Below are 49,416 nucleotides of genomic sequence, written 5' to 3'. Positions count from 1 at the left end.
GTAGTTCAGACCGTTCCACACGACCTTCTTCTGCAGCTCCACGTCAATGGCCATGAAGAATGCCTTGCGAACATTGATGTCTTGGAACTGTGGCTTGTCGGCGTCGACCTGCAGAAGCGTATTGGCTGTCTGCTGAGCCCGGTAGGTTACGACACCCTCCATATCTTTGACCTGCTCGAGGCGGTCCTTGGTGTTGGTGCTCGTCATGTCGATCTCGCCGTTTTTGAAAGCGTTAATCGATGCTGCGCGGTCCAGCTGACGGAAGGTCACCTTGTCGAGCAGCGGCTTCTCGCCCCACCAATTCTCGTTTGGCTCAAACACCACGGTTCCACCGTTGATGTCGAAGTTGCTGAGCTTGTATGGCCCGGCGCCCCACTCGGTATGCGGTTCGTCAATGAAGCCCTCGTTAAAGATTTCGGGCGTGTTCACGTGGGGGTTGAGCACAGTGGTGAAGAGCATCTGGGGCCACGCAAATTCGCCCTTGAAGGTGACGACGGCCTGCTTATCAGTCTCACCCTTGGTGACCGACTCGATCTCCTTGTAACCGTCGGTGGCATTGGGGCTATAGCCCTCTTCGGATGAACGGTTGGCGATCCAGGTTGCTTCGAACGCTTTCCAGTCGATGGGTGTGCCATCGTTCCAGACTGCGTCGTCGTTGATGGTGAAGTTGACGAAGGTCTTGCCGTCCGCGGTGCCGAATTCCCAGTTGTCGAGGTAGGCATCGTTCTTGTAGGGCGTGCCGTCCTCTTCCATGAGCAGAATCTGTGGCGTGTACCACGAAGCGAGGCGTGAGGTGTCCGCGCTCGCGTCGCCGTTGAGAGGGTTCATCTGCGGGGTGATCTCGTTGATCGGGAAGACTACCTCGCCACCCTGCTGAAGGCTCTCGCGTGGTTGGGGATTGTAGTCGGCTGACGAGACAGCAATGGTGCCTCCGCCATCGGCGCCGGGGTCACCTGCCGCGGTGCAACCGCTGATACCGAGGGTGAGAACACCGCCCAGTGCGACAATTCCAAGCAGTTTTCTGTGCTGATTCATACCGTTCCTTACTTTGTGGGTTTGGATGGGGGGAGATTCACTCCGGCTAGGAGCCGTGCCCCCGAACGGGAGCGATGGTCACTGAGCTGAGACGTTCTATCTGAAGTGGCATGCATTGCGATGGTTCTCTGGCCCGGTCAACGGCGGCACTTCGCCGAGACAACGGGCCTGATCCTCTGGTGGCAGAACCTTGAAGAGTTGGCACCTGCTGGCGAAGGAGCATCCACCACTTTGATCGGTGGCGCTTGCTAGATCACCAGTGAGCACGATGCGTTCGCGTGTGCGCTCGATGTCCGGATCCGGGATGGGAATCGCCGAGAGCAAAGCCTGCGTATAGGGATGCTGTGGGTCTTCGAATATCTCGTTGACGCTGCCCTGCTCAACGAAAGCGCCGAGATACATGACGGCCACTCGATCGGCGATGTGTCGAACGACGGAGAGGTCGTGCGCGACGAAGAGGTAGGACAGGCCCAGCTTGGCTTTGAGCTCATCGAGCAGGTTGATCACGCCAGCCTGGATGGAAACGTCCAGAGCCGAGACGGGTTCATCAAGCACTACAACCTTGGGGTTGGTGGCCAATGCTCGGGCGATACCGATGCGTTGGCGTTGGCCTCCCGAGAACGCGGACGGAAAGCGGTTGCTGTGCGATGGGTCGAGGCCGACCAGGTCCATCAGCTCATCGACCCGCGTTTCGCTCTCAGCTTTTTTGGTCCCGATTGCACGTAGGGGCTCGGCGATGATATCGGCCACTGTCATGCGCGGGTCAAGGGCGCCCATCGGGTCTTGGAACACGATCTGGATGTCACGCCGCAGAGTGCGCTCGGCGTGGCCGCCGCGCACATCGGCGACGCTCGTTCCGCCGATGAGAATGTCGCCGTCAACCTGTTCGACCAGATCCATGATCTGCAGCAGGGTAGTGGTCTTGCCGCAACCCGATTCGCCGACGATCGCCATCGTCTCCCCCTCACGGATGTCAAACGATATTCCGCGGATTGCATGGACCTCACCAAGCTTGCGTTTGAGGAAGGCCCCCTTCATCAGTGGGAAGGTTTTGGTCATATTGCGTACTTCGAGCGTCACCGGCCGATCTTCACGGGGGACGCCCGCTAGCGCGCGCTCGGATACGTCTGGCAGGGGAAACACTCGTCGCCCATCGATGAGGCCGCCATCGGTAATTTCGTGGGAGCGGATGCAGGCAGCGTGGTGTTCGCCCATCTTTTCGTTGCCCACGTCCACGAGATCAGGTTCGCGCGTGTGACAGGCATCGATAGCGATTGGACAGCGCGACGCGAATGGGCAGGCATCCGGAAGATTTATCAGCAGCGGCGGGTTTCCCTTGACCGGTACGAGGGGTTGTTTCTCGGCCTTGTCGACCCGGGGGATCGCGCCAAGGAGGCCAATGGAGTACGGCATGCGCGTGCGGTGGAAGAGCTCGTGCACGGGAGCCTTCTCGACTGGCCTGCCCGCATACATGACCAGTACATCGTCCGCGGTCTTAGCGACGACTCCCATGTCGTGCGTGATCATGATGACGGCGGCACCGGTCTCGCTCTGGGCTTTGGCGATCAGGTCGAGAATCTGGGCCTGGATCGTCACATCGAGGGCGGTTGTCGGCTCATCAGCGATGATAAGTTTCGGCTTGTTCGCCATCGCAATGGCGATCACCACTCTCTGGCGCATCCCGCCAGAGAACTCGTGGGGGAAGGACTTCATTCGCCGTTCGGGATTGGGAAGTCCCACGGTCTCGAGCAGTTCGACGGCACGAGCCCACGCTGCACGCTTCGAGAGCTTGCGATGAACGGTGAGCGCCTCAATAAGCTGGTCACCAATGCTGAAGACCGGGGTGAGCGACGACAACGGGTCTTGAAAGATCATCGCCAAACCGTTGCCCCGAATCGCGGAGAGCTGCTTGTCAGACTTGCCGAGTAACTCTTGACCGTCGAAGGTGATTGATCCAGAGATCCTGACGTTCTCGTCTAGCAGCCCCATGATCGCCAACGACGTGACCGACTTGCCCGAGCCCGACTCGCCGACGATGCCGAGTGTGCGACCCGCCTTGAGGTCGAACGAGATGCCGCGCACAGCGTCCACGGTGCCCGTCTCCGAGGGAAAGCTGACCTTGAGGTCACGAACAGAAAGTAGTGGGTTAGTCATGCTCGCCCTCCAGCGGCAGAAGTTGGATCGAACGCGTCCCGCAGGCCGTCAGCGACCAGGGCCATTGAGACTGTCAGTAGCGTGAGCGCGGCGGCAGGAAAATAGAACAACCACGGCGCGCTGGTGATGGTGTTCGCACCGGAGCCAATCAGTGAACCGAGCGAGACATCAGGGATTTTGACCCCGAAGCCGAGGAACGACAGACCGGTCTCGATCATTACCGCGGCAACCACACCAAGAGTGAAGTTGATCACCAGAAGCGAACCGATGTTGGGCAGCATATGGCGCAGCACGATCTTCATACCCGGCACGCCCATGTAGCGGGCGGCGTGCACATATTCACGTTCACGCAGTGAGAGCGCCATCGTCCAGATCACGCGAGCGGGGAAGAACCACCCGATGAGAATCATGATGAGCGAAATAGTGCGCCAGTCTCCACCAGAGTCGTTGGAGAACATCGCCAGAAGCAGGAATGTGGGCACGACCATCAAAAAGTGAATGAGCAGCAGTGTCAACCGCTCGAACATGCCACTGAAATATGCGGCCGCAGTGCCAACCACTGCAGAGATCACGGTGGTTCCCACCGAGACTGCGACGGCGATCATGAGTGAGCGTTGCAGGCCAATTGCCACCTGAGCGAAGGTGTCGTTGCCCGCGCTCGTAGTACCAAGCCAGTGTTCGCCGCTCGGCGGCTCACCGAGGTTGAGAAAATCGAGCTCGATGTGGTCGTAGCGCGCAAGCAGGGGGGCAACGACCGCGAACAGCACGAGGACGGCGAAGATCACCAGGCCCGCGACCGCCGGACGATTGCGCCGAAAACGCCTGGAGTAGAGCTCCCACTTCGACATCCGTTTTCTGGGAAGCCGAATGGCAGTCGTTTCTGGTCCGACGGCCGGTTGGATTGAATTTCTCGGCATTTCAGCTCACCCGCACTCTCGGATCGAGAACAACGACGGCGATGTCGGCGAGCAGCGCGCCGATCGCGGTGAGAACCGCGCCAAACGCGGCAATCGCGACGGTTCCATGGATGTCATTCTTTGCAATGGTTTCGAGAAAGTAGCGGCCCATGCCGTTCCATCCAAAAATCGACTCGGTGAGGATTGCCCCCATAAAAACGGTGGGGATTGTAAAGGCCACCTGTGTTGCGACCGGAATGAGCGAGGTGCGCAGCGCGTGCTTGCGAATGGCCTGCCCCTTCGTCAGGCCCTTGGCGCGGGCGGTACGCACGTAGTCAGCGTTGATGTTGTCGAGCAGCAGTGACCGCTGCAGGAAATGGGTGCCAGCGTAACCAATGATCACGAGTGCAACGGTCGGTAAAATGAGATGTTGCAAGGCATCAATGATGATGGGGAAGAACCCCGTAACATCCGGACTCGCCGAGCCGGTGACGAAGAACACTGTCGTTCCCACCATGTTGTTGAAGCCGATCGCCAGCAACACGATTCCGAGAGCCGCCACGACGATATTGATGTTCATCGTGATGATCGAGGTGGCCTGACCGATGCGGTCGGCGATCTTGTATTGTCTGGACGCGGTGTACACGCCGAGGGCAATGCCCAAGACTGTGGCGAGTATCGTGGCGCCAAGTACAAGCTCTGCGCTCACCCACATGCGATACGCCACCTGATCATTCACCGACTGGCCGACCGGGCTTACTCCCCAATCCCAGCGGAAGATGACGCCGGAGAACCAGTTCCACCAACGCTCCAGGAGCGAAACGGTATCACTGAGGTTTCGTGGTTGAAGAAGCTGGACTACCTGATCCTCTGACAGCGGTGGACGACGTCCAACGTAGTTGTTGCGCGGGTCAAGAAAGCCCCATGCTAAAAAGTACGTCAGATTCGTAGCGACCACGATCATGAGCATCCAGCCGGCGAAGCGACGTATCAAATACTTGATCAAGAAGTTGTCTTTCTGGTGCGAAAGCGCGTATCAGGATCGCCGACACCACGCTGAGTCAGTATGAATCGTCCCAAGTTTCATGCCGCCGTTTTGTTGGCAGCTTCGATTTTTTTTGGGCCGTTTATTTCAGCGTAGTAGTAGTTACGTTCATATCTTTCCGGCGGCATGTTGCCAGCACTCCCGTATCGCCCTGTTCACGCCACTTGCCGACCAAGGAGATATACAGCTTTTTTCGGCGGAACAACGCACCACGGCCCTGCCGATCCAGGCGGTCGTACTCGGTCAGAATGTCGCGTTTGTACTTGGCGGTTTAGGTGGGACGCCGTAACGGTCAAGTTTGTGGCACCTGTTGCAGTTGGCATCGAAACGTTTCTGACCAGCACCCGTGACGGGCTCGGGCTGGAGGCGCTCCGCGACCGGATCTCGGTGGGAACGACCACCATGTTAGGAGCGTCTCGGCGGCTCGCGAGTTGGCGTGCTGTGCAGCGGGAGTTATCCCATCACAATCGATGTCATGATCCCGCTGCCATGGCAGAGCAACAAAAACAATGGGAGCAGATGCCCACAGCGAGTCGAAAACGACGGTGATCACCGCACGCCCTCCGCTACCAGGCTCGCCTGTTCATTGTCCTTTCTAATCCCGCCAGCCATGAGCACCAAGGCGCCCATTAGCGCGACCATGATTGCGATCGTAATCACTGCCACTGTGGTCGTACCGGTCGCGCTTGCGACACCGAAAACTAGCATGCCTGCGGGGATACCCACGGTGTTCACTATCTGGTCACGCGCAGCGAAAGTATGCACACGAACCTCGTCGCCGATCGACTGTCCCAAAGTATCCCACCGAATTCCCGAGACAGTAGTCAGCGCGGAACCAATGAAACCAGCAGCCCAAAGCGCTAAGGGTATGGGGACAAAGAGAAAACACAGCAACTGCAGTGCAATACCCACACAGCACAACAGATGAAGATACTTCCACGGCACCTTCCTCAGAACGCCTAGCAGCGACGATGCCGATCCAAGTAGCGACCCCACAGCCATGCACGCCGCAGTCACCGCCCAGATCTGTGGAGAGTTCCTTTCAATCACTAAGGTCGGCCCCGCGGTGCCGAGGAGCCCGATCGTGAGCGCAACAAAAAGCCAGGTAACCAGCCCCACGTTCACCCACCGAGGAAGATTCGTGCGAACCCGTTCTGTCTTCACTATCTCTTCGTCGGAAGATGGCGCTACGACTTCGACAGACGCGGGAATACGCACACCTGCAAGCAATATGATCCCGATCAAAAAACCGACCGCATCAATAAGAAGCACCGCATTGAATCCGAGCAGTAAAACCACAACTGATCCGGCCAGCGGCCCAGCAATGGCGAAAGCATCGCCCAGAATGGACAGCCACGCATTTGCCTGCCCGTGGTATTTGACCGGGACAATACGGGGAATCGCCGTGAATCTGGCCGGCTGAAAGAAGGACGTTGCGATCCCGTACACAGCCGACGAAACAGCCATCGCCACGATGGCCGGCCCCGGACCGTCACGTGCAACCCCGCCCAATACCAGCCAGGCAAGCAGACCAGCCTGCGCGATAAACCGCACAACATCGGAGCCGATCATCATTCGAACCGGGTTACGTGCTGGTGCAGATCGCTGCACTAGTAACATGCCTACGAAACGACCGCCCCACAACGAAAGCAGAACGACCGTTAGGCCCCAACCAGACGGCTCGATCCTGTGGCTTTCAAGCGTGAACGCAATAGGAATGAGTGACCCGCCCAAGCCTGATACAAACGCAGCCGAAACGAGTCTGCGAAACCCATCGAGCCGGAAGGGCTGAAAAGTGCTCTTTGCGGTGGATTGCATCACATTACCGGCGTGAGCAACAGGTCTTGCTCAAATCCGAACGGCCAGAATTGCATCACGTCATCTATCCCCAGCTCGAACCTTGCAAAGACTTCCGCGGGCGTTGTGCTTGAAGATCTCGCCAAATATTGGATAACTTCAGAGTAACGTGTCGGCATAGGAAGTTTGCTAATTCCCTTTCAAACCAGCAGCATATCCAAATCACCGTCGATATCACAAATATGGCTGATTGATAGCCTCAAGGCCGTCTCAGATGTTATAAAACTCAGGCTAAGCGAATACGGCATACTCTCGAAGCCACTGCTTCAGGGATACCTTTCGATAGAACGCGGTTAGTCTTTGTCCTCTCACCAGTCGAACGGTGCAGGATGACGCTTCGGTCAACCTCGAGGTTGCTGCCCTGACAGCACCAGGTCAGGTCGGCGACTTCTCGACGTCGACGACGGTCGGCGTGGGCTGTAGCGCGGCCCCAGATGGCTGAGGAGCGAATTTCCGCACGCTTGGGAGCAAGACTCCGAATGCCACGATGATGACACAGATGGCTCCCATGACATACATCGTGGGAGCGACACCTGCCCAGGCCGAAACCCCTCCGACCAAGGCGTAGCCCACCGGGGTTGCGACGGTAGATGCGAACACGGCAAACGACCCAACACGAGCGAGGAGAGCGCCGGGGACGCCGCGCTGTGCGCTCAGATCCTCCATGACGCCCAGGACCGCCAAAGCAAACCCCGCAACGCTCTGCAGCCCGGCCACCAGCCAGAACGGGGCCCCCGATACCAGGTTGATCGGTTGCGCCGCCACAACGATGAGACCCACGAAATACCAAATCGCTGGCCGCTGCGGCCGCAACCGTGTCGCCACCAAACCTCCGAGCACGCCGCCGACACCGAAGGCAGACACCAAGATGCCCCAGCCCGCACCACCACCCAGATTGGTTTCGGCCCACACCGGCCCCAGCGCATATATTGCCGGCAGAGTAGTGAGGTGCAGCACAACACCCGCAGCAATCATCCACAGCAGCCACCGTCGCGCGAGGAGCGCCTTGAAGCCTTCGACGAACTGACTCAGAACGGTCCCTTTGCTCTCCTCAGGCAAGGACCTCGGCCTCGTCGTCCAGATGAGCACCCCCGAGACTACGAAGGACGCGGCGTCAATACCGATTGCGAGCACGCTGAGGTCTAGTGCCACGAAGATTCCGGCTAGCAGAGGTCCAACTAAGTGCCCACTTGTGTATGCGGCGGACATGTACCCATTCGCTCGTTCGAGAGCCGCGTCCGGTACCACTCGAGGCAGCAGCGCCCGGGACGAGGGAATTGCTACGCCCTCCGCTACCCCGTAAACAGTCATCAGCGCTGCCAGCGCAGCAACGAACGAATCGGAGCTGATGAAAAGCGCAACGACCAGTCCTTGTACGACGGCGCGCAACAAGTCACTCAGCACAAGAGTTATCCTCGGCCCGATTCGGTCGGCAACGACGCCGCCCGCCAGCACGCTAGCGGAGAAGCCGACCGCGCGAGCGCCCAACACGAGCGCGACGGCGACGGCGTCTCCCCCGTGGCCGAGGATGAGGAAGGGAAGAACGACAAAGCTCAGCCTGTCGCCAATCGCCGAGATGGACTGAGCGGCCAAAAGTTGGCGGAAGCCACCGCTCCAAAGGTTGCGCGGTGTCTTATCCAAGGGGAGACTCCCCCGGTCGCAGTCCGTCGGGCATAGACAACAGGACGTCGGTCACGAGAGGCTCCACTTCCGCAGGCGTCTCATCGGGAAAGTCAATGCCGGGAGCGCACACGTCGACAACCCGACCGTTCGACGGTTTCTCCCCGGGCGCTCTTCTTTTGGGCGGGGAGGTCTTGGTCGTTGGTGGATACGCGTGCGCAGCCGATAAGCATTCCGGTCATGCTAGAGCGTACCGTTTACCCTTTTTCACCAGGCTTTTCTTGAGCGGGGCAGACGGAAATGTGGCGGCCTCGAAACTCTGCGGATTATCGTTGGCGCTCCGCGCGTGTTCGGGTGTTCCGGTCACCGATCGGCTTGAGGACACTTCGGCAAGGTGGCGCGCTATTTCGTCGGCAGTCGGAAGATCAACCGTCACTCTGACAAACTGTGCTGGTGACCGGGGAGATACAGATAATCCAATTCAACGATCCGCGAGTGCAGCATCTAATGCAGGCCGGATACGTCATTGTCGGCGAATCGTGGGGTGCCCGCCTGCGGCTCAGCGATCCACCCGACCTGTCAGCACTGCACGCGGCCGTCGTCGCGGCAACGGAACAAGCCCTCCTAATCCAGGAACTCGACGCCAGCTGGGCGCCTCAGGTCACGGCGCTGGAAGCCCTGAACCACGCCGACTACCCATGCACGCCAGCGACAGAAGTGCCGCACCGCGACGAGTCCGACGTGCTCGAATTCTGGAGTTCCGGCTGCCGCCTCTTTGGTGCTATTGATGACGGGCAACTCGTGGCAGTCAGCGTCATCACCCGGACCACCGCGCGCGCAGAAACCGAATTCACGTCCGTGCACCCTTCGTACCGCCGCCGGGGGCTTGCCGTTGCCGTCAAGGCGGCGTCGATTACGGCCTTGGCCGACGACGGCGTCAGAATCTTCGGCACGGGTGGCGCTCAGGTCAACACCGGCAGCATCCGCATGAACGAACATCTCGGCTATGCCATCGAAGAACGATGGCTCAGCCTCACGATGCCGCAATAGTACGAAAGCAGACTACCCGGCAGAGGTTCCCCTAGGGCATCTGGAGATGGTGATCCGCTGCGTCGGACGAGTGATCGAGTCGTGTTCTGGAGGGTTCTCCAACGAACCGTTCGCGAGCGACATTTGCGCTGAGCTCGCGGTCTCCTGTCGCTCTGAGTCACAACGCGGCTGCGCTGGGTGCGCGGTTGTGTTACTCGGAAGGGATAGGGCGTTCGAGGATGACTTCGTGGATCAGGTCGGTGGTCACGGTGTCGAGTTTTATGAATTGGACTGTGATTCGTTTCAGTTCGGCCATGGTGCGGACGCCGTCGCCCATGTTGCCAAAATAGTATCTTCAGGCAGAAGAAAACCCCTGAGTCCCAGTGTTCACAAGGGATTCAAGGGTTCAAATGGCTGCGGGTAGATTACGTAATTCCCACAGGCCAGTCACAACGCGGAACGCACTTGCAACCAATTATCACGATTCCATGACTTTGCGGTTTTAATTCCACAGGCCCGAACGCGGCCTGTGGAAACGTGCGCCTGGCGTCTATCCGAAATTACGCTGCCACGCACCGGGGATTGCCAAGAGCATGAATAGAGTCGTCAGGCTCACTCCAATGATTGAGAGTACAAGGCCGGCGACCGCCAAGCCTCTGCCTGCACTCCCAACCGGAATGCGGCGCACTGCCTTCGAAGACTGCACCCAACCGACGATCCCGAGAGGAAGACATAGAAACGGGATGGTCACGAAGAAGATCGAAAGGACGCCGAGAACGAATCCCGGCATACGACCGGGAACACTGAGACCGGGACTCGCTTGCTCGGGTGGCCACTGCGCAACCAGCCACTGAGATCCGTCCCACCACTGGCGGCTGGCGGCACCATTGTCATACCATCCCGCTGGGGCATTGGGACCGTTGTCTGTCATGAGGTTTCCTTCAATGGGTGACCGTGTGAGAGATGGCTTTTGGGAGAGCATGGGTCTGCCCACGAGCTATCGCATGCAATGAATGTCTGTGATTCGGTAAATATGTCCGTCCCCGTAGATGTCGTCGAGCACTGAACTCAGTTTCGCTTCACAGCGTTCGATTTGGCAATGCGCCAAACGATCCCGCCGAAACGCGCCTTATCTTATTCGCCAGCGCCTGCCCGTTGAATCTCTATGGCGGCACGGCTGGAGTCGGAGACTACGCCGCGCAGGCTGGTAAGGCCATGGAAAACCTCCGTACCGCCCTGAAGGCGGCAGGAGCCCAACACGATGACGTCGTGAACATCCGTGTCGTCGTGCATCCTCCAAGGAAACCGACCTAGCCGACGCATGGGTTGTCGTTCGAGAGGTATTCGGGCAACACGATGCACCGAGCACAGTCATAAGAGCGACCGTGCTGGGCTACACGGACCAGCTTGTCGAGGTCGGAGCTGTGGCGGCCGTGATCGACTGGAATCATCCCAATGGGCGCCTCAGCTCGCCAGCCGGAATCGGGAGAAAATGAGGGCATAGAGAAGCGCCTCACATAGAGCATGGCCACGCTAGGGTCGAGCTGTAGTAATAATCTGTCGACGGCGTTTGGGGAACGATGCACTTACGGAACGCGATGATCGACGCCGACGGCAACATCTACGGCGAGGGTCGGATCACCTATCCACCCAGCCCCGACGGGTCATTCAGCACCCCGGTGGGAGATCTGGTCCAGGTGAAGATCGCCTTCAGCCGCTCACTTCTTTCGTTCACATCATCTCGCGCGATTCGCGACCCAGACACCGGTTATCTCACCCCCGACTTAACTGGGCCTCGAATAGTCGTCCCGCAGGGCCTCGAGTCTCTTCTGATCATGGCGCTAGCACAGAGCTATCCGGCCAATCCGATTACCTTCGCGCTCGATGCCGCCGGGCAACTATCAACCGCGTCAGAGGCCAATCGAATCCGCCAAGGCCTTTCGGACTGGCGAGGATCGGTGACCTACGCAGAAGGCGCGTTGACGGTTCACATATCCGCTGCGCTGCGTTCCCTGCCTCCGATCTACAGCTTCGACAAACTCGATGACCCGTGGCTAGTGGATGACGAGGTGCCCGGTCGTGTCGACGTTGAATTCGAACTGGACGCCATCACATCCGTTGCCCGGTTCGGCAGCTACTGGAAGGCACTCTCACAAGAACTCGAGCGAGAACCGTCCTCTGTCGTGCGCACGTCCGTCGATGCTATGAGACTGGAGTCGGCGCCTATCGGAGACCTCCGAAGAATCTACGGCGTGACCAAGGACGACCTGTATGTCGGCATTTATGAAGTCGTCGAGCCTTGGTACTCGCTAACCCTTTACGCCCCCAGGGCTCAATCCCGGTTCATAAGCGGTTTGATGATTGAAGACAGCCGCTTCCCTCGAATTACTTTCGAAGGAGTCAATCTCGACGTCGTTGTGGGAAGCATGTGGGCGACGCGAAACTTCGGCGTGACTATAGCTAGTGGGCAGATCGGACTCGTCGAGTGGTCCGGCGGCAGCCCAGACGGGCCCGGAGACGCAAGCAAATTGCTCGAAGCTAGCTTGAATTTCGAGCTCACGATGGACGGCCTCGTGTTGAGCTACTCAGCGTTACCGGAATCGTCTACGCGCGGAGCACTGCTCGGCGTAATCACGATTCCCTGGGAAGTGTTGATTATTCGCTCACCCTTGTTCGTACGACACCGAGAAAAGCTGTTGGCAGGTAAGCCACAATTCGATCCGTGACAGGGGAGCCACCCCTCTGCGCAGCGCCGAACATCCGGGCAAGCAACTTCAACTGTCGCTACTACGACAGCATCGCTTCGGGTTAGAAGACAATCACAATTCGTCCCGTAGAACGTTCCCCTTCCGGGCGATTTGCTCAGCGAATCGACTTGAGCGGAATCACGCTTTAACGCGCCCGTTGGTCGTCCGTCTTACGGGATGCCCGCGGCCGCCGTGGGTATCGGGGTATGGCGCAAATCGAAGATGATGGCCGTTCGGCCGAAGAGCCTGCCCTCCCGGCACCGCGGCAGGATCATTTGATCGAGCAGCGGTTCGTATATCAGATGGGCGGGAACGTAAACGACTGGCCGACCCTTGTTCTCACCAGGAGTGAGCACACGGTGTCCGCCAACGCGTGGCTCGAGGCGATTCCCCGCGGTAGCGGAACGTTGGATGTGACCAAGGGGCAGATCAAAGATGCTGCACGTAGCATCTATGCTGATCACGCGGAGATTCTCAACGGATTGGGGCTGGGTTGAACGAGTTCGTCTCGCTAGGAATGAAGCGCAACCGTGGGTGGCCGTGGCCAGACTCGTCCNAAGCGCAACCGTGGGTGGCCGTGGCCAGACTCGTCATACGGCCTGGGCCCGATGTTCGGTGAAGACGGGTGGTGTCGCGACTGCGGGATGCCCCTGCGCGAACAGCAAGGCTCGCTCACCCTCAAGCGCACGGGTATGGCCACGATCTCGGGCGGATGGGTGCCGTACGGGAGGTACGACACCATCTGCCTCGAGCAGTCGCTCGCTGACGAGGCCGCCGCACGCTTCACGCTTGACCTCCGGCCGCTGGAATGGCGCGGATTCTCGCCGGGCAGTGCGCAGCAAATCGTGATTCCGACCGTCGGCACCCAGTGGTTCGACGCTGACGGGCTTCGTACCGCGGCGATTGCGCGCCACGGCTCGGCCGGGGCTCGGTGCCCAGGCTGCAACCGGTGGAGATGGATGCCGGTCCCGGTGGCCCTCCTCCCTCCGTTTCGCATCGAGCCGCCCCTCGGCGATGTCGACATCGCGGCGAGCCCTGAGTGGTTCGGGGACGGCTGGAACAACTTTCGTGAGGTCCTCGTCCGCAGAGAACTTGCCGAACTGCTCGCAAAGGCAAGTCCCCGCGACTTCGACTTCGACTTTGCCGAAGTCAAGATGGCCTCCCCACGCTGAAGTACTCCGGAGACCTCAAAGCTCTGGCGTTGAGTTAACCGAAGTCGTCGAGCAGATCAATGAAGCGCAACGCGGGTTGCCGCGACTTGCGCCGGCATTCGGGCTGAACCAGACATTTTGCCAGGATCCCCTCCTACTAAGGGCTCCCCTTGCGGGACGTCTATGCACGTGGTTGCTGTGGCGTTACGGTGAGTGAGTATGAAGCCAATTCGACTAAGAATCGCTACATTCATCGGATGCGTCCTCGCGGTATCCGCTCTCACCTCGTGCTCGCCGCCGGACGCATTTACCGTCTTCAACGTACCGTAATCTTCAGTCGACATGCTGCCGCCTGGTGACGCTTTCTCGGTGATCACAAGCATCAAAGCAGACACCACCCGACTGCTCTGGACTGATAACAGCGTCAGATACTTCGCAGCCCTCTCCGACGGTGACCCCTGCCTCATCATCTTGGACGAGGTGGAAGCGGCCAGCGCGTGCTCGACCGAGCTGCCCGTTGGCTTCGCGTTCAAGGACGGCCCCGAAATGCGGCTTGCCGACGGACCCTCCAACAGCGAACAGAACTGGACCGAGGTCGCCGACCACCTGTGGGCGGCCAACTAAAGCCCCCCACCGGATTTCCTGCGTGCGGAGACGAAATCGGATCGGGCCGCGAGAAGCACTCTATTGGCAACGAACACGCCGATAGGGAATATGCCCAGTATCGTGAGCGCCTTGCCGACATCAATCCCCCCGCCCCCGTTCGCCTGTAAACCCCGGGGACGGCACATCGCGTATTAAGAAGCGGTGCGGATGAGTTCGCGACCGATCAGGTGGAATGTGATACCGCCGATAACAGTCCATATGTCTACAGCGATTCCCGAACCTGTTCGATTCGAGTTCAAGGAAGGCGGCAGCACTCGTGGGGACTGCTCCAGTCTTATTGCCCGGCTGACCGTGGTCACTGCAAGGAGACCGGCTATTGCCAGACCCAACCCAGTCGGCGGCGAAGGCGCCTCCGCAGCCACTCCAATGGTCTCGGAGGAAGGTCTCGCAACTCCGCCGCATCCACCTTCGCCGGAAGCGCGCAAAACAGGCCGGCGAGGCGCAGGAGAATCGCAGTTTCGCTTGCTCCAAAATCGAACCTGAAGCCATGAGCCGCGGTGTTGCGCATGTTGCGCATGTTGGACCCAGGCGACAGCAGTGCAACTCTTAGTGCGCGAATCCAATCGTGATCTAAGTCAAGCGCCTCGAGCTTGTCGACGTAGAAGTCCATTGCCGGGAAGTGACCAGATGAATTGCCTCGCTCAAGTCGGTAGATCGCCACGTCGAGACGAAGCAGCAGGCCACGCGCGCTCGCCTCAATCAGGGGGATCAGGATCCGTGCAGCGTCTGAGTGGCGCTCCTTCCAGAAAAGATCGAGAGCCTCTGCGAATCGGAGAGTGAGCTCTGGGTCAGCTCCGTAGCGTACGGCGAGGCCCGCCGTGACATTCTCGATGGAAATAGCGCCGCAGCGGTGGGAACGCATCCGAGAGTTCGTCGAAGACGCTGTCGCTGTCACCGCACCCAATTGTGCGTACACGACGTCTCGCCTGCTCATCGTCTGCTCGCACTACGTGGACTGGGCAGTAAACATCGCCAGCCTCCCGCTGCAGCCGCAGATTCTCTTTCGCCTCGAACTCATCTCTCGGTACACCAGCGAGGTAATGAACCAGGCAGAGGGAACACGCCGCAACTACCGAGCCATCCTGCTGCGCATCTCCGAGATACTCCTCCCCGACCGCCCCGAGGCAGAGCTGACGGCGCTGAACTCACGCGTCAGCATGGAACCCTATTCCGATGCGGACCTGACCCGGCTCGCGTTCTGGGCCAGAGGACAGAACACACCCGGTCGGGAACGCAACGCGACGGTTCTGCTGGCGCTCTGCGCCGGGGGCGGCCTGTGGTCCAACGAGGTATGTGAAGCGCGGCGCGAGGATATCCAGTTCGATGCCCACGGCGTACTCGTGTCCGTGCGCGGCAGCAATGCCCGATACGTACCGCTTCTGGCCCGTTGGGAACCCTGGTTGCGTGTGGCCGTCACCGGCCTCGATGCTGGTGACCGCGTGTTCGGCAGCCCGACCCGTAAGAACAACAGCAAGAACCTCGTCACCGCGTTCATTCATCAAAGCGTTCAGCCGCACGGAATGCCACGGCCGCAAACCAACCGCATGCGAGCGACCTGGCTCGTGACACACCTGGCCGCCCGCACCGACATGCGCGCGCTGATGACCGCCAGCGGCGTCGGAAAATTCGAGAACCTGGCCCGGCTCCTGCAGTTTGTGCCGAAGCTAGACACCGTTGCCTACCGTCAGCACCTGCGCGGGGAGCTGAACACGTGATTCCGCGCATCGACCGCGCCCGCGTGCACGACGCTGAAGCCTGGATGCTCGAGGCATTTGGCATGACGAACGCCATGTATATGCGCCGCATCACGACAGACCCCCTCCGGGTCTACGTGAGCGAGACAATCCGTGTTCTTGAGTCCGCGAAAGTTCGTGCGCTTATCAAGACATGGCGCCACGAATCCGGCTTCACCTCTCCCCGAGGCCGCAAGCAGACCATCGACGAACATGCCGCCCTCGCAGTGATTCTCATCCAAATGCGTATCGACAGCGACCTCCGATTCAACGACATGGCCGCGACGATTTTGCGTTTGACGGATGCCGAACGCGAAAGCCTTGGCATCCGCGTTCACGACGTCGAGCATGCCTTCTGGTACGACCGCCTCTGGCGGGCCGTCTCAAGACTGCAACGCCTCATCGACCCCTTCCCCGGCAACCGCCGCAAACTGCCCAGCCGCCAGGAATACAAGGAGATTCTCGCCGCTCGCGACCCAGCTGACACCGCCGTCAAGCAGGCTCGCCTCTCCACCCTCTGCAACGGGTTGCTCCACGGGTCCATCGCGCTCATGCCTCGAGCACTCCGCCGCCGATTCAAAGGCAACACAGCCCTCGACGCAACGCAGATTCCTCACAACGGATGGCTCGGCGGCCCAAGTAGGAAGAACCCCAATGGGGCCCACTGCAGCATTAATTATGACGGGGGCTGGTACGTACGTGAGGGCAACCACGATGGCAGCGGAACCACGTATAAGGACAAGCGAGCGTGGGCCATCGAAGCTGAAATCGCAACGATGACCGCCAACACGCCGGGGGAACGCGCAACCTTTCCCCTGCTCGCCCACGGCGTCAGCTTTCACAAACCCGGCATGATTGCCGGGGAGGGCAACCGGTTGGTCACGGCGATCCTCGCCGCCGGCTTCCCCATCCTGCACTTCATGGCCGACCGCGCATACCTGCCCCGCAGCACAGCCGACACTCTGCAGGCCACTCTGGCCGAAATTGGCGCCAAGCCGGTCTTCGACTACGACAAAGACGAACAAGGCCAGACAACCTTCTACGAGGACCTCATCCAAGTCGGCGGACAGTGGTACGTGAACTACATGCCCCAGGACCTGATTCACGCCCTCGACCTCTACCGAAAGGACCGGAAGGCTGCTGACACCGGCGTGCCCGTTGACGAGGAAACGCCGGAAGACGACGCCATCCTCTCCAGCGACTCAAACCCCGTGCGTCAAGCCAAAGAACTGCGAGACCAGCGAATCGCCGAACGTGAAAAGTACCGCGCCAAGCCTAAAGGCAAGCGCCGGCCCGACGGCTCACGCCGATACCTCTACCCTGACCCTAAGAACTACGACGGTTTGGCCGTCGACCACAAGACCGGTGAACTTATCGAGCCCATCCGCAAGAAGACCGTCGTGATTCCCGCCGGGAAAGACCCCGCCAAGGACAAAGCCCTGAAGTACGGGCAGACCTACCCCCACAAAAGCCCAGTGTGGAAGGGTTTCTACGCCCTGCGCAACACCGTCGAAAGCCAGAACGCATTCATCAAGGACTCCGCGACCGAAGACAACGCCTCCCCCATGAAACGGCGCGCCCGCGGCAACACCTTCGCGTCACTGGCCGTCACCCTTGCACTCGTCTCCGCCAACATCCGAAAAATTCTGACGTTCATTCAGAGCGAGCTGGCCCGAGTGCCCCTCACCACGAAGAACAGGTCCTTCACGAGCACGTGCTACTCCAGCGCTGACATCACTTCGGCGACGGCACCCACCGACACGACGCCGTCACCACCACCGAGCTAAGCCGCCCGGTCGTCACCAATTCCGTTACCTGCAGTAAAAGTCGCTTCGCCCTGCCAAAAACAGGGCGAAGCGGTGTTTAACCGCTGACCGCGCGCCGATCACAGCGTTTCTTGGGGGTAGCACTCTCGAAATCGGCGCCTTAACGCAGAAAACCGGCGATGCGATCGCCGGTTTTTTGTTGCCGCAAGAATTTCGTAAACTAAACGCCGGAATTACGTGAATTCTTCGCTGCGGAGACGGTGGGATTTGAACCCACGGTACCCCGTAAAGGGTACTCCACCTTAGCAGGGTGGTGCACTAAGCCGAACTATGCGACGTCTCCTTGGCATCCGCTTGCGCAAACACACTCTCTTATCTTAGCCGTACCACGGGTATCCGCTCTCACCACGACGACCGGGTCAGAAAAACGGATGCCCCCGCCCGGCTACTGGTTCTCGAGCGTACGTCCCCTGCTACAGGTATAGTCGCTGGCGGTCTGGCCGGTCACCGACTCCGATAGGACGACTCCGGGGGCTTCCGTGGCCACCGGCGCATCGGTCGCGGCTGGAACATCGGTCGCGATGGGATCTGTGGTCGCAGCTGGGGCGGGAGCGGCTTCGACGAGAGCGTTGGGGTCGGCGACGGTGCCGCGGCCGGTGGTTCCACTCAGCGCGAGGGGTTGATCGGCAGCAACCGCCTCGAATAGGTTGTCGAAGGCTGGCTGAACGGCCTTGACCCCTCCGGTCGTGCTCCCGGTCGGCACCTGCGCGAAGACGACCTGGTCGAGGTCGATGTCTTTCAGCGCCACGGCGATCGACGCGAGGGTCGTCACGCTGTTGAGACTGTCGGAAAGCCGCATATTGCCCGTCACCGCCTTGGCCAAGGCGTACACCTTGGCCGGGTCCGAGAGGGTGTCAGCGCTCTTGATCGTGCGCACCAGCGACGACATGAACAACTGCTGGTTGTTGATACGGGTCAAATCGCCGCCGTCGCCGACGCCGTGGCGGGTGCGCAGAAACTGGAGCGCGTCGTACCCGGCGAGCATGTGCTCGCCCGGGTCGAGGAATGTTCCCGTATATTCGTCTTCGATGCGGCTGGCCACGCAGACCGGCACGCCACCGACGGCGGAGGACATGGCCATGACCCCACTGAACTGCGCTTCGGCCGCAAACGGAATGGACAGGCCGGTGAGCTTCTCGACCGTTAGCACGGTACAGGCGAGGCCGCCGTAGGTGAGCGTGGTGTTGATCTTCTGGCTGCTCATCGCGGGGAACGAGCCACCGTCGGGGTCGGGGCAAGAGGGAATGGGCACGAACAGGTCGCGGGGAAAGCTGATGACCGAGGCGTTGCTGTGGTCTTCGGAGATGTGCAGCAGCATGGTCACGTCGTTGAGATCGCCGGTGGAGTCTTCCGGACCGAAGGCTGCATCCTGCCCAACTCGGCTGTCACTGCCGACGATGAGCATGTTCACGCCGCCGTCGATGGCGCCGATCGATGGGACCGGACCGTCGGTCTCATTGGCGAGGTGCACGCTGGGCTGCACGCTCGCTGCGACGTCATAGGCTGCGATCGCGCCGACCGAAAAGCCGCTGACCAGGACGACGGCCAGGCTGCCGGCAAGAAACTTCGCGACCGTGACGGCAGCATTCGACTTCTTCAGTCGGCCGTGACGCGCAACGGTTTTGAGGTTCTGCGAACCGTTCGAGCGGGGGCGAAGTTGGTCGCTCACTCATGTCCTCTCATCGGGTTGCTGGCCGGACGGCCCTGAGGCGACAGTCGCTGTACGCCGGTGGTTGTGCATTTCACAGGTGTTGCGGAGGGCGTGGGATTCGAACCCACGAGACATTTCTGCCCACCAGTTTTCAAGACTGGCTCCATCGGCCGCTCGGACAGCCCTCCCGGTTGCCCGAGCCCCCACGCAAAATGCAGCGTAGAAACAGTTGGGCGAACTGGCCCGATTCTAGCCGATGGCAGACTGCACAGGCTGACAGAGCCGGCTGAAAAACGGCTGGATGCCCGTCAGAGCGTGCGCAACACCGTGGCGAGGCCATCGATGGCCACGTTGCCGGTGACCTCTGATCCGGCGGCAAGAACGTCATCGGGGGACTCCCCCATGGCCACACCGCGACCGAATTCGCCAGCCCATTGCAGCATGTCGATGTCGTTGCGACCATCCCCGACGGCCATTACCCGGTGGCGGGGGACACCAATAGACACCCGCACCCGCTCCATCGCCGTGGACTTATTGACACCGTCGGGGGCGATGTCGAGCCAGGCAGTCCACCCGATGGCGTAGCTGACCCGGTTCAGCCCCATGCGCTCGACCACCTGGAGAAAATCCTCCATGTCGTGGTCGGGGGAGATGACGACCACGCGGGTTGCCTGGTGCTTCAAGAGCTCATCGAAATCGACCCGTTCGCTGTCCATGCCGATCGTGGCATCGGGAATCGGCTCGGTATAGCGGTAGAAGCCGTGCTCGTCTTCGACGGCGAACCGCGCCGACCCGAGGTGCGCGCGAATCGATATGAGCACGTCGCTGGGGTCGAAGGTTTCAATCCATTCACGGCGGTAGCCCATGGGCGCTGAGGCGTCGCGGTGCATGGTGATGGCGCCGTTGGAACAGACGACATAGCGCGGTGAGATGCCGAGTCGGTCGAGCACCGGCAGGGCTGCTGCGGCGGAACGCCCCGTGGCCAGCATGACCTCGTGTCCTGCAGCGGTAAGCCGGGCGACCTCGTCGATCACGGCCTGGCTGATCGAGCCGTCTTCGTGCATCGTGGTTCCGTCGATGTCGAGGGCGACGAGCCACCGCTCGGTCATGGACACCGCAGTCACTTCGTTCCCCTGACGGGGATCGGCCTGAGTACCTCGAGGCCACCGAGGTAGGGCTGCAGCGCGCTCGGAACGAGCACCGAACCATCCGCTTGCTGGTGCGTTTCGAGCATGGCCACGAGCCAGCGAGTGGTCGCCAGCGTACCGTTCAGGGTGGCGACCGGCGTGGTCTTGCCCGATTCGGTTCGATAGCGGATGTCCAACCGGCGCGCCTGATAGGTGGTGCAGTTGCTCGTGCTGGTGAGCTCACGGTATGCATTCTGGGTGGGCACCCAAGCCTCGATGTCGAACTTGCGGGCCGCGCTCGAGCCGAGGTCCCCAGCAGCGACGTCGATAACCCGGTAGCTGAGGCCGAGCGACTGCAGCATGCCCTCCTGCAGGGCGACGAGGCGATCATGCTCGGCCTCGGCGTTCTCGGGCAGCACGTAGGTGAACATTTCGAGCTTGTTGAACTGGTGCACGCGAATGATGCCACGGGTGTCTTTTCCGCCCGAGCCGGCCTCGCGGCGGTAGCAGGTGGACCAGCCGGCGTACCGCAGGGGCTCTTCGGAGAGGTCGAGGATCTCGTCTTTGTGGTACCCGGCGAGCGCGACCTCGCTCGTGCCGGTGAGGTAGAGGTCGTCGGCGGGCAGGTAGTAGACCTCATCATTGTGTTCGCCGAGAAAGCCGGTGCCGTCCATGATCTCGGGTCGCACCAGGGTGGGGGTGATGAGCGGCACGAAGCCGGCTTCGAGCGCCCGGTCGAGCGCCATGTTCATGAGGGCGATCTCGAGCCGGGCGCCGATGCCCTTCAAAAAGTAGAAGCGGGTTCCGGAGACCTTGGCGCCGCGGGCCATGTCGATGGCCCCGAGCAGTTCGCCCAGTTCGAGGTGGTCGCGCGGCTCAAAGTCGAAGATCGGGGCTTCACCGTGGGTGCGTAGGGTCGCGAAGTTTTCTTCGGCGCCGACCGGTACGCCGTCGATGATCGGGTTCGCGATGGTCTTGACGACCGCGGTGAAGCGGATGTCGGCCTCGCCGGCGATGACTCCGGCAGCCTTCACCTCGGCGGCGAGGCTTTGCGCTTCTGCAACGAGGGCTTTTTTCTCAGCGCCAGGCGCCGCAGCGACCCTCTTGCCGAACAGGTTTTGCGCGGCGCGCAGGTCTTCGAACGCCGTGATCGTCGACCGCCGTTCCGCGTCGGCAGCAAGCGCGGCATCGACCGCCTCAACGGAGTCGCCACGGGCCTCCTGCGAACGCTTGAAGAGGTCAGGGTTTTCGCGTAACAGCACCGGATCAATCACCCGGTCAGTCTACAAGCGACTACCATCGGGCAATCGCGAGGCCAACCCAGTAGCCTAAGCCTCGTGAGCGCCTCCGAAAACCTCGCCCAGCATGCTGCCGTCGTCTACAACCCCATCAAGGTCGACCTTGCTAAGTTGCGGGCGAGCGTGGCCGAAGCGGAGCAGTCCGCCGGATGGGGTACGACGCAATGGTTTGAAACAACTGTCGACGATGTCGGCCAGGCCGCTACCAAACGGGCCCTCGATACCGGCGCCGCTATGGTGGTCTCGGCCGGCGGTGACGGCACGGTGCGGGCCGTCGCCGAGGCGTTGCGGGAGTCCGGCGTGCGCATGGCCATCGTGCCATCGGGTACCGGCAATCTGCTCGCCCGCAACCTGCTGCTCCCGCTCGGCAGCATCGACGCCGCAACGTCGATCGCGTTCAGCGGTGTCGACAAGCCCATCGACCTCGGCGTCGCTATCGTGACCACCGATGCCGGCGCGGTAGAAGAGCACGTTTTTCTGGTCATGGCCGGGCTCGGGCTCGACGCGCAGATGATCGCCCACACACGCGACGACCTCAAGAAGCAGATGGGCTGGCTCGCCTACGTCGACGGGGTGGCGCGGGCGCTGCCGAAAGCGCGGCCATTTCGCATCCGCTACAGCGTTGCCGGACGCACGGACCGGCCGGCGCAGGTGAGCGCCATTCTCGTGGCCAACTGCGGGCTACTGCCGGGCAACCTGCAGTTTCTGCCCGATGCGCGCCTCGACGACGGCATTTTGGACATTGCCGTGCTGCAGCCCAAGGGCATGCTCGGCTGGCTCACCATCTGGCGGCGGGTGACCTGGGAAAACGGGGTCCTGCGGCGCTCAGCGGTGGGGCGACGCATGATTGCGGCGACGGAGTCGTCAAATGAGCGGGTGATGACGACCCTGCGCGGGCCCGACATTCGTATCGCGCTTGAGCACGTGCAGGAATTCGAACTGGACGGCGATGAGTTCGGTCTGGTGCAGAAGGTGCGCCTGCACGCCGATGCCGGCGCGCTCATCGTGCGCGTGCCGGCCTGAGTCAGATAGCGGAACTGGCTATGGTCGCGACGATCGAAAACGCCACCGCAGGGCGTGGACGAACAGCAGGCCAACAACGGTGAGCAGACCGGTGGAGATCATTGCGGGTGCGAAGGTGTAAGTCAACTGCTGCATCACTATCTCGATCGGCACCTCCGCGTTCGAGGATCCCGAGAAGCCGGAGCTGAAATAGGTGCTCGTAATCGTGCGCACCTGCAGGATCAGCCCACCGATGATGAGAGCTGGCCCAATAAACCACAGGGCAATGATGAACGGATTACGCGGCTCGAATTGATCGAGGGGCTCGTCGTCGTCAGCTGCACCGTCTGCAGGCACAGGGATCGCACCCGGGTTGCGCCCGTCTGTGTCGACGGATGCTTCTGGCTGGTTGGAAGGAGTGGGCGCGAACAGCTCGGTCATCGCCGCGCTAGTGGAATCCACCGAGTCACCGGGCTCATAGCCACGCTGATAGCGGGCATCGTGCTCCGGGTCAAAGCGCGGATCGGTCATTGGGTCGGCTCCCCCGCGATCAGCCCGCGCAACCAGTCGCGAGCCTCGATGAAGATGCCGTCGTCGTAGCGGGACGTGAACTCGATCTTGCGCTGGTCTGCCCGCGGATAGGACCCGAGAAAGATCACCTTGGGGCTGAAACGGCGCAACCCGAGCAGTGCGTCGGCGACGCGCTCGTCGAGAATATGACCGTCGGCATCGACCACGAAGCGGTAACGGCCGAGGGAATCCCCGATCGGCCGGGACTGGATGAGACTGAGGTTCACGCCGCGGGTGGCGAACTGCTCGAGCATGTCGAGCAACGCGCCGGAGCGGTCGCTCGGCAGCTCGATGATGAGGCTGGTCTTGTCGGCTCCGGTCGGCGCGGTGAGCTCGTTGCCGCGGGCGACAAGCACGAACCGGGTCACCGCGTTCGGGTTGTCACCGATTTCTGACGCCAGGACAACGACGTCGTGGTGCTTGTCGATGCCGGGCGGGGCGATCGCGGCATCCGCTTGCGCGTTGTCCAGGAGTGACGACGCCGCAGTGACGTTGCTCGACGCGGGAATGTGCCCATGGCTCGGCAGGGTGCGTTCGAGCCAATTGCGGCACTGCCCATAGGCGACCGGATGCGCGTTGATGACGCGCACGTCGTTCAACGTTGTGCCGGGGCGGGCGACCAGTACGAAGTTCACGGGCACCAGGTATTCGCCGATGATGCGCAGGTTTGGCACGCTCGCGAGGGCATCCTGCGTGGCCGTGACTCCGCCGTCGACCGAGTTCTCGATGGCGATCATTGCCGCCAGGCTGCGGCCGCTCACGACATCGGCGAAGGCCTCACCGACGTTGTTGACCGGACGCCAGATCTGGCCGCGGGCGCCCGGAACCTGGGCGAGCGCCGCTTCAGTGAAGGTGCCGGCCGGGCCGAGATAGCTGTAAGTCTGGGCTTGGAGCGGATTCGGCGAGTCGGGCATGGCTGACAGCCTACCGGGGGTGCCAGACTGTGCTCATGAGCCAACGAGCAGGAACCCGCGCCCAGGAATCTGATTTGATCGACGTTGATGGGCTGGTCAAGGCCTATTACGACCTGAAACCGGATGTCACGGTGCCGGCCCAACGGGTCGTCTTCGGCACCTCCGGGCACCGCGGCAGTTCACTGAACACCGCCTTCAACGAGGATCACATCAGTGCCACGACGCAGGCGATCGTGGAATATCGCGCCGGTCAGGGCATCACCGGCCCGCTGTTCATCGGCACCGACCCGCACGCCCTGAGCGGTCCGGCGTACACGACCGCCCTCGAGGTGCTCGTCGCCAACGGCGTGCGCGTGCTCGTAGACGAGTTCGACGACTACGTGCCCACCCCGTCCCTGTCGCACGCGATTTTGGCCTACAACCGCGCCGAGCACGGCGACCTGGCCGACGGCATCGTCGTCACCCCGAGCCACAACCCACCGATGGATGGCGGCTTCAAGTACAACCCGCCACACGGCGGTCCGGCCGACAGCGATGCCACCTCGTGGATCGCTAACCGGGCCAACGAACTCATCGCTCATGGTCTCGATGGCGTACTGATGAGCGAACCCAGCGCCCTGGAAACCTACGACTTTCGCGGCAACTACGTGAACGACCTCGAGAACATCATCGACATGCAGGCCATCCGCACCAGCGGAATCCGCATCGGGGCCGACCCGCTCGGCGGCGCAAGCGTGGGCTACTGGGGCGCCATCCGTGACCGTTATGAGATCGACTTGGTCGTAGTCAACCCGAAAGTCGACCCGACCTGGCGCTTCATGACCCTGGATTGGGATGAGAAGATCCGGATGGATCCCTCGAGTGCGTCAGTGATGGCATCCGTTGTCGCCCACAAGGATGAGTACGACATTCTCACCGGCAACGACGCTGACGCCGACCGGCACGGCATCGTGACGCCCGACGGCGGCCTGATGAACCCGAACCACTTTCTGGCCGTCGCCATCGACTACCTGTACAGCCACCGCGAAGGCTGGAGGCCCGACGCTGCGGTGGGTAAGACCCTCGTCTCGTCGACGATGATCGACCGGGTGACCGGCTTTCTCGGCCGCGACCTGTGGGAGGTGCCCGTTGGTTTCAAATGGTTCGTGCCCGGCCTCATCGACGGTTCCGTCGCTTTCGGCGGTGAAGAGAGCGCCGGAGCGAGTTTCGTGCGCTTTGACGGCACCGTCTGGACCACCGACAAGGACGGTATTCTGCTCGCCCTGCTCGCCTCCGAGATTCTCGCGGTGACCGGCAAGACCCCGAGCCAGCGCTACGCGGAACTGACCGAGCACTTCGGCGCGCCCTCGTATGCCCGAGTGGATGCCGCCGCCACGCCCGCGCAGAAGGCCGCCCTGGCCAAACTCGACGGCTCGATGATCACGGCCACCGAGCTCGCCGGCGAGAAGATCACCGGCGCGTTCAGCGTCGCCCCGGGCAACGGCGCTGCCATCGGCGGCGTCAAGGTAACGACCGAGAACGCCTGGTTCGCGGCCCGGCCCAGCGGCACCGAAGACGTCTACAAAATCTACGCCGAGTCCTTCCTCGGCCCGGAGCACCTGGCCCTGGTGCAGGCCGAGGCCAAAGCCATAGTCGACGACGCGATCGCCTAGGGAACGCTCCAGTAGTACGCAGTGCCGCCCGGGTGATCCACCGTGATCGCCGTGTCGACCGAACGATAGTCGGAATCCAAGGTGTGCCCGGCAAAGAAGATCGAGACGGTGTCGCCGGCTTTCTCGACCTTGGTGACGATCCCGGTGTGGTCACGGTCGCCGGTGTTGTCCCAGTCGAATTGCGCGATGTCGCCGACCTTGACCTGGTCGCGCTGCTGATCGGTCAGGGCTACGGCCTTGCCGGTCGCCGCGATGTACTTCATGAAGGCGGTCGAGCTGCGCCAGGCCGCTGAAGCGTCATAGGCGTTGCCGTTCTTCGGACTCGACCAGACAGCGTCCATGGTCCAGCCGCGGGCGATCATGGCCTGGCTGGCGAAGTTGACGCAGTCATTCTCACCGAGCACTCCCCACTCTGCGGAGTTGTAGTTTTCGAGCTTCCAGTGCGCGAGAAGGTAGTCCAGCTGGGCCGTTACGGCGGCGCCCCCAGCCGGTGTTGCCGCGACCGGCGCCGCGATAGCAGACTCGGTGGGGGTGGGACGAGCCGGTTGCTCCGTTGTGACGGGAGTGGCGGCATCCGCGGTCTGAGCGGTCTTTGCAGAGTCGGCGGAACCCTCGAGGGCCTGCACGACGAGCGCGGTCGCGCCGACGGCGAGCACGGCTCCGACGGCCGACGTGAGGCCGAGTAGCTGCCACCGGGTCAGCTGCATGGTGTACTCACTTCGATTTTTCTGGGAACGGTGGACGGCCTAAGCATTGAAGGCGGCACTCAGATAGAGCCCGATCGCCGCGAGGGCGACGAGCACTCCGACGATGATGACGCCGATCAAAAACCGGCGGCGGAGACGCCGCTGGTCGGCCTCCGTGGGTTCGTTGTTCTGCAGCATGATTCGAGCTTAGCCGCGACGATTATCAGAGTTCTGGATGCCACGTGCACAACTGCGGAGATATGCGGTAAAAATTCCGGTTCCACCCGAGCGCAGGCCCGTTTCGACCGGATGTCCGCACTGAGGCACGCGGGCTTGGCAGGCAAGGTCCACAACGTTGGCTGGATGCCGCACGGCAGGATAGCGTGACGTCATGTCGCAGATCGCACCCACACCGTTCCCCTGGCCGCACGGATTTCTCTGGGGGTCGGCGACGGCCGCCGCGCAGATCGAGGGCGCCGGCCATGCCGGCGGCAAGGAAGACTCAATCTGGGACGCGTTCGCGCAGGTTCCGGGCGCCATCGCGGGCGGCGACGACTTGGAGACCGCCGTGGATCATTACCACCGAATGCCCGCCGACGTGGCGCTCATGGCCTCACTCGGCCTCGACTCCTACCGTTTTTCCACCAGCTGGGCGCGGGTGCGTCCGGGCGACCGCGCCGTGAACCCGGAAGGGCTCGACTTCTATTCCCGGCTCGTCGACGAACTGCTCGGCGCGGGTATTCTGCCCTGGCTCACCCTGTATCACTGGGACCTGCCGCAGGCACTGGAGGAGAAGGGTGGCTGGGCCAACCGCGACACCGCCTACCGTTTTGTCGACTATGCAACGGATGTCTACTCCGCGCTCGGCGATCGAGTCACCCACTGGACTACCTTCAACGAACCGTTCTGCTCCTCGCTGCTCGGCTACGGATCGGGCGTGCACGCGCCGGGCCGCCAGGACGGGCGGGCGGCGATCGCTGCCGTGCACCACCAGCACCTCGCGCACGGGCTCGCGGTCAATGCGCTGCGCTCAGCGGGCGCCCAGAACCTGGGGATCACGCTCAACCTCACCAACGCCGTGCCGCGCGATGCCACCGACGCGGTCGACATCGAAGCGGCCCGGCGGCTCGACTCGCTGGCCAACCGCATCTTTCTCGACCCGCTGCTGCATGGTGCCTACCCCGAGGACACCCTGCGCGACCTCGAGCCGTTCGGCCTGGCCGAGATCATCCACTCGGACGACCTCGAGATCATCGCCGCCCCGCTCGATTTTCTCGGCGTCAACCATTATCACGACGACCTCGTGAGCGGGCACGCGGATGCCTCGGCGAACGACTCGCACGCCGGCGGCGCCGCCCGTTCGGTCGGGTCGCCGTGGATCGGGTCGGAGTACATCAGCTTTCCCAGCCGCGGACTGCCGCGCACCGCGATGGACTGGGAGGTCAACCCCGACGGACTGCGTCTGTTGCTCGGGCGGCTCGGCAAAGAATATGACCGGCTCCCGCCGCTCTATGTCACCGAGAACGGCGCCGCCTACGACGACGTGGTGAGCGCCGATGGCGCCGTGCACGACGCCGAGCGCACGGAGTACATCGTGGCGCACGTCAACAAGGTGGGTGAGGCCATCGCGGCCGGCGCCGACGTGCGCGGATACTTCGTCTGGTCGCTGCTCGACAACTTCGAGTGGTCCTATGGCTACGAGAAGCGCTTCGGCATCGTGCGCGTCGACTACGACACCCTTGAGCGCACGGTGAAAGACAGCGGAAGCATGTTCGCGGCGCACATACGAGCGGCGCACGCGGGCTGAGCGGCGGCAGGCGAGCGGATGCCGCCCGTTGGCGGCATCCGCTTCTGGCGGCACTCGTCAGCGGTGGCGGCACTCGTCAGCGGTGGCGGCACTCGTCAGCGATCGCGGCACTCGTCAGCGATCGCGGCACTCGTCAGCGATCGGGGCACTCTGAGGTAGGGGTGCCAGCGTCTCTAACGAGTGCCGCGAGCGCTGCCGTTGTACGTTGCACCCTGCCGGGGCTCGGTGAGACTGCGAAATCTCAGTGTTTCTCGGCGGTTGTCTCAAGAAATTGAACGCCGGAAACCGGCGCGAACCGGGCGCGCATCACGCTGAACGCCTCCGGGTTCTGGTCGATGAGCACGAAGCGTCGGTCGAGCGCGGCGGCGACCGTGCCGGTGGTGCCGCTGCCGGCGAAGAAGTCGAGCACCCAATCCCCCTCACGGCTGGACGCCTGGATGATGCGACGCAGAATTCCGATCGGTTTCTGCGTGGGGTAGCCGGTTTTCTCCTTGCCGGTGGGAGAGACGATCGTATGCCACCAAACATCCGTCGGCAGTTTTCCCTTGGCCACTTTTTCTGGCGTGACCAAGCCGGGCGCCATGTACGGCTCCCGGTCGACGGTCGTCGAGTCGAAGTAATACCGGGCCGGATTTTTCACGTAGACCAAAATCGTGTCGTGCTTGGTGGGCCACTTGTTCTTGGATTTCGCACCGTAGTCGTAAGCCCAGATGAGTTCGTTGAGAAAGCATTCCCGGCCGAACAGGGCGTCGAGCAGCACCTTGGCATAGTGCGCTTCGCGGTAGTCGAGGTGCAGATAGAGCGTGCCGTCGTCGGCGAGCAGGCGCCAAGCCTCGATCAGGCGCGGTTCCAGAAAGGCCCAATAATCTTCGAACTGATCGTCATAGCCCAGCAGGTCACCCTTGATGCGCTCGTAACGCTGGCCCTTGAACCCCGTGATCGTGCCGACCGCGTGCGAGCCGTCGGCAGAGACCGACCGTATGGAGGTGGTGCTCTGCCGTTTCTGCGAGCGACCGGTGTTGAACGGCGGGTCGAGGTAGATCAGGGTGAAGGCGCCATCGGGCAGGCCCGGCAGCACGTCGAGGTTGTTGGCGTGAATGACACGGCTCGGGCTGGTCGGTGTCCACGCGTTTGGCATATACCCATTCTTTCAGCCTGCGCGCCGCTCATCGGCTTAGTCTGTCGGGATGACTGCTGAATCGACGACCATCCACTCGCAGAATCTGGCCGACGCCGGGACTGTGGAAGTACGCCACGACCCGGGGCAGAGCCGCTACACGGTGTGGCTCGACGACGAGGCCGTGGGACGGGCCGACTACACCACGACGTCAACGGCCGTGCACTTCACCCACACCGAGGTCGATCCGGCCCAACGCACGCACGGGCTCGCCAGCATTCTGGTCGAGCAGGCGCTGGGCGACGTGCGCGTTCGCACCACGCGAGCCGTCGTGCCGGACTGCTCGTACGTGGCGCACTGGATAGACACTCACGTTGACTACCAAGACCTGCTGACGCGCGGGCGGTAGTGGCGAGTGGATGCTGGCGGGCGCACCGCGAGCATCCGTTCGTCGCGGTTCACGGAACCCGGGCCAACCAGGCCTCTGTGCTGAATTTGTTCGCGACGAGCTCCGTGGCCTTGGCGTATTCCTCGGCGGTGACGTCACCCTCGCTGGCGCCGTACAGACCGGTGAAGGTTTCTTTCATACGGTCGATGATCGCAGCGCGGGTGAGACCGGTCTGACTGCGTAGCGGGTCGACGCGTTTGGCGGCGCTCGTGATGCCCTTATCGCTGAGCTTTTCGCGGCCGATGCGCAGCACCTGCACCATTTTTTCACCGTCCATGTCATAACTCATGGTGACGTGGTGCAGCACGGCTCCGCTTCCCAGGCGCTTCTGGGCCGCTCCGCCGATCTTGCCCCCGGGACTCGTGATGTCGTTGAGCGGCTCGTAGTGCGCGTCGATGCCGAGGGATTTGAGAGCGGCGATGACCCACTCGTCGAGAAAAGCGTAGGAGTCGGCGAAGCTCATGCCCTGCACAAGGTCGGTCGGCGCGTAGATGGAATACGTGATGACCGAGCCGGCTTCCATGAACATGGCGCCGCCGCCGCTGATGCGCCGCACCACGGTGAAGCCATACTTGGCGGCATTCTCGGGGTCGACCTCGTTCTTGAGCGACTGAAAACTGCCGATCACGACGGCCGGTTCGTTCCACTCCCAGATACGGAGTGTGGGCTGTCGGCGTCCCTCCGCAACCTCGGTCGCGAGCACCTCGTCGAGGGCCATCTGCAGCACGGGCGCGACGGGCTGCAGCGAGTGGATGATCTGCCAGTCGTAGTCCCGCCAGGTGCTCGCCTGGGCCAGCGAACGGCGAATCGCCACGGCCACGGCCTCCGGAGAGAATCCGAGCAGAATAGCACCGCTGGGGAGCGCACCACGCACCGTAGCGGCGATCGTGGCCGTCGCACTGCCGACGGGGAGGCCGCTCACCGCGGAATTGATGTCTTCGAGGGCATCGTCAGGCTCCAGAAAGAAGTCTCCGGCCAGACGAAAGTTGGTTATGACGTCATCGACGACATCGAGATCAACGACGACCAGTTTGCCGCCCGGAACCTTATATTCACCATGCATACAATCAGCCTACGGCGGTCAGGTGCTCGTCGAGCCAGTCCACGAGGTCGCCGATGACTTCGTCGCGGTTAATCTCGTTGAAAACTTCGTGCCGAGCACCCGGGTACACGATCAGGCGCACGTCCCGCAGCCCGGAACGCCGAACGTAGGAGGTCACCAGCTTGAGCGCACTGCGTTCCCCGCCGACGGTATCATCACCGCCGACGAGCACGAGCAGCGGCAGGCCACCGGGCAGGCCACGCGCCGGGCGACCAAACAAGCGCGCGGCCTCGCGAATGCCGAACAGCTTGGCGAGCGGCGTCGCCGTGGTGAGCGGGTCGGCCACGAAGGCTGCGGCGACGGCCGGGTCACGGCTAAGCCACTCGACCCCGGTAGTGCCAAGTGCCTTGTGCCTGCGGTTCAGGTCGCCGCCATCGAGGTAACCGGGCCAGCGGTAGGCGGTTCCGGAGAGCACGATGGCATCGTACGCGGCCGCGTGCTCGTTGACGATCATCTGCACCATGAACGATCCCCAACTGTGCCCGAGCAACACGAGGGGCAGGGCCGGATGCTCTGAGCGGATGATTCCACTCAGCTGGTAGACGCCGGCTACTGCCGAGCGCAGCCCGCCGGCGCCGAGCCGACCCAGCCTGGTGTGATCGCCGCCGTGCTGGGCGAGTCCGGTCTGGCCGTGGCCGACGTGGTCATCGGCGTAGACCGTGTAACCGGCCCGATTGAGGTCGGCGGCGAGCGCCGCGTAGCGCTGGGCGTGTTCGCCGACACCGTGGGCGAGCTGAATCACGGCTCGGGGGGCAGGGACCGGCCAGACGTAGTAGGTGATAACCAGGCCGGAGGCATGCGTATATGTAGGCACGGGGCTAGTCTGCTCTCTTGTGCGGGGCATGCTCGAAGTAATAATGTCCTTAGCAAGGCTAATTTGCTATGCTAATGATATATGGAATCGCGAATACACCCGAAAATCCTAGCCCTCGGCGTCGTCACAGCACAGCCATTGGCCGGCCCTGACCAGGCAGCGAACAACACCTCGGAGATCAGCCACGAATTTCGACTGGCCAATGGGCGCCTAGCTCGCCGTCTGCGGCAGGAAAAAGCCGAAAACGAGTTGGGCAGCGGCCAGTTCTCGGCACTCGGCGTGCTGTACGTGCACGGCCCGCTGACGCTCACCGAGCTCAGCGAATTCGAACGGGTCACCCCGCCATCGATGACCCGTACGGTCAAATGCCTCGTCGATGCCGGCCTCGTGACCCGCACGAATTCCACGCTCGATGGCCGCAAGATCGTGCTGACCACAACGGATGCCGCGCGCGAGATCATGACCGAAACTCGCAAGCGGCGAGATGCCTGGCTGGCGCAGCGAGTTGCTCGGCTCAGTCCCGAACAGCACCGCGTTCTCGCCGCCGCGACACTGATAATGAAGGAGCTCGCCGACAGTTGAGTGCCATGTTCCGCTCGCTGAGCGTCGTCAATTACCGCATCTGGTTCGCCGGAGCTTTGGTGTCGAACATCGGCACCTGGATGCAGCGCACCGCCCAGGACTGGATCGTACTGACCGAGCTCACCAACTACAACGCGACCGCGGTCGGCATCACCATGGCTTTGCAACTCGGCCCGATGCTGCTGCTCATGCCCTGGTCCGGGCTGATCGCCGACCGGTTCAACCGGCGCAAGCTGCTCATTCTCACCCAGACCCTGATGGGGTTGCTGGCCCTCGGCCTGGGCATCCTGACCGTGCTCGAAGTGGCCGAGCTCTGGCACGTCTACCTCTTTGCCTTCGGCCTCGGCATCGTCGCCGCGATCGACGCGCCGGCCCGCCAAACTTTCGTCTCCGAACTCGTCGCTGAAGACCAACTGTCCAATGCCGTCGCACTCAATTCCGCTTCATTCCACGGTGCACGCTTGATCGGTCCGGCTGCCGCCGGACTGCTCACGGTTGCCGTCGGTGCCGGCTGGGTGTTCATGATCAACGCGGTTACCTTCGCCGGGACCGTCTTCGCGATGACCCTGCTGCGCACGCACCAGCTGCGTCGCCAACCGACGATCTCCCGCGAGCGTGGGCAGCTCCTGGCTGGCTTTCGCTATGTGCGCGGTCGTTCCGATATCGTTGTCGTCATGATCGCGGTCTTTCTGATCGGCACGTTTGGCCTGAACTTCGCCATCTTCACCTCGACCATGGCCACGATCGAGTTCGGCCGGGGGGCTGCGGAATTTGGCCTGCTCAGTTCGATCATGGCCATCGGCGCCGTCATTGGCGCTCTGCTCTCTGCCCGACGGAGCCGCGCCCGGCTGCGCCTCATCGTGCTCGGCGCCGCTCTGTTCGGCATTGCGTGCGCACTGTCGGCGATCATGCCGACATATGCCACTTTCGCCATATCTCTCGCGCTGGTCGGCCTAGCTTCACTCACCCTGATGACGACCGCGAACGCGTACGTGCAGACCACGACGCGGCCCGAGATGCGCGGCCGGGTAATGGCGCTCTACATGGCCATTTTCGTCGGCGGTACTCCCCTCGGCGCACCACTCGTCGGTCGGGTAGCGGATGCCTTCGGCCCGCGTTGGGCGCTCGGCCTCGCAGCGATGTCCGGCCTGTTGGCGGCGGCCGTCATATTGTTCTGGATGGTGCGCTATCGCCGGTTGCGGGTGCAGCTGCATCCGTTCTCGTCACCACGGGTGCGCGTGCGGCATTCCGGCGACGAGCGCGAGGTGCCTGCGGCCAAGCGCGAGGACGCCAGGCCGACGCTGCACGAGGACGCCGCCTTGGACATTGCCCCAGACCTGGATCGTGAGCACGCCGCCGAACGCAACCGCGAAACCGCGACGCGAGAAATCGCCATCGTCGAGGCCACAGTGCCGCGCTAGAGCTGAGCGGGCACCGTCGTCGGGTGACGGCCCCCATGACCGCGGTTCCGACCGCGAACTTCATCGGCGTAGACGGCTGCCTCGAGCCCCACTTGGTCCACACAGCAGCGAAAATGCCGGAAAGCACGATGATGAAGACGGGCTTGATTGACTGCACCCACGACACCGGCATCTCCCAGCCGAACAGAGCCCGGTCAAGCCGCTCGTCGGAATAGATCGTGACGACCGTGAACTGCTGCTGGTACAGCGACCAGAACGCAGCGCTGGCCACGACAAGCGGGATGGAGACATAGACACGTGTGCGTTGTACCGGAGTGATCTGCCGGTTCGTGAGTATCACCGCGACATAAGCGACCGTGGCGATGACGGTCAACCCAATCACGAGCGTGACCAGATTGCCCGCGGTGATCACGCCGGTCAACACGAGCACGACGACGACGAGTATTGCCCCGTAGGCATAGCCGCGTTAACGGGACCGCGGGAGGGGATCCGGCACCAATCGGGCAGTATCCGACAGCTGTTTGCAGCCGAACGAGTATTGGGTCAACCCGATCGCCATGCCCACAGCGGCGAGTCCAAAACCATAGTGAAATCCGATCTTGGTCTGCAACACCCCGGTGAGGATCGGACCGGCAAACGTCGCGCTGGCCTTGAGCCCACCGCTGCCGACAACGACCAGGACGAGGCCGGTTACGAGACCGCTGACCCCCGGCACGACGGCCAGGGCGATGTGACCGAGCATGATGACGATGGCGCTAACACCCGAGAGGTGGGCGACGCGCACGGGCGAAGTAGGCTCATGGAATGAATCCATTGCTGGTCAGCCTGCCCGATTCCCTCCTGCGCAAGGCGGTCGGTGAACTGCCGGCCGGCGTCGAAGTCGTCGAATGGGCACTCGATGGCCCGGCTCCCCGGCCGCGGTTCGACATCGTCGTCACGCCGTATATGGGCGGGACCGAGCGACTCGCGCACCTCGCCGGTGTCGAGACCCGATTAGTGCAGAGCCAGTCCATCGGCTACGACGGTGTCGATCAGGTCCTCCCTGCCGGGCATGTCTTCGCCAATGCTGCGAGCGTGCACGAAGCCTCCACCGCCGAGCTCACCCTCGCCCTCATCCTGGCCTCCCAGCGCGGAATCCCCGATTTTGTGCGCGCCGCCGACGCCGGCGAATGGGCGCCGACCCATCACCCGAGCCTCGCCGACCGCACGGTGTTGCTACTCGGCTACGGCGGTGTCGGTCAGGCCATCGAGAGCCGGCTGCTGGCCTTCGAGACCACGGTCATCCGCGTCGCGCGCACGGCCCGCGACGATGAGCGTGGCGCGATCTACGGCTTCGATTCCCTCTCCGAACTGCTGCCACAGGCCGACATCGTCGTCGTCGGCGTTCCACTGACTGCAGAGACCACTCACCTGGTCGACGACGCGTTCCTGACCCAGATGCGTGACGATAGCCTGCTCGTGAACATTGCCCGCGGCCCGGTCGCCGATACCGCCGCGCTGCTCGCGCACGCGACGAGCGGCCGCCTCAGGCTCGCACTCGACGTGACCGAGCCGGAACCGTTGCCGGCGGGGCATCCGCTCTTCGCCCTGTCGAATGTGCTCATCTCACCACATGTCGGCGGCGCCTCGAGCGCCATGCTGCCGCGCATGGCCCGGCTGGTGCGCGAGCAGATAGAACGGATGCTGCGCGACGAGACCCCGCTCAACGTCGTGTTGACGAGTTAGTCGCTGCGTCACCCTGTTTAGCCGTCGAGGGCCGCGTTCGCACTGGCTTGCGCGGTGCGCAGGGCCTGGTCGACCGGAATACGACCCAGGAACATTTCGGCGAAGGTCGACTCGAACGCGTCGGAGGCCTCGGCCCATCTCGCGCCCTGCGGCGCCTGCACGGTGCCGTTGTCGAGCACTTCGATGAACGCGGTCACGTCGATGCCCCGTTGCTGCCACGACTCGACATAACCGGCCTGCGCTCCGATGACGGCCGGCGATGCCGACCCGTCTTCGCCGATAGCCGCGCTGCCCGCGGTACTGCCGAGCCACTCGAGCAGTTTGCGGGTTTGTCCCGGATGCTTCGAGTCGGCGTTGCCAGCGGCAATGACGCCGTTGGTGACGCTGATCGCGCCGGCCGGACCCGACGGAATCGTCGCGACACCCCATGTGAAGCCGGCGCCATCACTCACGTTGCTGAGGTTGTAGACGCCGCTCTGGAACAGGGCCATCTTGCCCTGCAGAAACTGGTCGAGCGCGAAGTCGCCGTTGAGGTTGGTGTCGGCGGCCGACGGGGCCACATGATATTTGTTCATCAGGTCGATCACGTACTGGAACGACTCCTGCCCCTTGGCCGTGTCGAAGACGAACTCGTCGCCGTCTTGTAGGGCCGCACCGTTCGAGCCGAGGTAGTTGAGGTAGATGGCGTTGAGGTCGTTGGCGGCGTTGTAGCCGTACTGCACGATTTGCGAGGGGTCGAACGCTGGGTTGTCGGCGGTGTTGCCGTTGGCGTCGACGGTGAGCTTTTGCAGCACGGGCAGCAGGGTGTCTTCGCCGGTGGCCGGATCCCAGTGCAGGTCGCCGACGCTGCTCGGGTCGATACCGGCTGCCGCGAGGAGTTCCTCGTTGTAATACAGTCCGATCCCGGGGTCAGCCAGCTGAGGTACGCCCCAGAGCGCACCATCGAGGGTGTACTGGTCGATGACGCTGGTTTGCCAGTTGGCCTGAGCGTCGGAGCCGAGGGCATCCGTTATGTTCGTCAGGCTGCCGTTGACGGCATAGTCGGCGAAGTTGCCGGCGTTCACCCAGAACACATCGTCGGCGGTCTCGCCCGCCACGTCGACGCGTAGTTTGGTGAAGTAGTCGGCCCACGGCACAACGTTGACGGCGACATCGATGCCCGGATTGGCTTTCTCGAACGCCGTGAACGACGTGTCGTAGGATTGCGCGACCTGTTCGTCCCAGACCCGCACGGTCAGCGTCGTGTCGGAGCCGGTTTGCGGAGTCAGCGCCAGCGCAGTGGCCGCACCGCCGATGGCAACAACGGATGCGACGGTGACCATGGCGATAATGGTTGAGCGTTTGGCGATGGTGTCCCCTGTTCTTGTTGGAGGTTACCAGTTGCCGCCCGCTTCCAACACTATTCAGACGCCGCGAGGTGTTCGCCGAAAAACGCTTCGATGCGCTTCCAGGCGTTGGCGGCGGCCACCGGGTCGGGGCCGGCGCCGAGGACGCGCGCCAGCACCGGGCCACGGGCCGTCGCCTGAGGGAATCGCCAGCACGGCTTTCAGGCCGGCGCTGCCACCCGGTCCGTCGGGCAGTTTCAGGTCGATGAGCCCGAGTGCTGCGGTCATGGTCTCCCCCGGGTTGGCTGAAACTGTATCCCGCACACCCCGCAAAGTCGTATAGTTTGTGGTCAGACCACAGAACGTCGACCGAGAGGACCTTATGACCGCGATCAGCCGTCGTGCCTGGCAGGTCGTGCTCGATGCCGTCGAACTCGACCTGCTCGAGGGACGCCTCAGCCCAGGTGATCACCTACCGCCCGAACGCACCCTCGCGGCCGACCTGGGTGTCGGTCGATCGAGCGTGCGAGAAGCACTGCGGGTGCTCGAGGTCTTGGGTCTCATTCGCACCGCCGCCGGCTCCGGGCCCTCGGCCGGCGCGATCATCGTCGCTCGCCCCGGCGGCGGCATGTCGTCGCTCATGCGCCTGCAGGTCGCGGCCCAGGGGTTTCCGGTAGCCGACGTGGTGAAGACCCGTCTCGTGCTGGAAGGTTCCATCGTCGCCGAGCTGGCCGAGGCGTGCCGCACCAGCTCTCCTGATCTGACCAGCTCCGAGCAAATCCTCACCGCCATGGAAGACCATTCCCTCACCGAAGCCGAATTCCTCGCCCTCGACGCCCAGTTTCACCTCTCGCTCGCCGAAGCGAGCGGCAACCTGGTCATCATCGCGACCATGGCCGGCCTCCGCAGCGCCATCGAGGGGTACGCACGGGCGGGCGCGGTGGGTCTGGCGAGCTGGCCGAAAACATCCGCTCGTCTCACGCTCGAGCATCGCGGCATTCTCCGTGCCATCCTGACCGGTCAAGCCGATGCCGGCCGCCTCGCCGTGCAGTCCCACATTTCGGGGTACTACGCCGAGACCCACCTCACCGCACACTAGATAAGGACGACCATGATTCAACGACGCATCCCCAAGATCGCAGACCTCGCCCCGCTGATGAGGTTCAAGACCCCCGAGTTCAACGCGAAGAAGCGCCGCCTCGATGCGGCGCTCACGATCGCCGACCTGCGGGCCATCGCCAGGAAGCGCACGCCGAAGGCTGCGTTCGACTACACCGAGGGTGCAGCCGAAGCCGAGATCTCGCTGGGCCGGGCTCGCCAGGCCTTCGAAGACATCGAGTTTCACCCGTCGATTCTGCGCGACGTATCGAGCGTGTCGACCGGCTGGGACGTGCTCGGTGCCCCGGTTTCTCAGCCCTTTGGCATCGCACCCACCGGCTTCACCCGAATGATGCAGACCGAGGGCGAAATTGCCGGGGCGCATGCCGCGGCCCGTGCCGGCATCCCCTTCGCCCTGTCGACCATGGGCACGACCTCGATCGAAGACGTCAAAGCCGCCAACCCGAACGGGCGCAACTGGTTTCAGCTGTATATGTGGAAGGACCGCGACCGCTCGATGGCGCTCGTCGACCGAGCCGCCACGGCCGGGTACGACACGCTTCTGGTGACCGTTGACGTGCCCGTCGCCGGCGCCCGCCTACGCGATAAGCGCAACGGCTTCTCGATTCCACCAGCGCTCACCCTCGGTACCGTCGTCAATGCGTTGCCGCGCCCGGAGTGGTGGATCAATTTTCTGACCACCGAGCCGCTCTCCTTTGCGAGCCTCGATCGCTGGAGCGGCACCGTCGCCGACCTGCTCGATTCCATGTTCGACCCGACCGTCGACTTTGACGATCTCGCCTGGATCAAGGCGCAGTGGCCCGGCAAGGTCGTCGTCAAGGGTGTGCAGAACATCGACGACGCCAAGCGCCTCGTCGACCTCGGCGTTGATGGCATCATCCTTTCCAACCACGGCGGTCGCCAGCTCGACCGAGCGCCGATCCCGTTCCACTTACTGCCGCGGGTTGCCCGCGAGGTCGGTGCGCACACCGAGGTGCACCTCGACACGGGCATCATGTCGGGGGCCGATATTGTCGCGTCGATCGCCCTCGGCGCCCGCTTCACGATGATCGGCCGCGCCTACCTCTACGGCCTGATGGCCGGCGGTGAAGCCGGGGTGGACCGCACGATTGCGATTCTGTCGGAGCAGGTGGCCCGCACCATGCGTCTGCTCGGTGTGAACGCGCTTGAAGAACTGAACCCCGGCCATGTGACCCAGCTCTCCCGGCTCCAGCCGGTGGCCGCGCCCCTGGTCGATGCCGCCGAGGCGGTTCCGGCGCGCAGAGCTCCCGTGCGCACGGGCGCTCTGCCCAAGCAGACGGTCAGCGCATCCGCTGTCATCACGAGCGCTCCGGTGAAGCGTGCGCCGAAGAAGGCGGCTCCGGCAGAGTAGGCAAGACGGAGTGCGAACGCCAGCAGGCCGGCCTCTCGTGCAGGGAACGAGCGCCGCACGGTTACCTGACGGGCGTGCTCGACCTCCAGGTACTGGCGCACGCGTCAGGCGAGGCGCTCACTGAAGGCCCGCAGGGCGAGAATGTCGTCTTCCCAGGCGCCGCCCTCGTGCCCGTTGTACGGCCAGACCGTGATCTGCTTCGGTCCGGCGTAATTGTTGTAGGCAGCGAACACTGTTGACGGCGGGCAGATCGGGTCCATCAGCGCCGCGGTCATCGTCACCGGCGCGGTGGCGCGCTTGGCAAAGTTGACACCGTCGAAGTAGGCCAGCACGTCGTGTACCTGTGCCGTCTTCAGCCGATTGGTCGCGAGGTACTGGCCGATCTCACGATACGGCGACGCATCGGTGATGACGGATGCCCTCGGAAAGTCACAGAGAAACGGCACGCGCGCAACCACGGCGGCCAGGTCGGGCACGAGCCCAGCCACGGCGAGCGCGATACCGCCGCCCTGACTGGTGCCCACGACACCCACTCGCGCAGAGTCGACAAGCTCGAGGCTGCGGGCCGCCGCAACGGCGCGCACCGCATCGGTGAACAGCCGTCGGTAATAGTAGGTTTCGCGGGAATCGATGCCGCGAGTTAGAAATCCGGGTACCTGCGGTCCGCTGCCGGCATCGTCGCCTGTGTCTGCGGTGATGCCGCTGAATCCTTGACCGCGCAGGTCCATGTCGAAGTGCGCATACCCGGCGGATGCCCACAGCAGGTTCTCGAACGCTTGCCCGCGCCCCCGGCCGTAGCCGTGAAACTGCACGACGGTCGGCAACGGAGCGCCAGTGCCAACAGGAACGCGCAACCAGGCTTTGATCGGCTGCCCGGCAAACCCCGCGAACGTCACGTCGAACACGTCGAGCGTGCTCAGCCCGCAATCGACCCGCGTGGCGATGGCATTGAGCGGATACCGGTCGGCCTCGGCGAGCGTGTCGGCCCAAAACGCGTCGAAATCAACTGGGTCGACTTGACCGCTGCGATAGGCACGGAGTTCGGCTTCGGGCAGGTCGGTGTACATGATTGCCAGCCTAGAGCGCCTGGCCACCGCGCCCCGGCCAACCGCCACACGCCGACACCCCCCTTTCAGCCGCCCCGCGGCGTGGCCGGGCAGCTGAAAGAGGGGTGGAAGCCTACTTCGCGGCGGCGAGGTCGGCGAGCACGAGGCGCAGCTGCTCGACGGCCCAGTCCACGTCCTCCACAGACACCACGATCGGCGGCGCCAGGCGAATGGTCGATCCGTGCGTGTCCTTGGCGAGCAGACCACGACCCAGAAGGGCCTCGCAGACCACCCGGCCCGGGGCCAGCGACGGGTCGATGTCGATACCGGCCCAGAGCCCCACGCCGCGCACGGCGATCACGCCGTGGCCGATCAGCGCGGAAAGCCCCGCGTGCAGGCGCGCACCGAGTTCGGTCGCGCGCTGTTGGTAGTCGCCGGTGGCCAGCAGGTTCACAACGGCCAGGCCGACGGCGGCGGCGAGCGGGTTGCCGCCGAAGGTCGAGCCGTGCTCGCCCGGGTGCAGCACTCCGAGAACGTCGGTGTTGCCGACCACGGCCGAGACGGGAACGATGCCGCCGCCGAGGGCCTTGCCGAGCAGGTACAGGTCGGGCACGACGCCCACGAGGTCGCAGGCAAAGGTCGATCCGGTGCGACCGAGGCCCGACTGAATCTCATCGGCGATGAACAGCACACCCAAGCGTTTGGTGATCTCGCGCACGGCCGGCAGATACGACGCTGGCGGTACGACTATGCCGGCCTCACCCTGAATGGGTTCGAGCAACACGGCCACGGTGTTCTCGTCGATCGCGGCCTCAAGAGCTGCGGCATCGCCGTAGGGCACGGTGCGAAAACCGGGCGTGAACGGGCCAAAATCGGCGCGGGCAGACTCGTCATCGGAGAAACTGATGATGGTGGTGGTGCGGCCGTGAAAGTTGCCGGCGGCCACGATGATGTTGGCGAGGTCGGGCGCGACGCCCTTCACCCGGTAGCCCCAGGCGCGGGCCACCTTGATGCCGGATTCGACCGCTTCAGCGCCGGTATTCATCGGCAGCACCATGTCTTTACCGGCGAGTTTGGCAAGCGCGGTCACGAACGGGCCGAGCTGATCGTTGTAGAAGGCCCGGCTGGTCAGGGTGATGCGGCCCAGCTGAGTGCGGGCGGCGTCGAGCAGCACCGGGTTGGAGTGCCCGAAGTTCACGGCCGAGTATGCGGCCAGGCAGTCCAGGTAGCGGCGACCAGCGACATCCGTCACCCAGGCGCCGTCACCCGAGGCAACGACGACCTCGAGTGGGTGGTAATTGTGCGCGGCGTGCGCGCTCTCCTCTGCAATCAGGGCAGCGGCAGCTGGCGAAACGAATGCGGCGGCTTCAGTCTTCGCGTCGGTCAGGTTCGGGGTCATAGCGTGCTCCTTCAGATTGACGTTCGCAGTGTTGAGAGGCGCAGTGTTGAGAGGCGCAGTGTTGAGAGGCGCAGTGTTGAGAGGCGCAGTGTTGAGAGGCGCAGTGTCATCGGCGCAGCTCGAGCGTGCAGCACTTGACGCCGCCGCCGCCCAGCAGCAGCTCGGACAGGTCGACGCCGATCGGGTTGTAGCCGCGCGCGCGCAGCTGGCGTTCGAAGTCCTTAGCGCGGGCCGCGATGACGACGTTGTAGCCGTCGGAATACGAGTTGAGGCCCAGAATGGCGGCATCTTCTTCAGTGACGATGACCGCGTCGGGGTAACGCTCCTGCAGAATCGCGAGGCTCGGCGCGTCAAAGGCGCTCGGCAGGTAGGCGATGTTGGTGTCGTCGAGCACGGCGACGGCGGTGTCGAGGTGGTAAAAACTCGGATTGACCAGGCGCAGGGTGACGACCGGGCGCCCGGCGATGGCCGAGAGTTCGGCGTGGCTGTTGGAGTCGCTGCGAAAGCCGGTGCCGGCCAGGATGACGTCGCCGACCAACAGAAAGTCGCCCTCGCCCTCATTGGTCTCGACCGGTACGCGCACGTCGAAGCCGTTGGCGGCGAACCAGCCCATGTAGGCGGGGCCCTCGGGCTGGCGCTCGACGTGCGTGAATTTGGCGCCGTAGGCCTGGTTGTCGATGACGAAGCCACCGTTGGCCGCGTAGACCATGTCGGGCAGGCCGTCGATCGGATCGATCAGCTGCACGTCGAAGCCGAGGCCGACATAGGTGTCGTAGAGGGTCTGCCACTGGGCGACGGCGAGCGAGGTGTCGGTGGGCAGGGCCGGGTCCATCCAGGGGTTGATGCGATACACCACGGTAAAGAACTGCGGCTTACACATCAGCACGGAGCGCGTAGTAGCGATACGCACGGGAACGGCCAGGTCTTCGGCAAGGACGGGAATGACTGAGTTGATCGACATGAGGCTCCTTCGGGGATCCGCGGGCCTGTCGACCCTCGGAACTCGGGTGAATGGCGGACCAGGTCGCTCACGTGAGCCCGGCACGAACAGCAGTGATCGTTCCGGGACGCCGCTCTCAGTCTCACACAGCATGATTCGACGTTTCATGCCGATCTGCGCAAGAAATCTTCGAGATCTGCGGCATTGACGCAATTTTGCGTATAATCGCCCCCTAGACTCGCCCCATGGACAACCTCGATCACAGTATTCTCGACCTGCTGCGCCAGAACGCGCGCGCGGGCTATGGTGACATCGGCTCGGTGGTGGGGCTGTCGGCATCCGCTGTGAAACGCCGCGTCGACCGCTTGGTGGCCGACAAGGTGATTCGCAGCTTCACCATCCAGGTCGACCCGGCGGTCGACGGCATGAGCACGGAAGCCTACGTCGAGCTGTTCTGCCGCGGCACGGTGGCCCCCGACGAATTGCTGCGCATCCTCTCGGGGGTGCCCGAGGTTGTCGATGCGGGAACCGTCACCGGTAGCGCCGACGCCATGGTGCACATTCGTGCCCGCGACATTCCCGGCCTGGAGGCGGCACTTGAAAAGGTACGCCTCGCCCCCAACGTCGACCACACCCGCAGCGCGATCGTGCTCTCTCGCCTGATCCACCGCTCAATCGAGTAGCGGGCTTCTACCCGGGCAGCGGCTTGTGCCGCACCGGAGAGATCAGGTGGAGCAGGGTGACCGCGGCGATCGACCCGGCACAGAGGATTCCGGCGAGCACGACGATCTGAAACCGGCCAGCCTCGAGCGGCGAGGCTCCCCCGAAGATCGCTCCGACGAACGCTCCCGGCAGCGTCACCAACCCCGTGGTCTTGGTCTGGTCGGTGGACGGAATGATCGCGAAGTAAACCGCCTGCCTGGCCAGGTCGCGGGTGGACTGCCGTGGCGTGGCCCCGAGTGCAAGCCAGCCCTCAACCTCGTCCCAGTGATCGCCGACCGCCTCCGAGAAGCGGCGCCCGCTGAGCGTCGCGATCGACATGGCGTTGCCGATGATGATCCCGCCGATCGCGAGCACGTAGCGCGGCGAGAACTCGATCGCCCCGGTCGTGAACACGATGGTCAGCGTGACAGCCACGCCGAGCGCCATCGCCGCAGCCACGCGCACCAGATGTGGACGGCTGAAGCCGATGCGGCGCGTGACGGTAACGACGGCCGCTGCGAACATGACGAGCAGTCCGACGCCAACCCAGAGCGGATCGTTGATGATGCCGCTGAGAATGAGGCTGATCGCGGCCAGTTGCAGGGTTCCACGCAGCAGGGCGAGTGCCGGGGCGAACGGATGCTGCGTGCGATAAACACGCAGCACCGTCACGACCACCGCGAGTAGCAGCACGACACCGACCAGGGTCGGCAGCAGCCCGGCCAATTCTGCGGGGAGGTCGGCCGGAAAAGTCATGGTTTGAGCCTACGCGGCCACGCGAGAGCGCAGAGATGGTTGTTTCGCTGATGCTGAGGCAACCCGTTACCCGATTCTGCGAAACATCGCGAGAGAACGTACCGTGGGTATGCTGTTGCAGCTTTCGTTGTAGCGAGGCAAAATTGCTCATGACGTCGAACGGAGGCTCCCATGCCCACATCCTTTATTGCCATCGATTCCCGATCGAGCACGCCGCCGTTTGAGCAGTTGCGCAGTCAGGTCGTTGCGGCTGTGCGCTCCGGCGAATTGGCCCACGACACCCGCCTGCCTACCGTGCGCGCCCTGGCCGCCGAGCTCGGCCTAGCCACGAACACCGTCGCGCGTGCCTATCGCGAGCTGGAGCGGGACAGTGTGATTGAAACGCGGGGCAGATTCGGATCCTTCGTCGCTCCCAATGTTGATTCGGCCGAGCGACACGCGCAGGCTGCTGCCGACGCGTTCGCGGCACGAATCGAGCAGCTCGGCGTGACCCCGGCCGCAGCGCTCGCCCTGGTCACCGACGCCCTGAACCGCCGTTCCGACGCCTGACCAGTGACCTTGCGTCGCGCATTTTGTATCGCTACTCTGGTACAGAATTGACACAAAGGGGAGGTTTTGTGGACACGGTCGTACTGATCCTGGCGTTGCTGGTCTTGGCGGGTCTGAGCATCCGCTTGATTTATAGCGCACGAGCCGACCCACGCAGGCGGATGCTGCAGGCCTACTCCCGGCAGGCCGGGCTCGCGTTGGTTCCTGAGATCGTTCCCGAGCTGTCGGGCCGGGTCTATCGCCGCGAACGCGCAGGGGTGGTCGGGTCGATGGTCGGACTCGTTTCGAGCGTGGCGGCGCTCGTCGTGCCGGACGGCGCTGAGAACCCGGGGAACGGGCTTCTGGTCGTTGTAGCGATGACGGTCGGGTCGACGGTCGCCCTCATCGGTAACGATTCCCGCTCGGCGTTCGCCCCTGTCGCTGAGGCGCCACGGCTAGCGCGCAGTGCCTCTCCCGAGCTGGCCGACTACGTCACCCGGCTGCACCGCGCGTTCTCACTGGGCCTGTTGGGCCTCGCTACCCTGAGCTACATGGTCGTGCTTGGGGTGATCGCGATCAACCCGGATCGGGTGTTCGACGACGTCTCGGTGCGCACGATTCTCTGGCCGGCCGGGCTGCTGCTCGCGCTCGCAACCGCTGCGAGCCTGGTGACCTGGGCGGCGGCGAACGCTCTGCTCGGCCGCGGCCAACCGGCCGGCACGTACATTCAGCTTGCCTGGAGTGATGCTTTTCGCAGCACCACCCTGCGCAGCCTCGTTGAGATTCCCGGGATCATCGCCGCCGCGAGCTCCTGCGTGTTGTTTCTCTCCTTGAGCGAGGCGATCTACCTGCCGGTGTCCGGCTCGATCGACGAGATTCTGGTCGGCTCGTTCACGATCATGGGTCCGGTGCTCATCGTCGTGCTGGTCAGCTGGAGCCTGACGAGCATGCGCAATCGCAGCACGACGCACTTTCTGCGCAGGCTGTGGCCCGAGACGGCCATCGAACTCGACCGTCGCCGCGCGCGCTCCGCCGCCGCCGCCGGTGGTGGTGGTGGTGATCGGCCTAATGATCAGGCCGATGATCAGGCCCGCGATCGGTCCGATCCGGGCAACCGAACACAGGCTTCCGCATGATGCTGCTGGTCGATCCGCGGTCTGCGACACCGCCCTACGAACAGTTACGGGTGCAGGTGCTCGCCGCGGTGCGCTCGGGAGATCTGGCCCCCGGTGACAAGCTGCCAACGGTGCGCAGGCTTGCCGAAGATTTGGGGCTCGCCGCCAACACGGTGGCCCGCGCCTACCGTGAACTCGAGCGTGACGAGGTCATCGAGACGCGGGGCCGGAACGGATCCTTCATCGCTGCGAGCGGAAATGCCGCCCAGCAACAGGTCCAGGTTGCCGCCGCCACATTCGCCGGTAAGGCGCGACAGTTCGGCGTGGAGCCCGAGGAAGCGCTCGCGTTTGCGCGCGCGGCCCTCGGCATCCGTTCATAGCGCGAGGACTCCCCTTCCCGCGCACGGGCGCGCCAACCGGACGGGGCCCGGGCCCCGTCCGCAGTGGTGGGGATGGCGGGGGCTAGGCGACCGGGCGGTAGTGGGCGGCCAGGCGGGCGAATCCCTCGTCTAGCGACACCTCGGGGGTCCAGGCCAGGTCGGCGCGGGTGCGACGCTGGTCGAACCAGTGCGCGGTCGAAAGCTGCTCGGCCAGAAACCGGGTCATCGGCGGCTCATCCGTTCCCGGGCGAGCGCGCCAGATGGCCTCGATGAGCGAGCCGGCGGCGCGGGCAGCGGATGCCGGCACCCGCCAGGCCGGCGCAGGCACGTTGGCCGCGCCGCAGATTCCCGCGAGAAGTTCCGCAATCGGGCGCGGTTCACCGTTGGTGATCACATAGGACTGCCCGTGCACCCGCTCGGCGGCATCGAGCGCTGCGTGGATCGCGGAGGCTGCATTGTCGACGTAGGTCGTGTCGATGAGCGCCGCACCGTGTCCGAGCAGCGGCAGTCGCCCGTGGCGGGCACGATCGACGATCCGGTCGATCAGCTGGGTATCCCCGGGGCCCCAGACCAAGTGCGGACGCACCGCGACCACGCTGAATTCGGGAGCATCGGCGGCGAGCGCGAGCAGTTCGGCCCGCGCCTTGGTGCGGGCATAGTCGCCGCGAGCCTGCCCCGGCGCGGCCGGCAGGGCGTCAGAACCCATGATCGAACGGCCGGCATGGGCAACGGATGGCGAGGAGACGTAGACGAAACGGGAGACGCCGGCATCCGCTGCGGCCTGCACGACAGTGCGCGTTCCGCCAACATTCACCGCCTCGAACGCGGCCGGGTCGCCGGTGAGCGATACCTTTGCCGCGAGGTGCACGACCGCGTGCATACCGCTCACGGCGTAGGCGAGGCCGGCATAGGGGGTGTCGGCGGGCGTCGTGATCGAGCCGTGCACATCTTCAACGCCGGGCACGCCGGATGGCCGGCGTTGAAAGGTGCGCACCTCGTGCCCGGCCGCGCTGATGCGAGCAGCGACGGCACGGCCGAGAAATCCGCTGGCACCCGTGACGAGCACTCTCATGGCTTGACCCAGCGACCGCCAGAGAGGATCCCGGTGGCCCAGCGCGACAATCGGCTGCGGTCGATCTTGGAGTTGTGCCGAATGTCGGTCGGCAGGCTCGGAACCACGAGCACTGCAGCGACCGGTGTACCGACCATCGAGCGCACGGCAGCGGCGAGCGCCTCGGGTGCCCGGTGCGCGCGGCGGGCGGGCGGCACGGTTTCGAGTACGGCAACCTGCTGCTGAGTGCCGAGAGGGCCGACGCCGACGAACGCCGCACGAGAAACGTCGGGCAGGGTTTCGATGCGCTGCTCCGGACCGACCGGGGTGACGACGCCGTCGGCCGCCACGATAACGTGCGGCATGCGGCCCTCGACCCAGAGGCGGCCAGCACTGTCGAGATGGCCGACATCGCCGGTGCGGTGCCAACGTTCGCCCGACACTCCGCCACGCCGCGAGCCGCGCTCGGTGAGCCAGAGGCGGTCGTAGTGGTCCTTCACGTGCGGCGCCGATACCACGATCTCGCCGGTCACGTCGGGTTCCTCCGAGAGGTCACCGACGGATGCCCCACTCGCGTCGAGCGCGCTGATGCGGATGCGAGTGGTCGCGGTCGACCCGCCGACACAGACTCCGCCGGCCGGGTGCGCCGTCGAGTGCGCCGTCGAGTGCGCCGTCAGGTGCGCCGCCGGGTTCGCCGTCAGGTTCGCCGGGACCGACTCGCCGTCGTGCGCTACGGCCTGCACCGCCTTCGACTGTGCGACACTCGCAGCCGCGGCCCGGATGCCTTCGAGCGTGATGTCGGCCATGAGCAGGCCCTCGGTCATGCCGTATGGCGTGTGCGCGGTCGCTTCCGGCATGAGCGCTGCGGCCTGGGCGAGCAGGCTCTCGGAGATCGGCGCACCGGCCGAGAGAAAACGCTGCACCCCGGCGAGGGCAGCATGGTCGGCCGGCGTGAGCGCATCGGCGGTCGCGATGACGTTCACGAGGGCCGCTGGCGAGAGAAAGACGACCGTCGCGTCGATCGCGGCAACGGCAGATGCGACGGCGGACGCGGTGAGGGTCTTCGGCGCGGTGACGTCCATGTCGGGGGTGACCGAGCGGGCGCCGAGGGCCGGTCCGAGCAGCGCGAACGGGGCGAATCCGGCGACGAGGCCGGTGCCGACACCGACGCCGTACTGCAGAGAGAGAGCGCGGCTCACGGCCGAGAGCTGGCCGTGCGTGTAGACGACCCCCTTGGCCGGGCCGGTCGAACCCGACGTGAACAGCACGGCGGCCGCATCGCTCGGCGCGGGTTCGGGCGGAAGCCCGTCACCGGCGATGAGGCGGGCCTGGCCCAGGCTGATCAGTTCGGCGAGGGTGTGCTCGACGCCGATCAACCGGGCCATCGGGGCCGGAAAGCCTGCGACCGAAATTTTACGCCCCGGCCAACCGAGCGCGCGGGCGGCCAGGAGGCCGGGAGCGGCCCCGATGATGAAGTCGGGGCGGGCACCGCGCACGGCGCGAGTGAGGCCGGCCAGGCCGAGGCCGGCATCCGCTACGACGACGATGGCGCCGATGCGTACACAGGCATAGAGTACCGCGGTGAGGTCGGCGCTCGGCGGCACGAGCAGCGAGACCCGGTCGCCGGGTTTGACGCCGATGTGCACGAGTCCGGCGGCAATCTGCCGCACGCGCAGCGAGAGCAGTCGCCAGCTGACGGCGCGAGGGGCCGGCTGCATGTCGACGAGGGCGGTGTCGTCGGAGGCCTGTAATTCGTCGAGGTAATGCCAAAGCGGATGCGTCCCCGCCGCTGCCCACGCGGCAAGGTTCCCCGAGACGGCCGTCTCGCTCGGCTCGACCGAGACCGAGACCGATCCCGAGACCGCGCCCGAGACCGGGCCCGAGCTCTCGAGGGGAACGCCCACGACAGCATCGCCCAGCCAGAGCAGCGCGGCGGCGGCGTAGTCCGCGTCTTCGGCGAGCATATGGCCAGCGCCCTCGAACCGGTGCACGCGGGCGTGCGGCATCC

The 49,416-nt window shown here is 63.7% G+C and carries 45 protein-coding genes, 2 tRNA genes and 2 pseudogenes (1 of these 49 running past the window's edge); 21 read left to right on the top strand and 28 right to left on the bottom strand.

Features of this window, described 5'->3' with window-relative positions; genetic code table 11:
* The 6 genes from CXY74_RS04280 to CXY74_RS04255 form a co-directional block, all read right to left on the bottom strand.
* On the bottom strand, nucleotides 1-1,035 hold a 1,035-nt coding region (locus CXY74_RS04280; RefSeq protein WP_233193208.1), incomplete at its 3' end, for an ABC transporter substrate-binding protein.
* A 96-nt stretch (nucleotides 1,036-1,131) separates the two neighbouring features.
* A complete protein-coding gene (locus CXY74_RS04275) occupies nucleotides 1,132-3,189 on the bottom strand; it encodes an ABC transporter ATP-binding protein (protein WP_104199269.1) in 2,058 nt (685 codons plus the stop codon).
* Nucleotides 3,186-4,037, bottom strand: a complete 852-nt coding sequence (locus CXY74_RS04270) for an ABC transporter permease (RefSeq protein ID WP_104128882.1) — start codon at nucleotides 4,035-4,037, stop codon at nucleotides 3,186-3,188. Before CXY74_RS04270 ends, CXY74_RS04275 begins: the two co-directional genes overlap by 4 nt.
* Nucleotides 4,038-4,107: 70 nt before the next feature.
* The gene (locus CXY74_RS04265) at nucleotides 4,108-5,091 is read right to left on the bottom strand and encodes an ABC transporter permease (protein WP_104199268.1); all 984 of its coding nucleotides are present in this window, start codon (nucleotides 5,089-5,091) and stop codon (nucleotides 4,108-4,110) included.
* A gap of 588 nt (nucleotides 5,092-5,679) precedes the next feature.
* Nucleotides 5,680-6,948, bottom strand: coding sequence for an MFS transporter (locus tag CXY74_RS04260; protein ID WP_104199267.1), 1,269 nt, complete (start codon nucleotides 6,946-6,948; stop codon nucleotides 5,680-5,682).
* Nucleotides 6,949-7,362: 414 nt separating this feature from the next.
* Entirely contained in the window at nucleotides 7,363-8,628 is a 1,266-nt protein-coding gene (locus CXY74_RS04255) for an MFS transporter (protein WP_104199266.1), read from the bottom strand.
* A 474-nt stretch (nucleotides 8,629-9,102) separates the two neighbouring features.
* Here CXY74_RS04255 and CXY74_RS04250 point away from each other — a divergent pair, with 474 nt between their 5' ends.
* On the top strand, nucleotides 9,103-9,657 hold the full coding sequence (locus CXY74_RS04250) for a GNAT family N-acetyltransferase (protein WP_146070054.1): 555 nt from the start codon (nucleotides 9,103-9,105) through the stop codon (nucleotides 9,655-9,657).
* A 190-nt stretch (nucleotides 9,658-9,847) separates the two neighbouring features.
* On the opposite strand, the gene CXY74_RS18175 is transcribed toward CXY74_RS04250, so the two are convergent.
* Nucleotides 9,848-9,973, bottom strand: coding sequence for a hypothetical protein (locus CXY74_RS18175; RefSeq protein ID WP_255409512.1), 126 nt, complete (start codon nucleotides 9,971-9,973; stop codon nucleotides 9,848-9,850).
* Nucleotides 9,974-11,333: 1,360 nt separating this feature from the next.
* On the opposite strand from CXY74_RS18175, the gene CXY74_RS04240 reads away from it, so the two are divergent.
* The 4 genes from CXY74_RS04240 (at nucleotide 11,334) to CXY74_RS04225 (ending at nucleotide 14,158) form a co-directional block, all read left to right on the top strand.
* On the top strand, nucleotides 11,334-12,362 hold the full coding sequence (locus CXY74_RS04240; RefSeq protein WP_146070053.1) for a hypothetical protein: 1,029 nt from the start codon (nucleotides 11,334-11,336) through the stop codon (nucleotides 12,360-12,362).
* A gap of 227 nt (nucleotides 12,363-12,589) precedes the next feature.
* Nucleotides 12,590-12,880, top strand: a complete 291-nt coding sequence (locus tag CXY74_RS04235; RefSeq protein ID WP_104199263.1) for a hypothetical protein — start codon at nucleotides 12,590-12,592, stop codon at nucleotides 12,878-12,880.
* 147 nt (nucleotides 12,881-13,027) lie between these two features.
* Complete coding sequence (locus tag CXY74_RS04230) at nucleotides 13,028-13,555, top strand: hypothetical protein (protein ID WP_104199262.1); 528 nt, start codon at nucleotides 13,028-13,030, stop codon at nucleotides 13,553-13,555.
* 321 nt (nucleotides 13,556-13,876) lie between these two features.
* Nucleotides 13,877-14,158, top strand: a complete 282-nt coding sequence (locus CXY74_RS04225; protein ID WP_104199261.1) for a hypothetical protein — start codon at nucleotides 13,877-13,879, stop codon at nucleotides 14,156-14,158.
* 355 nt (nucleotides 14,159-14,513) lie between these two features.
* Here the strand turns inward: CXY74_RS04225 and CXY74_RS04220 are convergent, their stop codons facing one another.
* Nucleotides 14,514-15,062, bottom strand: coding sequence for a hypothetical protein (locus tag CXY74_RS04220; protein ID WP_104199260.1), 549 nt, complete (start codon nucleotides 15,060-15,062; stop codon nucleotides 14,514-14,516).
* Here CXY74_RS04220 and CXY74_RS04215 point away from each other — a divergent pair.
* Together CXY74_RS04215 and CXY74_RS04210 are read left to right on the top strand one after the other, a co-directional pair.
* Nucleotides 15,031-15,915 carry a tyrosine-type recombinase/integrase gene (locus tag CXY74_RS04215; protein ID WP_146070051.1) on the top strand — a complete coding sequence of 295 codons (885 nt, stop codon included), beginning with the start codon at nucleotides 15,031-15,033 and terminating at the stop codon, nucleotides 15,913-15,915. The genes CXY74_RS04220 and CXY74_RS04215 overlap by 32 nt on opposite strands.
* Complete coding sequence (locus tag CXY74_RS04210; RefSeq protein ID WP_104199258.1) at nucleotides 15,912-17,720, top strand: hypothetical protein; 1,809 nt, start codon at nucleotides 15,912-15,914, stop codon at nucleotides 17,718-17,720. Before CXY74_RS04215 ends, CXY74_RS04210 begins: the two co-directional genes overlap by 4 nt.
* 231 nt (nucleotides 17,721-17,951) lie before the next feature.
* On the opposite strand, the gene CXY74_RS04205 is transcribed toward CXY74_RS04210, so the two are convergent.
* The 5 genes from CXY74_RS04205 to serS all read right to left on the bottom strand — a co-directional run bounded on the left by CXY74_RS04205 (nucleotide 17,952) and on the right by serS (nucleotide 21,811).
* A tRNA-Ser gene (locus tag CXY74_RS04205) sits at nucleotides 17,952-18,042 on the bottom strand.
* Between the two features lie 102 nt (nucleotides 18,043-18,144).
* A complete protein-coding gene (locus CXY74_RS04200; protein ID WP_104199257.1) occupies nucleotides 18,145-19,428 on the bottom strand; it encodes an LCP family protein in 1,284 nt (427 codons plus the stop codon).
* 85 nt (nucleotides 19,429-19,513) lie between these two features.
* A tRNA-Ser gene (locus CXY74_RS04195) sits at nucleotides 19,514-19,598 on the bottom strand.
* A 120-nt stretch (nucleotides 19,599-19,718) separates the two neighbouring features.
* Complete coding sequence (locus CXY74_RS04190) at nucleotides 19,719-20,519, bottom strand: HAD family hydrolase (RefSeq protein ID WP_104199256.1); 801 nt, start codon at nucleotides 20,517-20,519, stop codon at nucleotides 19,719-19,721.
* Nucleotides 20,520-20,530: 11 nt separating this feature from the next.
* Complete coding sequence (gene serS, locus CXY74_RS04185; RefSeq protein ID WP_104199255.1) at nucleotides 20,531-21,811, bottom strand: serine--tRNA ligase; 1,281 nt, start codon at nucleotides 21,809-21,811, stop codon at nucleotides 20,531-20,533.
* Between the two features lie 63 nt (nucleotides 21,812-21,874).
* On the opposite strand from serS, the gene CXY74_RS04180 reads away from it, so the two are divergent.
* Entirely contained in the window at nucleotides 21,875-22,858 is a 984-nt protein-coding gene (locus CXY74_RS04180) for a diacylglycerol kinase family protein (RefSeq protein WP_104199254.1), read from the top strand.
* Nucleotides 22,859-22,876: 18 nt separating this feature from the next.
* Here CXY74_RS04180 and CXY74_RS04175 read toward each other — a convergent pair whose 3' ends face one another.
* A complete protein-coding gene (locus CXY74_RS04175; RefSeq protein ID WP_104199253.1) occupies nucleotides 22,877-23,368 on the bottom strand; it encodes a hypothetical protein in 492 nt (163 codons plus the stop codon).
* Entirely contained in the window at nucleotides 23,365-24,321 is a 957-nt protein-coding gene (pheA, locus tag CXY74_RS04170; protein WP_104199252.1) for a prephenate dehydratase, read from the bottom strand. The genes CXY74_RS04175 and pheA overlap by 4 nt, the downstream gene beginning before the upstream one ends.
* A gap of 35 nt (nucleotides 24,322-24,356) precedes the next feature.
* Between pheA and pgm the strand changes: the two genes are divergently transcribed.
* The gene (pgm, locus tag CXY74_RS04165; RefSeq protein WP_104199251.1) at nucleotides 24,357-25,973 is read left to right on the top strand and encodes a phosphoglucomutase (alpha-D-glucose-1,6-bisphosphate-dependent); all 1,617 of its coding nucleotides are present in this window, start codon (nucleotides 24,357-24,359) and stop codon (nucleotides 25,971-25,973) included.
* On the opposite strand, the gene CXY74_RS04160 is transcribed toward pgm, so the two are convergent.
* Both CXY74_RS04160 and CXY74_RS17495 read right to left on the bottom strand, forming a co-directional pair.
* Entirely contained in the window at nucleotides 25,970-26,680 is a 711-nt protein-coding gene (locus CXY74_RS04160) for an amidase domain-containing protein (RefSeq protein ID WP_104199250.1), read from the bottom strand. The two genes, pgm and CXY74_RS04160, sit on opposite strands and share 4 nt — an antisense overlap.
* A 39-nt stretch (nucleotides 26,681-26,719) precedes the next feature.
* Nucleotides 26,720-26,857 (bottom strand): hypothetical protein, encoded by a 138-nt coding sequence (locus tag CXY74_RS17495; protein ID WP_158251779.1) that lies wholly within the window; start codon nucleotides 26,855-26,857, stop codon nucleotides 26,720-26,722.
* A 193-nt stretch (nucleotides 26,858-27,050) separates the two neighbouring features.
* Here CXY74_RS17495 and CXY74_RS04155 point away from each other — a divergent pair, with 193 nt between their 5' ends.
* Entirely contained in the window at nucleotides 27,051-28,466 is a 1,416-nt protein-coding gene (locus CXY74_RS04155) for a GH1 family beta-glucosidase (RefSeq protein WP_104199249.1), read from the top strand.
* 241 nt (nucleotides 28,467-28,707) lie between these two features.
* On the opposite strand, the gene CXY74_RS04150 is transcribed toward CXY74_RS04155, so the two are convergent.
* Nucleotides 28,708-29,604, bottom strand: coding sequence for a site-specific DNA-methyltransferase (locus CXY74_RS04150; RefSeq protein WP_104199248.1), 897 nt, complete (start codon nucleotides 29,602-29,604; stop codon nucleotides 28,708-28,710).
* Nucleotides 29,605-29,653: 49 nt separating this feature from the next.
* Between CXY74_RS04150 and CXY74_RS04145 the strand changes: the two genes are divergently transcribed.
* Nucleotides 29,654-29,992, top strand: coding sequence for a GNAT family N-acetyltransferase (locus tag CXY74_RS04145; RefSeq protein ID WP_104195505.1), 339 nt, complete (start codon nucleotides 29,654-29,656; stop codon nucleotides 29,990-29,992).
* A gap of 49 nt (nucleotides 29,993-30,041) precedes the next feature.
* Here the strand turns inward: CXY74_RS04145 and CXY74_RS04140 are convergent, their stop codons facing one another.
* Complete coding sequence (locus tag CXY74_RS04140; protein WP_104199247.1) at nucleotides 30,042-31,094, bottom strand: biotin/lipoate A/B protein ligase family protein; 1,053 nt, start codon at nucleotides 31,092-31,094, stop codon at nucleotides 30,042-30,044.
* A gap of 4 nt (nucleotides 31,095-31,098) precedes the next feature.
* Nucleotides 31,099-31,947, bottom strand: coding sequence for an alpha/beta fold hydrolase (locus tag CXY74_RS04135; protein ID WP_233193207.1), 849 nt, complete (start codon nucleotides 31,945-31,947; stop codon nucleotides 31,099-31,101).
* 81 nt (nucleotides 31,948-32,028) lie between these two features.
* On the opposite strand from CXY74_RS04135, the gene CXY74_RS04130 reads away from it, so the two are divergent.
* Complete coding sequence (locus CXY74_RS04130) at nucleotides 32,029-32,529, top strand: MarR family winged helix-turn-helix transcriptional regulator (protein ID WP_104199245.1); 501 nt, start codon at nucleotides 32,029-32,031, stop codon at nucleotides 32,527-32,529.
* Nucleotides 32,526-33,950 (top strand): MFS transporter, encoded by a 1,425-nt coding sequence (locus tag CXY74_RS04125; RefSeq protein WP_104199244.1) that lies wholly within the window; start codon nucleotides 32,526-32,528, stop codon nucleotides 33,948-33,950. The genes CXY74_RS04130 and CXY74_RS04125 overlap by 4 nt, the downstream gene beginning before the upstream one ends.
* A 31-nt stretch (nucleotides 33,951-33,981) precedes the next feature.
* On the opposite strand, the pseudogene CXY74_RS04120 reads toward CXY74_RS04125, so the two are convergent.
* Nucleotides 33,982-34,707 (bottom strand): annotated as a pseudogene (locus CXY74_RS04120) (oligopeptide:H+ symporter); the annotation flags it as partial.
* 47 nt (nucleotides 34,708-34,754) lie between these two features.
* Between CXY74_RS04120 and CXY74_RS04115 the strand changes: the two are divergent.
* Nucleotides 34,755-35,675 carry a 2-hydroxyacid dehydrogenase gene (locus CXY74_RS04115; RefSeq protein ID WP_104199243.1) on the top strand — a complete coding sequence of 307 codons (921 nt, stop codon included), beginning with the start codon at nucleotides 34,755-34,757 and terminating at the stop codon, nucleotides 35,673-35,675.
* Between the two features lie 17 nt (nucleotides 35,676-35,692).
* Here the strand turns inward: CXY74_RS04115 and CXY74_RS04110 are convergent, their stop codons facing one another.
* Complete coding sequence (locus CXY74_RS04110) at nucleotides 35,693-36,997, bottom strand: sugar ABC transporter substrate-binding protein (RefSeq protein ID WP_233193206.1); 1,305 nt, start codon at nucleotides 36,995-36,997, stop codon at nucleotides 35,693-35,695.
* A 385-nt stretch (nucleotides 36,998-37,382) separates the two neighbouring features.
* On the opposite strand from CXY74_RS04110, the gene CXY74_RS04100 reads away from it, so the two are divergent.
* Together CXY74_RS04100 and CXY74_RS04095 are read left to right on the top strand one after the other, a co-directional pair.
* On the top strand, nucleotides 37,383-38,099 hold the full coding sequence (locus tag CXY74_RS04100) for a FadR/GntR family transcriptional regulator (protein ID WP_104199241.1): 717 nt from the start codon (nucleotides 37,383-37,385) through the stop codon (nucleotides 38,097-38,099).
* 12 nt (nucleotides 38,100-38,111) lie between these two features.
* The gene (locus CXY74_RS04095; RefSeq protein WP_104199240.1) at nucleotides 38,112-39,491 is read left to right on the top strand and encodes an alpha-hydroxy acid oxidase; all 1,380 of its coding nucleotides are present in this window, start codon (nucleotides 38,112-38,114) and stop codon (nucleotides 39,489-39,491) included.
* Nucleotides 39,492-39,595: 104 nt separating this feature from the next.
* Here CXY74_RS04095 and CXY74_RS04090 read toward each other — a convergent pair whose 3' ends face one another.
* Together CXY74_RS04090 and rocD are read right to left on the bottom strand one after the other, a co-directional pair.
* The gene (locus CXY74_RS04090; protein WP_104199239.1) at nucleotides 39,596-40,558 is read right to left on the bottom strand and encodes an alpha/beta fold hydrolase; all 963 of its coding nucleotides are present in this window, start codon (nucleotides 40,556-40,558) and stop codon (nucleotides 39,596-39,598) included.
* Nucleotides 40,559-40,670: 112 nt separating this feature from the next.
* Nucleotides 40,671-41,936: an ornithine--oxo-acid transaminase gene (gene rocD / locus CXY74_RS04085; protein ID WP_104199238.1), complete on the bottom strand. Its 1,266-nt coding sequence runs from the start codon at nucleotides 41,934-41,936 to the stop codon at nucleotides 40,671-40,673.
* A gap of 28 nt (nucleotides 41,937-41,964) precedes the next feature.
* Between rocD and CXY74_RS18360 the strand changes: the two are divergent.
* A pseudogene (locus tag CXY74_RS18360) lies at nucleotides 41,965-42,027 on the top strand (pentapeptide repeat-containing protein); the annotation flags it as partial.
* A gap of 15 nt (nucleotides 42,028-42,042) precedes the next feature.
* On the opposite strand, the gene ddaH reads toward CXY74_RS18360, so the two are convergent.
* The gene (ddaH, locus tag CXY74_RS04075) at nucleotides 42,043-42,897 is read right to left on the bottom strand and encodes a dimethylargininase (protein WP_104199237.1); all 855 of its coding nucleotides are present in this window, start codon (nucleotides 42,895-42,897) and stop codon (nucleotides 42,043-42,045) included.
* 224 nt (nucleotides 42,898-43,121) lie between these two features.
* Between ddaH and CXY74_RS04070 the strand changes: the two genes are divergently transcribed.
* Nucleotides 43,122-43,559, top strand: coding sequence for an Lrp/AsnC family transcriptional regulator (locus CXY74_RS04070; RefSeq protein ID WP_092106650.1), 438 nt, complete (start codon nucleotides 43,122-43,124; stop codon nucleotides 43,557-43,559).
* 7 nt (nucleotides 43,560-43,566) lie between these two features.
* Here CXY74_RS04070 and CXY74_RS04065 read toward each other — a convergent pair whose 3' ends face one another.
* On the bottom strand, nucleotides 43,567-44,334 hold the full coding sequence (locus CXY74_RS04065) for an ABC transporter permease (protein WP_104199236.1): 768 nt from the start codon (nucleotides 44,332-44,334) through the stop codon (nucleotides 43,567-43,569).
* A 171-nt stretch (nucleotides 44,335-44,505) separates the two neighbouring features.
* Between CXY74_RS04065 and CXY74_RS04060 the strand changes: the two genes are divergently transcribed.
* The 3 genes from CXY74_RS04060 (at nucleotide 44,506) to CXY74_RS04050 (ending at nucleotide 46,357) form a co-directional block, all read left to right on the top strand.
* Entirely contained in the window at nucleotides 44,506-44,883 is a 378-nt protein-coding gene (locus CXY74_RS04060; protein ID WP_104199235.1) for a GntR family transcriptional regulator, read from the top strand.
* A gap of 68 nt (nucleotides 44,884-44,951) precedes the next feature.
* A complete protein-coding gene (locus tag CXY74_RS04055) occupies nucleotides 44,952-45,998 on the top strand; it encodes a hypothetical protein (protein WP_104199234.1) in 1,047 nt (348 codons plus the stop codon).
* Nucleotides 45,995-46,357 carry a GntR family transcriptional regulator gene (locus CXY74_RS04050; RefSeq protein WP_370446119.1) on the top strand — a complete coding sequence of 121 codons (363 nt, stop codon included), beginning with the start codon at nucleotides 45,995-45,997 and terminating at the stop codon, nucleotides 46,355-46,357. Before CXY74_RS04055 ends, CXY74_RS04050 begins: the two co-directional genes overlap by 4 nt.
* An 82-nt stretch (nucleotides 46,358-46,439) precedes the next feature.
* Here the strand turns inward: CXY74_RS04050 and CXY74_RS04045 are convergent, their stop codons facing one another.
* Together CXY74_RS04045 and CXY74_RS04040 are read right to left on the bottom strand one after the other, a co-directional pair.
* Complete coding sequence (locus tag CXY74_RS04045; protein WP_104199233.1) at nucleotides 46,440-47,429, bottom strand: NAD(P)-dependent oxidoreductase; 990 nt, start codon at nucleotides 47,427-47,429, stop codon at nucleotides 46,440-46,442.
* Nucleotides 47,426-49,416, bottom strand: the 3' portion of a protein-coding gene (locus CXY74_RS04040) for an alpha/beta fold hydrolase (protein ID WP_233193210.1). Its footprint extends 874 nt past the window's final position; only the last 1,991 of its 2,865 coding nucleotides appear in the window; its start codon lies off the right edge, out of view — the gene reads right to left on this strand; it ends in the stop codon at nucleotides 47,426-47,428. The genes CXY74_RS04045 and CXY74_RS04040 overlap by 4 nt, the downstream gene beginning before the upstream one ends.

The organism is Cryobacterium sp. Y29, from assembly GCF_002929825.1.
Lineage (GTDB): Bacteria > Actinomycetota > Actinomycetes > Actinomycetales > Microbacteriaceae > Cryobacterium.
This window is presented reverse-complemented; position numbering and strand designations above follow the sequence as displayed.

Excerpts from the sequence above, each read along its gene's own strand:
- CXY74_RS04275 (WP_104199269.1), bottom strand. The coding sequence starts at position 3,189 with ATGACTAACCCACTACTTTCTGTTCGTGACCTCAAGGTCAGCTTTCCC.
- CXY74_RS04270 (WP_104128882.1), bottom strand. The coding sequence starts at position 4,037 with ATGTCGAAGTGGGAGCTCTACTCCAGGCGTTTTCGGCGCAATCGTCCG.
- CXY74_RS04260 (WP_104199267.1), bottom strand. The coding sequence starts at position 6,948 with ATGCAATCCACCGCAAAGAGCACTTTTCAGCCCTTCCGGCTCGATGGG.
- CXY74_RS18175 (WP_255409512.1), bottom strand. The coding sequence starts at position 9,973 with ATGGGCGACGGCGTCCGCACCATGGCCGAACTGAAACGAATCACAGTC.
- CXY74_RS04235 (WP_104199263.1), top strand. The coding sequence starts at position 12,590 with ATGGCGCAAATCGAAGATGATGGCCGTTCGGCCGAAGAGCCTGCCCTC.
- CXY74_RS04230 (WP_104199262.1), top strand. The coding sequence starts at position 13,028 with ATGCCCCTGCGCGAACAGCAAGGCTCGCTCACCCTCAAGCGCACGGGT.
- CXY74_RS04225 (WP_104199261.1), top strand. The coding sequence starts at position 13,877 with ATGCTGCCGCCTGGTGACGCTTTCTCGGTGATCACAAGCATCAAAGCA.
- CXY74_RS04215 (WP_146070051.1), top strand. The coding sequence starts at position 15,031 with ATGGAAATAGCGCCGCAGCGGTGGGAACGCATCCGAGAGTTCGTCGAA.
- CXY74_RS04220 (WP_104199260.1), bottom strand. The coding sequence starts at position 15,062 with ATGCGTTCCCACCGCTGCGGCGCTATTTCCATCGAGAATGTCACGGCG.
- CXY74_RS04190 (WP_104199256.1), bottom strand. The coding sequence starts at position 20,519 with ATGACCGAGCGGTGGCTCGTCGCCCTCGACATCGACGGAACCACGATG.
- CXY74_RS04175 (WP_104199253.1), bottom strand. The coding sequence starts at position 23,368 with ATGACCGATCCGCGCTTTGACCCGGAGCACGATGCCCGCTATCAGCGT.
- pheA (WP_104199252.1), bottom strand. The coding sequence starts at position 24,321 with ATGCCCGACTCGCCGAATCCGCTCCAAGCCCAGACTTACAGCTATCTC.
- pgm (WP_104199251.1), top strand. The coding sequence starts at position 24,357 with ATGAGCCAACGAGCAGGAACCCGCGCCCAGGAATCTGATTTGATCGAC.
- CXY74_RS04160 (WP_104199250.1), bottom strand. The coding sequence starts at position 26,680 with ATGCAGCTGACCCGGTGGCAGCTACTCGGCCTCACGTCGGCCGTCGGA.
- CXY74_RS17495 (WP_158251779.1), bottom strand. The coding sequence starts at position 26,857 with ATGCTGCAGAACAACGAACCCACGGAGGCCGACCAGCGGCGTCTCCGC.
- CXY74_RS04155 (WP_104199249.1), top strand. The coding sequence starts at position 27,051 with ATGTCGCAGATCGCACCCACACCGTTCCCCTGGCCGCACGGATTTCTC.
- CXY74_RS04150 (WP_104199248.1), bottom strand. The coding sequence starts at position 29,604 with ATGCCAAACGCGTGGACACCGACCAGCCCGAGCCGTGTCATTCACGCC.
- CXY74_RS04145 (WP_104195505.1), top strand. The coding sequence starts at position 29,654 with ATGACTGCTGAATCGACGACCATCCACTCGCAGAATCTGGCCGACGCC.
- CXY74_RS04140 (WP_104199247.1), bottom strand. The coding sequence starts at position 31,094 with ATGCATGGTGAATATAAGGTTCCGGGCGGCAAACTGGTCGTCGTTGAT.
- CXY74_RS04130 (WP_104199245.1), top strand. The coding sequence starts at position 32,029 with ATGGAATCGCGAATACACCCGAAAATCCTAGCCCTCGGCGTCGTCACA.
- CXY74_RS04115 (WP_104199243.1), top strand. The coding sequence starts at position 34,755 with ATGAATCCATTGCTGGTCAGCCTGCCCGATTCCCTCCTGCGCAAGGCG.
- CXY74_RS04110 (WP_233193206.1), bottom strand. The coding sequence starts at position 36,997 with ATGGTCACCGTCGCATCCGTTGTTGCCATCGGCGGTGCGGCCACTGCG.
- CXY74_RS04100 (WP_104199241.1), top strand. The coding sequence starts at position 37,383 with ATGACCGCGATCAGCCGTCGTGCCTGGCAGGTCGTGCTCGATGCCGTC.
- CXY74_RS04095 (WP_104199240.1), top strand. The coding sequence starts at position 38,112 with ATGATTCAACGACGCATCCCCAAGATCGCAGACCTCGCCCCGCTGATG.
- CXY74_RS04090 (WP_104199239.1), bottom strand. The coding sequence starts at position 40,558 with ATGTACACCGACCTGCCCGAAGCCGAACTCCGTGCCTATCGCAGCGGT.
- rocD (WP_104199238.1), bottom strand. The coding sequence starts at position 41,936 with ATGACCCCGAACCTGACCGACGCGAAGACTGAAGCCGCCGCATTCGTT.
- ddaH (WP_104199237.1), bottom strand. The coding sequence starts at position 42,897 with ATGTCGATCAACTCAGTCATTCCCGTCCTTGCCGAAGACCTGGCCGTT.
- CXY74_RS04070 (WP_092106650.1), top strand. The coding sequence starts at position 43,122 with ATGGACAACCTCGATCACAGTATTCTCGACCTGCTGCGCCAGAACGCG.
- CXY74_RS04065 (WP_104199236.1), bottom strand. The coding sequence starts at position 44,334 with ATGACTTTTCCGGCCGACCTCCCCGCAGAATTGGCCGGGCTGCTGCCG.
- CXY74_RS04060 (WP_104199235.1), top strand. The coding sequence starts at position 44,506 with ATGCCCACATCCTTTATTGCCATCGATTCCCGATCGAGCACGCCGCCG.
- CXY74_RS04050 (WP_370446119.1), top strand. The coding sequence starts at position 45,995 with ATGATGCTGCTGGTCGATCCGCGGTCTGCGACACCGCCCTACGAACAG.
- CXY74_RS04045 (WP_104199233.1), bottom strand. The coding sequence starts at position 47,429 with ATGAGAGTGCTCGTCACGGGTGCCAGCGGATTTCTCGGCCGTGCCGTC.